We start from the raw sequence: 54,994 nt of genomic DNA, 5'->3' as shown, positions 1-54,994 counted from the left end.
ACCGCAAGCCCGGCTCGCGATACGTGACGACGCGCGATCGCCCCTCAAGGTGAGCCGGGATGGGCGACACATACGACAAAACCGAATTTCGGTAAAGCGGAATATTTTTGCGACAGCCGATTGACAACCTTACGGTGTTTTGCCCGTCGGGCAATTTCAGACCCCGGATGGCGCTCGCGCATCCGGGCGACGACGTCGCGTCGGACGCGGGGCAGGTCCGCTCGTCGCCGCTCCCGCGATCCCTCAGGCCGCGGCGCGCGATGCGCCCATCAGCGTCCGGATCAGCTCGTTGGCGGCTTCGTCGAGCTCGAACCGCACCAGCGTGCCACGATCGTTCTTGCGGACCACGACCCCTTTCAGCCGCGCGGGAAGGCCATCGATGGCGACGACGACGTTCTGGTGGAGATCGATGCCGGCGACGTCTTCGACCAGGATGGCGCCGTTCTCGGAGAGATCGCGGACGTGGACCCGATGCACGTGGCCGCCCGCCTCGACGGTGCCGCTGCGATCCACTGGCGCACGGGCGGCAATTCTCCGGTTGACCTCTGACGTCGAGGTCCGGACCACCCGCACCAGCGTCTCCCTGAGGTCGCCCATCTTGCCGGCGATTTCGAGCGATCCTTGCGAGATTTCCGAGGCCCTGCGTCCCGTTTCCGCCGCCTCGCTGGACACGCCGACGATCTGTGACGCAACTTCGCGCGCTGCTTCGGAGGATTCGGCGACGGTGCGCGATATCTCCGCGGTCATCTGGCTCTGCTTGTCCATGGACACCGAGATCTCGGCGGACACCGCATCGACGCCGCGAATGACCTCGCCGATGGCCGCGATGGAGTCGGCGGAATCGCGCGTCACGTTCTGGATCTCGGTGATCTGCTGCGCGATCTCGCTGGTCGCCTTCGTGGTCTGCTCTGCGAGCGACTTCACCTCCGAGGCGACGACGGCAAAGCCTCGGCCGGCCTCTCCCGCCCGCGCCGCCTCGATCGTGGCGTTGAGGGCGAGCAGATTGGTCTGCTCCGCGATTTCGCTGATCAGGCTGGTGACCGATCCGACCCGGTTGGCGGCATCCGACAGCGCTCCGACCAGCGTCTGGGCCTTCGCCGAGCTCTCGACCGCGTCGGTCGTCAGCTTGCGGGACGAGCTGATCTGCTTGGCGATCTCGGCGATCGAGCCGTTCAACTGCGATGCGGCCTGGCTCAATGTCTGCGCGTTGGCGAGCGACTGCTCGGCCGCCGCGGCGACGTTGCTGCTGTTGGACCCGACCGTGCCGGCGCTCTCGTTCATGAGCGCGGCGCTTTCCGCCATCTTCTCCATCTGCCCCGAGACGGCATCGACCGCAGCCAGCGTCTCACGCTCGACCGTATTGGCCATTTCGTTGAGGGCGCTGAACTTCTCCTGGTCGGCGAGCCGTGCCCGGTCGATCCGTTCCACGAGCTCGAATCCGAGCTTGGCCTGCATCGCCTGGATGTTGCGCAGCGCGGCGCCGAGCTCGTCGTCACGCAATATCTCGATCCGGTTGTTGAACTTGCCCTGCGCGATACCGTCCATGGTCGCATTGAGCTGCTTCAGCGGCGCGGTGATCGCCCGTATCGCGCGCAGGCCGCACCAGGCGCAGGCGATCAGCGCCAGCACGACGAGGCCAAGCGCGACCCCCAGCATCAGGCGATAGCCGCGCTCGGCGGCATCATACTCGGACTTCGCCACGTCGATCTGGATCGCGACGAGCTTGTCCAGCTCCGCCTTGGCGCGCGCGAACAGCTCGCTGGTCTTTCCGGCCTGAAGGGTCGCGAGTTCGTCGAATTTCGCGGCCGCGAGCAACGGCAGACCCGCGTCGATGCCGACGTCGCGATAGTCCTTGCGTCTCTCGGTGAATGCCTGCGCGGCAATCTTCTCCTCGGGAGTAAGGTAGGTTGCGATATACTCGGCCCATACCTTGTTGATCGCCTCGGAATTCTTGCGGACCCTGCCTTCGACCTCAGCCACCGGCTTGCCCGCGCGGCCGTCGACCGCGGCCTGGTAGAGCATGATGGAGGCTTCCTTCATGCGGTCGTTGATCTCAAACAGCTGGGCGAGCGGGACGGCACGATCCTCGTAGATGGTCGTCAGCCGCTTGTTGCTGTCATAGGCGGTCATCAGGCCGACCAGACCCATGACGAGGAGGAAGACCGATTGCAGGGCAACGAGGCTCGCAAGGCGTGCTTTCAACGTGCCGCTGAAGACCTTCAGGACGTCGAACGCCGAGCGGCGCCGGACAGTCCCGCTTTGAAGACGATAGCCCTGCGCCTTGCCCGCCCGATACAACGCATAGATGCGCTCGGCATCGCGGCGCTGCTCGACGGGAAGCTTGGCGCGGATCGACATGTAACCGTTGATCTTGCCGCCCTCCCAGATCGGCGTTGCGCTCGCCGCGACCCAGTAATAGTCGCCGTTCTTGCGGCGGTTCTTCACCGCGCCCGCCCAGGGCTTTCCTTCCTTGATGGTGTTCCAGAGGTCCTCGAAGGCCTCAGGCGGCATGTCGGGATGGCGCACGATGTTGTGCGGCTGCATCTTCAGCTCTTCCTCCGTGAAGCCGGAGGCGGCTACGAATTGATCATTGAAATAGGTCAGTCGTCCCTTGACGTCGGTCCTGGACACGATGAACACGTCATCGCCGATCTCGTATTCCTTGTCGGTGACCGGAAGGTTCTTGCGCATATGAACGTCCATGAAAACAGCAATGTGCCTGCAATTGCACGTTGCGCCGGACTATCCAGTGTGCCTGCTTAACCCGCCTTGAACATTGGAACCCGGGCGAGTACGGTCAGTCCAATTGATCCAGATCAATGCGTTGCCGAAAACCGTGCGCGGACGCAGCGAATCTCCGCACTTTTCCGGATCGGGCGAGAATGAGCCTGGACCGTCACGCGCGAGCTTGATCGCGCCGAGACAAGCGGGGACTGACATGCGCACGACATCCGTCGGGGTCATCAGGATCGCCACCAGCGGCCCCGGCGACGTCTCCGGCCTGATGGCCATGATCGTTTCAGGCGCGATCGACCCGGCATCGATATTGGCGATTCTCGGCAAGACCGAGGGCAATGGCGGCGTCAACGATTTTACCCGGGAGTACGCCGTTGCCGCGCTGTGCACGGCGCTGGCGCCGCAACTTGGACTGTCGCCGGAGCAGGTCGAGCAGCGCATCGCCTTCGTGATGTCGGGCGGCACCGAAGGCGTGCTCAGCCCGCATCTCACGGTGTTCACGCGGCGCGAGGCTGCGCGCCCGGCAGGCATGACCGGCAAGCGCCTGAGCATCGGCATGGCGCACACGCGGGATTTCCTGCCCGAAGAGCTCGGCCGCTCCGCGCAGATCGTGGAAACGGCGCAAGCCGTCAAAGCTGCCATGGCGGATGCCGGCATCACCGATGCCGCCGACGTCCATTTCGTGCAGATCAAGTGCCCGCTGCTCACCAGCGAGCGTGTCGAGGCGGCGGGCGCGCGCGGCAACAAGACGGTGACGACGAACGCCTACAGCTCGATGGCCTATTCGCGCGGCGCCTCCGCGCTCGGGGTTGCGGTCGCGCTCGGCGAGATCGGCCCCGACATCGGCGACGCGGACGTGCTGCAGCGCTACGATCTGTTCTCGAAGGTGGCCTCGACCTCGTCCGGGATCGAGCTGATGCACAATGTCGTCATCGTGCTCGGCAATTCGGCATCGTCCGCGAGCGAATTCGAGATCGGACATGCGGTGATGGACGACGCCATCGATGCCGCGGCGGTGATGTCCGCATTGAAGAGTGTCGGGCTTGGCGCCACGCCGCAGCCGGGCCGCGCGCTCGTCAACATCTTCGCCAAGGCGGAGGCCTCGCCCGATGGCGATGTGCGCGGCTTCCGTCACACCATGCTGGAAGACACCGACATCAGCTCGACGCGCCACGCCCGCGCCGCGGTCGGCGGCCTGATCGCAGGCCTTGCCGGCACCGGCGCGGTCTACGTGTCCGGCGGCGCCGAACATCAGGGCCCGGCCGGGGGCGGACCGGTTGCGGTGATTGCGCGACTGCCGGATTGACGAGGCCGGCATCCCGGATCGTGCGACCTCTCCGCCCGACGCAACCCTGCCCTTCGCGCCGGCTCAGTTGATTCACGCGGTCCCTTGCGAAAAAGGTGGCGCCTCTCTCAAGGGGATTTTGACTTCATGACTTTGCCGATGAGCTGGAACGAATGGGCGCAGCACGATGGCGTGGGCCTGGCGGCGCGCGTCCGCAAGGGCGAGCTGACGGCAAAGGAACTGGCGCGCCAGGCCAGTGCGGCCGTCGCCAAGGTCAATCCGGCGCTGTCGGGCGTGGTCGAGCTGTTCGAGGACGTGATCGCCGATCCGGCCAAGGACGGCGCCAATCTCGCAGGCCCCTTCGCCGGCCTGCCGTTCCTGATGAAGGACCTCGGGCCGACCATGAAAGGCCGGCTCCAGGAGATGGGCTCGCTCTTGATGCGCGGCAACCGCGCCGCCGCCGATACCTTCCTCACCGGCAAATTCCGCCAGGCCGGCCTCAACCTGATCGGGCGCACCACGACCCCCGAATTCGGCGTGTGCTCCTCGGCCGACAATCCCGCCGTCTATGTCACCCGCAATCCCTGGAATACCGACTACACCACCTGCGGCTCGTCGGCGGGCAGCGCCGCGATGGTGGCGGCCGGCGTGGTGCCGATCGCGCATGCGACCGACGGCGGCGGCTCGATCCGCATTCCCGCAGGGGTCAACGGCAATATCGGCTTGAAAGTGTCGCGCGGCGTGTTCTCGCTGGCGCCGCACATGTCCGACCTCACCGGCCTCGTCTCGATCCAGGGCTGCCAGTCGCGTTCGGTGCGCGACACCGCCGCCTTCGTCGATCATGCAAGGGGACCGGCGCCCGGCGAGTTCATGCCGTTCTGGACCACGGCGCAGCCCTATTCGGAGATGATCAAGCGCGATCCGACCAAGCTCCGCATCGCGCTGTCGCACAGCTGGGGCGATTACACGGCGACGCCGGAGATCGCGGCCGAGCTGGAGAAGACCGGCCGCTTCCTCGAAGGCCTCGGCCATCACGTCGACTATGCCCTGCCCGAGCTCGACTTCCGCGCCGCCTTCGCGGCGCAGACGATGTGCTACATCTCGAACTTCGCCGTGGTGATCTCCAACATGCTCGCCGCGCGCGGGCTGGAGAAGCCGCCGGAAGATCTGATCGAGCCGATGAACATCAGGATCTGGGAAGCCGGCCGCCACACGACTTTCGCCGAACGCGCGAAGATGCAAGGCGTGTTCAACACGACATCGCGCGGTTTCGGCGCGTTCTTCGAGCAGTGGGACGTGATCCTGACGCCGATCACCGCACTGCCGACGCCCAAGGTCGGGACCAGGGAATACCTCACCATCTCCGACAATCCCGACGTGCTCGACTGGTTCGGCAATCTCTGGCGCTTCTTCGCCTTCACGCCGCTGGCCAATCTCTGCGGCATGCCCGCGATCTCGATGCCGATGGCAGCCCAGGATCACGGCCTGCCGCTCGGCATCCAGGCGATTGCGAAGCAGGCCAATGACGGCCTGCTGCTGCAACTCGCCGCCCAGATCGAGCGCGCACTCGACGGCAAATGGAACGGCGGCAAGACGCCGAAGGTCCACGTGGCCAAGGCGTAGGCGCGGCGCGCGCTGCCCTAGCCCTTCTCCTTCCCGGCGTTGCGCGCAAGGGCCTTGTCCACGCGCCAGCGCGACACGCCCTGTTCGGCGAGCAAACGCGCCGCGGGGCTTCGCGTCTCCGGAAACAAGGCGACGAGCGTATTGGCGCCGGTTACGGCCGGATGGCCGGTCTCCTGGGCATGCAGCGCGGCACGGCGCTCCACGCGCTGGAATGCCGCGGTCGGCGCCGCGGTGCCGGTTTCGATGACGGTGTGCGCGAGCTCCCTGTCGAGATAATCGACCAGGCTCTGTCCGAGCACGCCGAGATCCGCGTTGCAGGCCTGCATGATGGCGGCAGCATCACTGTCTTCAAGCAACGCCAGCAGGAGATGCTCCAGCGTCGCAAACTGATGGCGGCGCCGGTCGGCAAGGGTGAGCGCCAGGCGTCGCGTGGCAGCATAGGCCGGCGCGAACGGGCGTGACGACACGTCCAGCAGCGAATCGATCTTCTCCAGCCGCTTGACCGGATCGAGCATCGCCAATAGCTCGTATTTGTCCCTGACCGGCAGCTTCATCCGCGTCGCCATCGTATCGGCAATGCGCCCGAGGTCGCGGGTCTGGTCGAGGAACGACCAGACATCCGGCATGAGCAGGCCATGGGCTGCCGCATAATCCTCGAAGCGCTGGATGCTTCGGCGGATCAGGTCAGGCGCGTCCACAGGCGGGCTTTCAACCAATTCGGTGGCTTCGGACCGATAGCCGCTGTTCAACGACGCGAAGCTGCGAAGTGCGACGCGGCGGATCCCGCGCGTCAACACCCTGATCGAGCCGTCGGAGAGCCGTTCGAGCTCGACCAATTGAGCCAATAAGCCGACCTCGTAGACATCGGCAAATCCCGGCTCATCGACGGCCGCGTCGCGCTGGATCGCACAGACCATCTCACGCGCGCCTTCGAACGCATGGTCGAGGGCGAGCACCGTGTTCTCCCGCCCGACGAACAGCGGAAAGGTCGCGTTCGGAAACGGCACGAAATCGCGCAGCGGGACCGCCGGGTAGACGGCCGTTGAGGTCTTGAGCCTCGCGACCGGCGCAGCCGTGTCGCGGCGCTCGCTTTGAAGCATCGCCGACAACGTGTTCCAGTCGGCGATCCCCAGCATCCTCGACACCAGCTCCAGGCTTTCGCTGTGGCTGATGGTGACGTCCTTGGTGATCAGAGATTGGCGCAGGGTCTGCGCCATAGCCTTGGCATCGCGAAAATCGCGCATCGGTTCGTCCTCTGCATGAGCGATCCAGGTGTGTCAGGCGGTTGCGTTGCTGACCCGGTCGCTCGGGCAAAGGGGGCCGATCAAGGGCTCGATACGTTCACCATTCCACGGAGGGGGCAACCGGCAGGTCGTATCAACCTGCGCAAAAATTGGCGCAAAGACCGTAGGCTGTCAATTGCGATCTCAATTCTTCACCGCCGGAATCTCCTCCGTCGGCTGCTGCTGCCCCTGCCGAAACATCGCCAGCGCCTTGTCGAGCGCCTCGCGCAAGGCCAGCGCCGCGGCCACGCTGCACCGCAGATGCGCGGTCTGGACCACGTCGACCCTGACGGCGGCGCCGACCGGCATCAGGAGGTTCGCGGCGAGCTCGATCTGGATCGCGCCGTTGTGATGGCCGAAGCAGGATGCGCCGTCGAAATAGATGATCGGTGCCCGCTCCGAGCTGGAGCTCGAAATGGTCACGGGCCCCTGGGGGGTGCCAGGTGTTTCGGGGTCGGCCATGGGCACTCCTTGGGACTAGTCGACGGACGAAGCGCCCACCATCGTTGCTTCGGCGGGCCGTGTCGAGGCCAAACCAGTCCCTCGCAAGGCCCGTTCGGGGTTTTGCGCGGCGCCCGCCGCTGGTCTAGAACATCGTCATGTCCAGCTCACCCACAACGCTTCCGTTCGAGGAACTCGCCGAGGCCATCAAGGGCCGCCGTTCCGATTACGGCCATATCAGCGGGCTCCAGCTCGACCGCTTCGCCCCCGCCGAGGCCTGGTCCAGCCTGCCCTACCGTCCCGTCTTCGTCGGCGACACCGAGACCGGCGTCCTGCACGGCGGCGTCGTCACCGCGATGCTGGACGAGAGCTGCGGCATGGCCGTGCAACTTGCGCTCGACGGCACGAGCGCGATCGCAACCCTGGATCTGCGCATCGACTACCAGAAGCCGGCGACGCCCGGCCTCGACATCAAGGCGCATTCGGTCTGCTACCGCACCACGCGCTCGATCGCCTTCGTGCGCTCCACCGCCTATCAGGAATCCGAGGACGATCCGGTCGCGACCGCGACCGCCTGCTTCATGATCGGTGCCAACCGCACCAACATGCTCGCCGACCGCAGGATGGAGTCGCGCAGCATCCCGACGCTGGAGGCACCCGACGATCCCGACGGCCCGTTCGCCACCAGCCCGTTCGCGCGCGCCCTCGGCATTCGCGTCAACAACGACGGCACACTGACGATGCCGTTCTCGCCGAAGATCATCGGCAACCCGATCCTGCCGGCGATCCATGGCGGCATGACCGGCGCTTTCCTCGAGACCACGGCGATTTTCGGCGTGCGGCGCGAACTCGGCATTGCCGCGCTGCCAAAGCCGATCGGACTCACTGTCAACTATCTACGCTCCGGCCGCGCGCTGGACACCATCGCCAACGTGTCGATCGTGAAGCAGGGCCGCCGCATCGTCGCCTTCGAGGCGCGCGCCTGGCAGGATGATGCCGACAAGCCGATCGCCACCGCCTTCGGCCATTTCATGCTGCGCCCGACGCCGGGAAGCGACGAGGAATAGGCGTATTTGACTTGACGGCCAGCGCGCGGGACACAACGATAACGCGTTTTCCGCGAGAGGTATTGGGTTGCGGCATCCGATCGACATCGTCGCCATGTTCGCCGCGCTCTGGCTGCTGGCATCGATGGTGCTCGACGCGGTGACGCCGAAGGAGCTGACGGCGGTGATGATCGCCATCGCGATCGGGCCGGCCATCGTCATCACCGCGATCTTCTATTATCTGCGCTGCCCGCGCACGGATTTCGCGGTGATGTTCGCCGCCCTCTGGCTGATCTCGGACATCGCCATCGCCTTCATCTCGCCGAAAGAGCTGCCGCATTTCCTGATCGCGCTCGGCTTCGTCCCGGCCCTGCTGATCGGCATCGTGCTGCACTGGCAACGCTTCCAGAGCCGCCACGAACGGCTGCCCGCGCCGTCGGTGAAGCGGGGCTAGCGCGGCAGCAAATTCGTCTTCGCCAGGTCGATGACCTCGTCGCCGCGACCGCTCATCACGGCGCGCAGCACCCAGAGGCTGAAACCCTTGACCTGCTCCGTCGTGATGGTCGGCGGCATCGACAGCTCCTGTTTGGCCGTGACGACGTCGAGCAAGGCCGGCCCATCGTGCGCCAGCATCTCCTTCATCGCGCCCGGAAGCTCGCCGGGGTCCTCGACGCGCTTCGCGAAGATTCCCATCGCGCGGGCCATCGCCGCGAAATCCGGGTTTTCCAGGTCGACATTGGTGTCGACGAAACCGGCCGCCTTCATCTCCAGCGCGACGAAGCCGAGCACGCCGTTGTTGAAGACGACCACCTTCACCGGCAGCTTCATCTGCGTCAGCGTGATGAGGTCGCCCATCAGCATGGTGAAGCCGCCGTCGCCCGACAGCGAGATCACCTGCCGGCCGGGTTGGGCGGCCTGCGCGCCGATCGCCTGCGGCATCGCATTGGCCATCGAGCCGTGCACGAACGAGCCGATCAGACGGCGGCGCCCGTTCATGTCGAGATAGCGCGCGGCCCACACCGTCGGCGTGCCGACATCGGCGGTGAAGACGGCATCCTCGGACGCATGGTCGCTGATGACCTTTGCGAGGTATTGCGGATGGATCGGCCTGGCTCCCGGCGTGCCCCTGGCGAGCGAGTCGAGGCCCTCGCGCGCCTTCTTGTAATGCGCGATGGCGTCGTCGAGATGCTTGCGCTGGGTCTTGCTCTTGAGCAGCGGCAGCAGCGCCTCGATCGTCAGCTTGACGTCGCCGACGAGACCGAGATCGATCTTGCAGCGGCGACCGAGATTTTCCGGACGGATGTCGATCTGCGCGATCTGGCAGTCGGTCGGAAAGAACTGCTTGTAGGGGAAATCGGTACCGAGCATTACCAGCGCATCGCAGGCATGCATGGCGGCGTAACCCGAGGAGAAGCCGATGAAGCCGGTCATGCCGACGTCGTAGGGATTATCGTATTCGACATGCTCCTTGCCGCCGAGCGCATGCACGATCGGGCTTTTCAGCGCTTCGGCTAGCTGCATCAAGGGCGCATGTGCGCCGGCACAGCCGCGGCCACAGAACAGGGTGATGCGCTCGGCACCGTTGAGGAGATCCGCGAGCGCCTTCAACTCATCGGCCTGCGGCACCACCTTCGGCGCCGCCAGCGCAAGGCCGCGTGCCGTCGACAGCGCGCGCTTGGGCGGTGAGCGGAACGCGACATCGCCGGGCATGGCGATCACGGCAACACCGCGCAGGCCGACGGCCGCGCGAATGGCATTCTCGATCACATAAGGCAGCTGACTCGGATCCGACACCATCTCGCAATAATGGCTGCATTCGCGGAACAGGTTCTGCGGATGGGTTTCCTGGAAGTAGCCGCCGCCGATCTCGGCTGACGGAATCTGCGCCGCGATCGCCAGCACCGGAACGCGGCTGCGATGCGCGTCGAACAGGCCGTTGATCAGATGCAGATTGCCCGGGCCGCAGGAGCCGGCGCAGACCGCGAGGCTCCCCGTCATCTCGGCTTCGCCGGCGGCCGCGAAGGCCGCGACCTCCTCGTGGCGGACATGGACCCATTCGATGGTGCCGCGGCGGCGCAGCGCCTCGGTGAGCGCGTTCAGGCTGTCGCCGACGATGCCGTAGATGCGTTTGACGCCGGCCTGTTCGAGCGTTGCCACGAACAGATCGGCCACGTTGTTGATCGCCATGTCGGTCTCCTGATCTCGCTGGTCACACAAGATAGGATAACGCGCGACCGTGACGGCATCACGGCTTGTTTATTGCCTGATCAGTCTTTCGCAATCGCCCGATCATAGGCCGCGATCGTCGCTTTCGCGCGCGCCGCGACATCGGCCGCCGTCATGCCGGGCTTGTAGAGGCTGGAACCGAGTCCGAACGCGGTCACGCCGCCCGTGATGTACTCCGCAAAATTCTGATCCGAGACGCCGCCGACGGCGGCGATCATCACGCCAGGTGGGAGCACCGCGCGAATCGCGGAGATGCCGGATGCGCCGAGCACGCTCGCCGGAAAGAATTTCAGGCCCGATGCGCCCGAGCGCGCGGCAAGCAGCGCCTCGGTCGGCGAGAACACGCCCGGCAACGTCACCATGGCGTACTGATGCGCGCGCGCGAGCACTTGCGTATCCACGTTGGGCGAGACCATCAGCCTGCCGCCGACATCGTTGAGGCGATCGACGTCCGCGGTGGCCAGCACCGTGCCGGCGCCGATCAGCACGCCGGATGGCGCGAGTTTCGCCGCGGTGGCGATGGAGCGGAACGGGTCGGGCGAGTTCAGCGGAATCTCGATCGCGGTCATGCCGGCCTCGATCAGCACGCTGACGATGGCCTCGGCCTCCTCCGGCTTGACGCCGCGCAGGATCGCGACCAGCGGACGCTGCATCTGCGGAAAGGGAACGCTCATCTCGGAAGTCCTTCTATTTCGCCCAGATCGCGGCAGCCGCCATCGACAGGCCGCGACGAACGGCCTCGTCGGCATCGATCGGGGTCACGGCGACCGACAGCACGTCAAAGGCATGCTGGTACAACATCGCGAGCCGTCCGGACGCAATCAGCGTGACGCCCGCTTTCGGTAACGTCCCGGACAGTCCTGCGGCGAGTTCGACGCCGATCAAGGTGCCCGACAGCCTTTCGCGCGCAGCGGACGGCGTGCCGCCGAACAGGAGCTGTCGCGACCGCGCGCCAAACAGGAGATTGGCGGCGAAAGCAGGTGCCTCGTATGCGGCGGTGACGGCAGCCTTGAAGCTCGCGACGTCATCGGCGTCATCGGCGCCGGCGACCGCGAGCGACAAGATCGTCTCGCGCGAGACCACGCTGAAGAGCTCACCGGTCATGAAGGTGGAAAAATGTTCGACCCCCCCGCCCTTCACTCGCACCCATTTCGAATGCGTTCCGGGCATGCACACCAGCGTCTCGCCTGCGGCATCCAGGCCAAGCGCGCCGAGCAATTGCGTCTCCTCGCCGCGCATCACGTCCGGCGCCCTGGCGTCGCGCTGCGCGATACCCGGCAGGATGCGGATGTCGCGTGCTTGGCCCGGCACCCGCACGGCCTGCCTCAGGATGGCGGAGAGCGGCGCCGGCGTGTCGACATAGCCTGCCTCGACCCAGCCGGTCTTGGCGCCGGCCATGCCGCAGATGAGCACGGGTAGCCGGGCCGGCGCTTCGACCGCGGCCAGATGCGATTGCAGGACGCCGGCAAAGCCGGCCTTGGCGGCGGCCAGCAGGCCCTCGTCGCTGCGGCGCTCCGCCAGCACCTCTCCGGCGCGGTCGACCAGCCAGAGGCGAAAACTGCTTGTGCCCCAATCCACCGCGACATAAGCGGCCTCACGCGTATCCATCGATGTTCCCGAACCTCGCCTGCGATGGCGCGCTCATTAGCACACCGCTCGGCGACAGGACCACCCTTTGGGACGGACGCCGGCTCCGCGATCAGGCGTCGTGATCGCGGATCAAGAGGGTGGCCCCGGTGTCCCGGTTGTCCGAGCTCGGAAAATCCGCCATCGTCGCCGCCATGTTGTCGATCAGGGCGATCACCCGTCGCCGGCTTTCGGCATAGTTGATGTTGTCCTGGGGGCCGCTCAACGGCGCAGTCAGGTTGAGACAGCCGATGCTCCACAGATAGCCCTGGGCCGGATGAATGAGCACGCCCTCACGGACACCGGTATCGGCAACGCGCAAGCACGGCCGCGCGGTGGCGCCGGGTACGCTCGATTTGGTGTAATTGTGCGTACGATACTTCTGGCTGGCGCCGGCATGCGTAAACAGCCGATAGGCACCCGCCTTGAGGCGCTGATGCTCGTTCTGGCCGACCTTGGTGTTGTCGCCGGGTCCCTGACGTTCGCAGACCATGCCGGAAATTTCCGGAATCTTCTTGCCGTCGATATAGGCCTGATAGATCCCGACGGTCCTCGCATAACCCATGCCCTTCCTCTGCTCGGTCCTGATCCGGTCGATGCAGAGCACGTAGCCCTTGGTATCGGTCGGATCCGCAAAGGTGACGGGCGGCAAAGCTTCCTGACGCGCCGGCGGCTCAGTCAGGTCCTTGGGAAAACTGACGAGGACGCTGAAGAAGCCGTCGGGCGTCTTGATCTTCTGCGCTTCGGCGCCGGCATCGCGGAAATAGGCGACCTCGGCGTCGGCGTCGTCGCTCAATAGTCCGGTAACCTGGAATTTGTCCGGATCGCTGTCATTGACGACGTTTTGCGGATTGGACCTGGCGACCTCGGGATCGAGCATGCCGCCGCCGCGCAGCTTCTTCAGCAAGAAGCAGGCGTCCCCGATCCACTCGGCAGACCGGTTGAGGTGGTCACCGAACGTGAACAGGTTCCAGGGGTTCGCATTGGTCTCGCGCAGACTGCCGGCGTTGTAACAGGCCGCCACCAGGATCGGGTCGAAGCCGGTGCTGTGGCGCTTGTTGTTGAGCTTGATCTCACCGGTGCCGATGTCGATGTTGGTGGCGCCATCGTACAATTTGAGATCGTCGGGAATCGGATTTGGCTTGATGGCAAATGCCGGAGCAACGGTCTTCTTGTTGTAGCTGAGCTGAAGGATATCGATCACTTCCTCGGCCGTCGTCGCCAGCGTCTGCATCGGCCCGGCACTGTAGGTCGTGTGCGCCGCCTCCCAGCGGAAGGTCGGCGCGCCCGTGAACTTGGTCTTCCGGTCCGCACCGCTTTCGGTCGCGATCGTCATCACGATCAGCTCCGGCGGAATGCCGTGCTTCATCGAAGCATCGAAGATCTGTTGCTCGTAGATGTCGAGAATGGCGGCGCAGGTCTTCGGCTCGCCACCGGACCTGCGCGGGTTGTCCGGATCGTCCTCGAGATAGACGCCGTCGCTGTCGAACTTCCAGTTCTGGCCGCCCTTGAAATTGTGAAACCCGGACGAGCCCAGTTGCGGAGTCTTGCTCCAGTCGAGCCGCCCCACGACCGGCCCGTCGAACTGGAGGAATTCGGCCTGGAGCCATCCGACGCGGGTCTCGGCGTCGAACTTGGTCGAGACCAGCCACCAGAGCACATTGCTCATGTGGAGGCTGGTGATGGCGTCGAACACCGCGCCATTCTGCAGGATACCCGTCGAGACACCGTTCGGATCCGGAGTCTTCCGCAACGCGAGATTGTCGGTCTTCACCATGCCGGTTGTCATGTCACGTCGCCCATGCCTGATCGATGTAACTGCCGATACCGTGTCGTTGCCCTGCTGCCAGGACCGTCACTTCGCCGTGCCTTGCAGGATTGCATCCTTGGCGGCGGTGAAGGCTGCCAGGCTCTGGTCGAACTTCCGGCTGGCCTCGGTGACGCCGGTCCGCAGCGCAACCAGCTGATCGCGCGTCTGCATGAGATCCGCCGCTGAGGAATCCGGCTTCACGGTCGCCGACAATTCCTTGGCGCGATCCGCCTTGGCGATCAGATCGGTCTGGGCCGCCTTGAGACTGTCGAAGCTCTGCTGGGCGTCCACCAGGGTCCCGGCCAATTTGGCCTGCACATCAGGGCTCGCGGCCCTCAAGGCGGCGGCGAGCGGCGCCATCGGATCAGAACCGAGCGCGGTCATCTTCTTCCCGACATCCGTCGCGACGCCCGCAATCTCCCGCCCGACCCCGAGGACGGCATCGGGCGTCGCAGGGCCGGCAGCTCCGCCCTGAAGCCCGGCCAAAGCGGATTTCAGAGCCTCGGACGACGAGTTGCTGCCGAAGTAGAAACCGACCACGGTCACCAGCACCGTCGCCGAGATGGTCAGGATCTGCTTGGCCATGTCGAGCATGCCCTGATCCTGCTTCAGATAGACCTTCACGATCACGTCGGTGGGCGTACCCGACTTCACGGGAACGCTGGTCTCGCCGATGATGTAGTCCCTGTCCGGATAATTCTTGCGGTAAGCGTCGACGTCGCCCCTCGCCATCTGCACCGTACTGATGGCCCGGCCGGTCGGATCGAACAATCCGCCGAGCACCCAGGAGGCAACCGACACGAACACGATCGCCAGCCCGAGCGCCAGCAACGCCCTGATCGACCCCGGCGGCAAGCCGAGTGCCGCTGAAGGCTCGACAATGCCGACGGCGCGCGACAGAACGATCAGCGCGACCAGCCCGATCGCCAGGATGGCGGTGCCGGCCAGCGCCGCCGAGCCCAGCGAGCTCGTCGGCGTACTCCAATTGACGAGCACGAAGCAGACCAGAGCGAGGCCAACGAGGCCCGCGCCGAACCAGCCGGCCGCATTCGGGCTGATGGCGCTGAACTGACTGTCCCTCGGACGGCTGACGACCTTCTCGTCATCCTGGGGCGCAGTTGCCGAATTCTCTGCATCGCTCACGGTGCTTCTCCCCAACTGGTTGTAAGCCGCGTTCCGAGGCTCGCGTTCAGGACGTGCGCCTGCGCGCTACTTCTTCTTCAGCGAATCGCGCTTGGCCTTGGCCGCATCAGCGGCCTTCTTCTTTTCGTCAATGATCGACTTGAAATTATCAATCTGGGGCTGGAGGAGGGCCGCTTGTTCCGGATGATCCCGCAAATTCTTCCTGACGTCTTCGCGAGCTTTTTCCGCCTCGACGACCTCACTCAGCTTCGCCTTCCATTCCCGATCGGCTTCGGCGAGAGCCCTGTCATTCTCAGTGAGAGCACGGGGAGACTTCTTGCCATCGTCCGGTGTCGTTCTGCCACCGCTCCGTCTTCCAACGCCGCCGAATGACGACGGCGGCGGGCCGAGGTCGGCGATCTGGGCGTCGGTGACACCGGGATTGACGATGCATCGGCTACGGAACGTTTCGTCCGTCGTGATCTTGCCGCAGGAATAGGTCATCAGTTGGAACAGCCGCGCGAGGTAGCGACGGTTCGGCGTCGGCTCGAGCCCCTTGGCCAGCAGCGCCTCGATCTGGGCCTTCCAGGCCGAGATGTCATCTCGTCCGGTCGCATAGATCGCCGCGAGTTCCGCGACGTCCTGCGCACTCACCATGCTGCCGGGCTCGTTCGGCGAGTTGATCCAGACCTGGACTTCGAGCTCGAGGGAATCGCGGTACAGCGCCGCCGAGACGGTGCCATAGCGCACCGCGTCGGCACCGAGTTGGATCAGGGCGTGGAGGATATCGACGGCCCCGGCCGTACCCGCGATGCCGCCGGTGATATTGCTAATGAGCTTCTGGGCATCCTCGATCGGCAACGCGGCAACGGCTGCGGTGTAGAGCGCGTTGACATAGTCGACCATGATGCTGTCGAAGTAGAAACATGGCTCGCCCGGGTTGTCATAAGCGCATTTCACGAGCTGCTGCGCATAAACGCCCGCACTTCCAATCTGGTATGCGAGTTGATTTCGCTCGGGCGCGCCCTTGGGGCTGATCATCGCGATGCGCGCGATCGCCGCGTGCAACGCGTAGGCGCGCAGCGCGCGCGTCTTCTTGGAATCCGCCTTCCACCAATATTTATCGGCCAGATAATCGACGTAACCGCCGCGATTATCCAACTCCTGACGAACAATGCCGCAACCGCCCACCCACAATGCGAGGGTGAGAACTAAAAATCTATACATAAGGCCGCCCCCCAAGGCAGCGTCAATCAGGACGATAGAAGATCAGACACTTGCTACTTTGGCAAGACGCGCCCTGTGCGCGTACCGTCGCAGCACGCAACCAAGAACGCCGGTGTTGCTCTAAAGGCGCATTTCCTGCGCGATTGCGTGAATAGCAACCGCCATGACACGCCCGACGCAACCATTGCGCGAACGCACAAGCACCGGTGCGCGCGGCAAGGTCCGTGTGTCACCGACGAGACTGCGTCTTGCGACAGTGAGACAGCGTCTCGATCCAGGTTCCGCGATTTCAGCGCATTCGCACGCTTTGCACGCCTCAAACCCCGAAGATTGGCCCGGCAGACGCTGGCACACCGCTTGCTGAAGGCGTGTTGTTAAAGTTCCGGAGCGCGCAAAAAGACGCGTCAACATCAGATGAGGAACCCCATGGAGATCGGCTATTTCACGATGCCTTCGCATCCGCCGGAGTGCGGCCTGAAGGAAGGACACGACTGGGACCTGCAAGTGATGCGCTGGCTCGACGAGCTCGGCTATCAGGAGGCCTGGGTCGGCGAGCACCACACCGCACCCTGGGAACCCAATCCCACGCCGGACCTTCTGATCGCACAGGCGCTGATGCAGACGAAGACGCTCCGCATCGGCCCGGGCGGCTTCCTTTTGCCCTATCACCATCCGGCCGAGCTCGCCAACCGCGTCGCCATGCTCGACCATCTCTCCGGGGGCAGGCTCAATTTCGGCGTCGCGGCGAGCGGCCTGCCGAGCGACTGGGCGATGTTCAACGTCGACGGCATGAGCGGCCAGAACCGCGATATGACCCGCGAAGCGCTGGAGATCATCCTGAAGATGTGGAGCGACCCCGCGCCCTGGACCTACAAGGGCAAGTTCTGGACGGTGACCAAGCCGGACACGATGTTCGACTTCCTCAAGCCGCACATCAAGCCGCTGCAGACGCCACATCCGCCGATCGGCGTCGCCGGTCTGTCGAAGAACTCGGACACGTTAAAGCTCGCGGGCGAGCGTGGCTTCATCCCGATGAGCCTCAACCTCAACCCGGCCTATGTCGGCAGCCATTGGGATTCGGTCGAGATCGGCGCCGCCAAGACCGGGCGCAAGCCGAACCGGGCCGATTGGCGTCTCGTGCGCGAGGTGTTCGTCGCCGACACCGATGAAGAGGCCTGGAAGCTCTCGACCGGCGACATGATGGGCCGGATGATGAGCGAATACTTCCTGCCGCTGCTCGGCCATTTCGGCTTCAAGGACTATCTCAAGCACGCACCCGACGTGCCCGACAGCGACGTCACGGTCGAATATTGCGCCAAGCGGAACTGGATCGTCGGCTCGCCGGCGACGGTCGCCGAGAAGATCGAGGCAATCTACGACGAGGTCGGCGGCTTCGGCGTGCTCTGCGTGTTCGGCTTCGACTACAAGCACAGGCCTGAAGCCTGGCACCACTCGCTCTCGCTGCTCAAGAACGAAGTGATGCCGCGCCTGAAGCATCTCGGCTCAGCGAAGAAGGCGGCTTGACGGAGGCGCGGGTGCGGCGCGATCGTGCCGCACCCGCATTGATTTCGGAGATTTTTGGCGTGAGCGTGGACGCGAAGGATTTCAAGCAGGCGATGCGCCAGTGCGCCGGCGCGGTCGCGCTGGTCACGGTGGGCGCCGAGCACGGCAAGCGCACGGGCCTGACGGTGACGTCGGCCTGCTCGCTGTCGGACAATCCGCCGTCCCTGATCGTGTGCGTCAATCGCAACGCCAGCGCGCATGCGCGCATCCGCGAGGAAGGCGCCTTCGCGATCAACTTTCTGCACGAGGACCACGCGCTGCTGGCGCTCACCTTCAGCGGCCAGAAGGGCGTCAACGGCGATGATCGCTTTGCTTTCGGGCAATGGACACGCGGCGCAACCGGCGCCCCGGTGCTGACGGATGCGGTGGCGGCATTCGATTGCGTGCTGGCGCAGGAGTTCGAGACCAGGACGCATTCGATCTTCGTCGGCGAGGTCCGCGGCGTCTCGCATTCGGATGGGGCCGCACCGCTGGTCTATCTGCGCAGCAGCTTCCACGTCCCTCACGAGATCCGCGGCACCGTGACGGTCGGCGACCTCGATTCGCGGCACCTGAGCTGGAGCGATTTTTCGTAAGGAGCGACATCGGCGGTGCGCTCCCTCGCCCCGCACGCGGGGAGAGGCGAAGCCCGGGGCTCGCTCCTCGTCGCTACTGCGCCGTCTCGATCTTCAACTGCTTGATCTTGCGATACAGCGTGGCGCGGCTCAGCTTCAGCGCGCGTGCTGCTTCCGTCACGCGGCCGCCGTGCTTGCGCAGGGCTTCGACGATCGTCGCGCGCTCGGCAGCTTCAAGATCCGGCTCCTCCCCTCGCCCGCCAAACGGCGGCAGATCGAGGTCGGCATCAGCAATGACACCATGCTCCGCCGTGCAGCCGGCGAGGCGCAGCACGTGGCGGAGCTGGCGCATGTTGCCGGGATAGGGATAGGCCGACAGCAACGTCCAGGCTTCGTCCGAGAGGCGACAGTTCGGCGCCTCCTCGCGCGCGATCTGGCGGATGATATCATCTCTGTCCGCGCGCTCGCGCAACGCCGGCAGCCGCACCTCCATGCCGCGGAGACGAAAATAGAGATCGGCTCGGAACGCGCCCTCTTCCGCCATGCGGCCGAGATCGCGATGGGTGGCGCTGATCAATCGAATATCCACCGGCACCGGCTTGAGCGCACCGAGCGGCCAGACCTCGCGGTTCTCCAGCACGCGCAACAGCCGCGTCTGCAGCGCGATCGGCATGTCGCCGATCTCGTCGAGAAACAGCGTGCCGCCGTCGGCCTGCACGATCAGGCCCTTGGAGCCATCGCGCCGTGCGCCGGTGAAAGCGCCGGCCTCGTAACCGAACAGCTCGGCGTCGATCAGGCTCTCCGGCATCGCCGCGCAATTCAGCGCGACGTAATGGTTGCGCGCGCGGTTGCTCGCCGCGTGAATGGCGCGCGCAAACACGTCCTTGCCGACGCCCGTCTCGCCGTGCAGCAGCACCGGCAGATTGTGATCGCCGATGCTTCTCAGCCGCTTCACGCTTTTGATCAGCCCGGGATCGCGTCCGGCCAGACGATGCAGGGAATCGAAGCGATCGGCGGGCGCATCGCGGCGCGGCGCCTGGGTCTTCGTGCGCAGCGGCGGCGCGACATGGCCCCGGCCGAGCGGACGACCGTCGGCGCGGCGCAGCTCGACGACCTCGTCGGCACTGCGGGCCGCGAGATGGTCGAGCTTGATGTAGCGCGACAGATCGATGCCGGAGGCGATCATGCCGTCGGTGAGGCCGAGCAGCGCACGCGCGGAGCGGCAGGCGCCGACGATGCGGCGATCGTCGTCATAGGCGAGCAGGCCGCTGCCGCCGTCGCCCGGCACGGTGGCGATCCAGGCATCGCGGAAATGGCCGCGGAAGATCGCGCCTTCCATCCGCCGCGTCGCCTCCATCGTCACCGCGAGCGCGAGCTGATGCGCGGCACGCTCCAGATCCTCGCGGCAGGAGGTGATGTTGACGGCTCCCGCAAGCCGCCCGGCCTGGTCGAACAGCGGTGCCACCGCGCAGGAGAACATGTGCCACTGAGCGCGAAAATGCTCGTCGCGATGCACCAGGATCGGCTTCTGCTCGGCCAGCGCGGTGCCGAGGCCGTTGGTGCCCTCAAAGGTCTCGGCGAAGTTGGAGCCGGTGTAGATCTTCCAGTCCAGGAACATCTTGGCGTCAGCTTCGCCCGGCAGGCGGCTGAACAGCATGGTCGCGTTCGTGTCAGCCAGATTGACGCAGTAGCCGGCGTCGCGCAGAACGCGGGCGAGATCGTCGAGCTCGGGCATCGCAAGCCGGATCGTCTCCTCCATCGGCTCGGCGACGTGCCGGATCTCGGCCTCGGTGAGCGTCTGCGGCGGACCCTGGCGGGCGGGGTCGAGCTTGTGGCTGATCAGGCAGCGCCGCCAGGAATTGGCGATCCGCGACGAGGCGTCGACGTCGGCCACATGATTGGCGACGGACAAGACACGGGCGACATGGTTCGAGGCCGAAAGGCTGGCCATCGCGGACGTCTCCACCCTGTATTATTGTGCAAAGTCTGGCACCACAGGCGGGGATGTCAATCGGGAACCGGGACGCAGCTATTGCTGCACTGCCCTCACCACGTGTCGATGCACGGCCGCTTCTTCACCGTCCGCGCCGGCGGCTTCGGCACCGAGCGCAGGCCCGCCATGATCCAGCGCCGCGTCTCGGCGGGGTCGATCACGTTGTCGATCTCGAACACGGACGCAATCGAGACCGCCTTGCCGTTGGCATAGAGCTCGGCGACCTTGTTGCGGTAATAGGTCTCGCGCTCTTCGGGATCGGCGATCGCCTCCATCTCCTTGCGGAAGCCGAGGCGGACATAGCCCTCGAGCCCCATGCCGCCGAACTCGCCGGTCGGCCAGGCCGCGGTGAAGAACGAGGCATGGAAGCCGCCGCCGATCATCGACTGGGCGCCGAGCCCATAGCCCTTGCGCAGCACGATGCCGAACAAGGGCACGGTGAGGCTCGCGCCGGTCACGAACATGCGCGAGACGTGGCGGACGATCGCGGTTTTCTCCGCTTCCGGACCGACCATGAAGCCCGGCGTGTCGCAGAGCGAGACGATGGGCAGGTCGAAGGCGTCGCAGAGCTGGAGGAAGCGCGCGGCCTTGTCGCCGGCATCCGCATCGATCGCGCCGCCGAGATGGCGTGGATTGTTGGCGATAAGGCCGAACGGCTTGCCCTCGATGCGGATCAGCGCGGTGATCATGCCGACGCCGTAGTCGCGGCGCAGCTCCAGCACGCTGTCCTTGTCGGCGACGAGATCGATCACGCTGCGGATGTCGTAGACGCGCAGGCGGTTCTCCGGAATGGCACGGCGGAGCAGGCGCTGGTCGGCGGCCTGCCACTCCGTCACCGCGCCCTGGAAATAGGACAGGTATTTTTGCGCGACGGATGTCGCCTCCTCCTCGTCCTCGACGAGGATGTCGATGACGCCGTTCGGCGACTGGAACGAGGCAGGGCCGACCTCGGCCGGATGATAGACGCCGAGCCCGCCACCTTCGATCATTGCCGGGCCGCCCATGCCGATCGAGGCATTCTTGGTGGCGATGATGACGTCGCAGCAGCCGAGCATCGCGGCATTGCCGGCAAAGCAATAGCCGGAGACGATTCCGATGACGGGAACGAGGCCGGAGAGCCGTGCGAACTGCACGAAGGACGGGCCGTCGAGGCCGGTCATGCCGAGCCGATCGGTGTCGCCGGGCCGACCGCCGCCGCCTTCGGCATAAAACACCAGCGGCACGCGCCAGTCTTCCGCCAAGGTCAGCATGCGATCGATCTTCTTGTGGTTCATGTGGCCCTGCGTGCCCGCGAGCACGGTGTAGTCATAGGCCACCACGATGCAGCGTCCGCCCTCGCCGCCGAACCTGTCGGCATTGACGGTGGCAACGCCCATCACGAGCCCGTCGGCCGGCGTGTTCTTGATGAGATCGTCGAGCTTGCGCCGGCGCCGCTGCGCGGCAATGGCAAGGCTGCCAAATTCCATGAACGAGCCGTCATCGACGAGCTGGGCGACGTTCTCGCGCGCGGTGCGCTGGTTGGTGTTGCGGCGGCGCTCGACCGAGGCCGGCCGGTTCGCATCGAGCGTGTTGGCCTGGCGCGCGATCAGCTCGGCGAGATCCGGGCGGATGTGATCGAGATCGACATCGGTCTCCGCCGCCGACGCGTCGGCCGCAACATCGAGCGGCTCGAGATACATGATCGGCTCGCCATGCATCAGCGTGACGCCGTCGCCGGCGACGAGCTTCATCACACAGCCGCCCTGCTCGGCCATAACGAGATGCTCCATCTTCATGGACTCGATCACGGCCAGTTGCTGGCCGGGGCGCACGATCTCGCCCTCCTTCACCTGAATGGTGACGATGGTGCCCTGCAAGGGAGCGGCGACCATCACAGCGCCTTCCGGTACGATCTGCGTAACGTGGGCCTCAGTGCCGTGGCCACCGCTTCGCTCGGCCGCCGCAAAGTAGAGCGGCCTGGCCGCGCCATCGGCCGCCTCGACCAGCTTGCCGATGTTGCGGTCGATGAAATCGGTCGCGATGCGGTTGGTCCTGAAATCGGGATGCGCCAGCACCGCCTGGAGGAAGGCGATGTTGGTGACGACGCCGTCGATCCGGAACTCGCGCAGCGCGCGCGAGGCTTTCGCGACCACGTCATGCCAGGCCTCGCCCGGCGTATGCACGATGACCTTGGCGAGCAGCGAGTCGAAGGCGGCGCTGGTCTTGTAGCCGGCATAGCCAAAGCTGTCGACGCGCACGCCGGGGCCCGACGGCGGCTCGAACAATGCGAGCACGCCGCCGGTCGGATGCGTCGCGCCCGTCTCGTCCAGCGTTTCCATGTTGACGCGGAGCTGCATGGCATAGCCGCGCGGCTTCGGGATCGCAGCTTGCGCGAAGCCGAGCGAAGCCAGCGAAGCACCGGCAGCGACCGCGAGCTGGGCGCGGACGAGGTCGAGACCGAGCACCTCTTCCGTCACGGTGTGTTCGACCTGGAGCCGGGGATTGGCCTCGATGAAAGCGAAAGTCTCATCGGCGGCGCCGTCGACCAGGAACTCGAAGGTGCCGAGATTGTCGTAAGCCGCCGCCGCCGCAAGCTGCTTTGCCGCCTCGATGATGCGGCCGCGCAAGCCGTCGCTGAGCGACGGGCTCGGCGCCACCTCGACCAGCTTCTGGTGCCGGCGCTGGATGGTGCATTCGCGCTCCCAGAGATGCGAGATCGCGCCATGGCGGTCGCCGATGATCTGCACCTCGATATGGCGCGCCTGCCGGATCAGCCGCTCGGCATAGACGCCGTCGAAACCGAACGCCGCCTTGGCCTCGGACTGGCAGCGCGCAAAGGCCTCCGCGAGATCGGCAGCGCTCTCCACCACGCGCATGCCGCGGCCGCCGCCGCCGGCCATGGCCTTGATCACGATCGCCGCATTGCTGCCGAGCGAGGTGAAGAACGCCGTGATCTCCTCGAGGCTCGACGGCCCGCTGGTGCCGGCGATGATCGGCACGCCGCAGCGCTTGGCCAATTGCCGTGCCGCGACCTTGTCGCCGAACAGTTCGAGCGCGCTCGCCTTGGGTCCGACGAAAATGATGCCTGCGTCAGCACAGGCTTTTGCAAACGCCGCGTTCTCGCTCAGAAAACCATAGCCGGGGTGCACGGCGTCGCAGGAGGCAGCCTTGGCCGCCTTCACCACCGCTTCGATATCGAGATAGGCCCGCGCGCCGCGACCGGGAATTTCGACGGCCTCATCGGCGACACGCACATGCAGCGAGAGCGAATCGTCCGCGGGATGGATCGCAACCGTCGCGATGCCGGAATCGGCCGCCGCCCGCGCGATACGAATGGCGATCTCGCCGCGATTGGCGATCAGGAGCTTCTTGAACGACATCGTCTCTCTCACTCAGAGGGCAGCAGGAAGATCGGGATTGAGGTCCTGCTTCTTCACCTTGCCCGTTGCCGTCAACGGCAGGGCCTCGATGATACGCACTTCCGGGACCTTGTAGACGGCCATGCGCTCGGCGCACCAGGCGCGCAGATCCTGCGCGGAAATGGTGCCGACCGCCTCCGGCTTGAGCTGGATATAGGCCACGGGCACCTGCCCCTTGTCGGGATCGTCGCGCCCGACCACGCCCGAACCCAGCACCTTCGGGTGCTGGCCGAGCAGCGCTTCGATCTCGGGCGGAAACACGCTCATGCCCTTGACCTTCAGCATCTCCTTGCGGCGGCCGAGGAAGTGCAGAAAGCCGTCCTTGTCGATGGTGCCGATATCGCCGGTGCGCAGCCAGCCGTCGATCAGCGATTCCGCGGTCGCCTCCGGCTTGTTCCAGTAGCTCTTGAGCAGCGACGACGTGCGCACGCGGATCTCGCCTTCGGCGCCGAGCGGCAGCAGCGCGCCGGTTTCGAAATCGGTAATTTTGAACTCGGCGCCGGGAACCGGCAGGCCGACGAAGATCGGCTGGTTATTGAGATCGAAATCGTCGTCCTGGAAGCCCGCGGTGAAGGTGTTGGAGGTGTGGGTTTCCGTCATGCCCCAGGCCGCCTCCATCAGGATCGTACCGGTGAGATCCTTCCAGCGCTTGCGATAGTCGGCATTCAGCTTCTTGACGAAGGAGACGACACGCACCTGTTTCAGCGACGACAGGTCGAACTCGCGCCAGCGCGGATGGTCCATCAGCTCGACCGCGCCGTCGACCGGCATCGCCGTGATCGTGACCTTGTACTTGTCGATCGCGGCCATCGCGCCGACGGCGTCCCAGCGCGCCAGCAGGACCAGCGTCCCGCCGGAGTACAGCGGGAAGATCAGGCCGAAGTTTTCACCCGCAATCCAGAATTCCGGAAAGAACGACAGGAACACGCTGCTCTCGTCCGACAGCACCGAGATGCCGTAATTGGCGGCGGCCGTATAGACCATGTCGCGATGCGTGTGGACGCAGCCCTTGGGCATGCCGGTGGTGCCGCCGGTGTAATTGAGCGCGGCGACATCATCGAGGCCGGGCGGGGGCAGCGGCATGGGTGCGGGCAGCGCGGCGAGCGCCGGCAACAAATCAGTCGCGCCTGCGACCGCGATGCGCGGCGTGCGGATCGAGTCCGGCGCGGGGAACGTCGGGGTTGCGGGCACGACATCGGCAAAGCTGGTGACGATGATCTCGCGCAGCTTCACCTCGCCCCTCACCTGCTCGACGACGGGGATCAACTGGTCCAGCGCCACGATCACTTCGGCCTGGGTGTCGTTGAGCTCGTAGGACAGCTCGAACGCGCGCGACAGCGGGCTGACCGGGACATGCACCGCGCCGAGCTTCAAGATTCCGAAGAACACGATGTGGAATTGCGGGCAGTTCGGCAGGAACACGGCGACGCGATCACCCTTGCGCACGCCCTTGGCCTGCAACAGTGCCGCGAAGCGGTCGCTCTGCCGGTCCAGCTCCGCATAGGTGGTGACGTGCCCGTAGAAGATCACCGCAGGACGTTCGGGGCTGCGCTTCGCCCAGGCGCGCAGATATTCCGTCAGGGGAACTTCACCGTGCAGATAATTCGGCGAACGCGGCAGGCCCTTCGGCCAGGCCTTGTCCCACAGGCCGCGCAAGGTGGCGAGGTAATCCTTCTCGGTGAGGCCTGCGCTCATGGCGTCGTTCCCGTGCTGCTTTTCTTGTCGCGGCGGCACGCGCGTGCCATCACTCGATGTCGTTACACGTCGAGCACGGCAGAGTTGATGTCAAGGAAAACAGTTTTCCGCAGCATGGCCGATGCCGCGGCGCGGAAAAAACCAGACGTCACGCCGTGACGAGACGAATGATCCGCCGCACAGCCGCCGGGATCGGCGCGATGACAGGGACAGCGAACATCGGCTGAAGCTCGCGCGCGGCCTCGCCGAGTGGCCCGCCGCCGATGATGATCGCTTCCGCCCCGTCCTGCGTGATGCAGGCCTCGACCGCGCCGGCAAGGGCCGCGCGCAGCCGCGCCGGATCGCGCATCAGCTCATGCGGATCGCCGCCGGCGAAGCGCGTGCCGGTGTAGCGCGAACGCAATCCCAGCGCCTCCGGCAGGGCGTCGATCTTCGCTTTCAGCAGCGGTGTCGTGGTCGCGACGCCGAAGCGACGGCCATTCTCGGCCGCCTCCAGCATCGAGGACTCGCCGATGCCGACCGCAGGCAGCTTCAGCTCCGCCTTGATCCCGGCAAGGCCGGGATCGCCGAAAGCCGACACGATGATGCCGTCGCAGGAATTCCGATGCGCCCGTGCGATCTCCTCGACCTCTGGCGCAGCCGCATCCAGCGTCTCCGCCGACACGATCATCATCGGCGCGCGCGTTGCCGTGGCGCCGTCGATGTCGAAACCGTCGACGACCGCAGACTTCGCGATCGACACCATCATCGCGGTCGTCGCCCCGTTGCTGTTCGGATTGATCAGGAGAATGCGGCGGCCGGCCATGCTATCCGCCTGCCCGCGCCCGCGCGCCGATCTCCTGGAAGATCGCGGTGAGCTCATCGACCTCGTCCTCGCCCTCGCTCGGCCTGATCCGCTGCTCCATCTCCTCGATGTGATGGCGCATGGCATGGATCGCGCCGGTCTTGTCGCGGGCGAGGATCAATGCGCCGATGTCGGGGTGTGCATCCGGCGAGCAATCCGGCTCGCCCGGCTGCTCGAAGGTCGCAATCGCCAGCGAGGTCCGCAGCATCAGCTCGCGCGACATGTCGAGCAGCACCTTGTTGCCGGCGAGCTTGGCGACCAGGATGTGGAATTCGGCCGTCAGCGACAGCGAGGCCCAGCGATCGTTGCGATCGTGCTTGGCTTCAAGCTCCATATGCGCCTTCAGCGCGGCCTTGCCTGTCTTGTCCAGCCGATCGATCGCAGCCGCGACGGTGGCGGTCTCGATGATGCGGCGCGCGGCAAAGACATCCTGCGCCTCTTCCCAGCTCGGCCTGTAAACGAAGGCGCCGCGATTGGGGATCTGCATCACGACCTTGCGCGAGGCGAGATGGGCGAGCGCCTGGCGGATGTGAATCCGCGTGGTGCCGAACGCAGCCGCGAGCTTGTCCTCGCCGAGTTTGGCGCCAGGCTTGAGCCGCTTCTGGCTGATCGCAGTCAAAATGCCCTGCACCACCGGATCGTCGTCGATGCTGCGCAGATCGACGGCTTCCGGCTCCGGGCGTTTCGGCTCAGGACGCTTCGTCTTGCGCTTGAGAGGGCGGCTTCGCTTCATGTCTCGCTTTTACAGGATTCTGGAACGTTGCCGGAGCCCGTTTTTTGCACAAATTGGCGATCACACTGTTTACAATATAATCAATAAATTGGCGCCAATTTTTGGCGCCTAAAAATTAACACAGCATCTCCAACATCTTAGCGAAGAGCCCGCTCTGGCACGGCGATTGCTAACCCTCCTCGCGCTGAGACAACGCGAAGGATGGAGCTGACGTTGAGTGACGTGCGCGGACATTCGCTGGATCTGAGGGGCATCGGCCATGCCTTCGGCGCGACCGTTGCGCTGGACGAGATCAATCTCGCTGTCGCAGCCGGCGAGCTGATCGCGCTGCTGGGTCCGTCCGGCTGCGGCAAGACCACGATGCTCCAGATCATCGCGGGCTTCCTGCGCCCGTCGAAAGGCGAGGTTCGTTTCGACGGCGCGCGGGTCGAGCACATCCCGGCCAATCGCCGCCGCATCGGAATGGTGTTCCAGAACTATGCGCTGTTTCCGCATCTCACCGTGTTCGAGAACGTCGCCTACGGATTGCGGGCGCGCAAGACGGCGAAGGACGTGGTCGCGGCCAAGGTCGAGCAGATGCTCGGGCTCGCGCAGATGGCCGCGTACGCGCGCAGGCTTCCGGGGGAGCTGTCCGGCGGCCAGCAGCAGCGCGTGGCGCTGGCGCGTGCGCTTGCGATCGACCCGGGCCTCGTGCTGCTCGACGAGCCGTTCTCGGCGCTCGACAAGAATCTGCGTCTCGACATGCAGATCGAGATCAAGAGCCTTTTGAAGACCTTTGGCGTCACCTCCATCATCGTCACGCACGACCAGGAGGAGGCGCTGTCGATGGCCGACCGCATCGTCGTGCTCAACAAGGGCCGCATCGAGCAGATCGACAGCCCGGATGCGCTCTACGACCGCCCGGCGAGCCTGTTCATCTCGAGCTTCATCGGCCACACCAACCTGCTGCGCGGTACCGTGACCGAGACGGATCGCGTGCAGCTCGATGCAGGCCCCGAGATCGATCTCGGCCGCTCCGTGCAGCGGCGCCGCGGCACACCGGTGACGATCTCGGTTCGCCCGGAGAATATCGCATTCGGCGGCGGCGAGCAGCCGGGCGCCATTCCCGTCACGATCCGCGCCACCGTGCCGCTCGGCGCGGTCAGCGTCACCGAAGGCATCACCGCGAGCGGCGAGGCCGTGAAGATCAGCCAGGCTCGCGCCGCCGGCATCGCAAGGGCACAAGCCGGAGAAGCGGCCTGGCTCTCAATCTGCGACACCTCGCGCGTCAGCGTGTTCAGCACGCCGGTCGACGGCGTTCCAGACCATCAGCAAAGGAGTGTTTGACATGAGCCTAAACAGGAGATCGCTGCTCACCTCAGGTTCGGCCGCACTGGCGGCGGCAAGCCTGGGATGGCCGACATCATCGCGCGCCGCCTCCTCGATCGTGGCGACGACCTATCCCGGCAGCTTTGACGAGGCCTTTCGCTCGGTGGTCGGGCCGGCCTTCAAGAAGACCAGCGACGGCGGCGTCACCTTCACGCCGCTGCTCGGCGTCGACCAGATCGGCAAGATCCAGGCCTCGCGCAACGCGCCACCCTTCGACGTGGTGCTGTTCGACGAGGGGCCGCTGATCCCGGCGATCGCGAGCGGCGTGCTGGAAAAATTCCCGGTCGAGCAGTCGAAGTCATATGCCGACATTCCAGGCGCATTCCGTCATCCCGACGGTTACGCGCCTGTCATCACCTGTCAGTTGATCGGCATCGCCTACAATCCGAAGAAGATCACAACGCCGCCGACCTCGTGGGAGGATCTGTGGAAGCCGGAATACAAGGGGCGCGTCGGCATCACAGGGCTCGGCTCGAGCCTCGGCACCGCCTTCATGGTCGAGATCGCAAAGCTGAACGGCGGCTCCGAGACCAATATCGAGCCGGCCTTCGACGCCATCAAGAAGCTGCTGCCGAATGTCGGCGCGATTGCGGCTTCGCCGGGCGCACTGGCCGCACTGTTCCAGCAGGGTGAGATCGATATCGCCTTCAATTTCTGGAACAACGTGGCGCTGCTCGCCGCCAAGGGCGTCGACATCGCTTTCGCCAAGCCGAAGTCCGGCGCCGTGGTGATCCGCACCAGCGCGCAGATCGTGAAGAACAACCAGGATCCGAAGGCCGTGCTCGACTATCTCGACACCGTGATGTCGGTCGACACGCAGAAAGGGCTCGAGGCTTCGCCCTGGGTGATGATGCCGACCAACGGCAAGGTGGCTCTGACCGGCGCGAACCTCACCGTCGCCAAAAGCGTCGACGATCTCGTCGCCAACAATGTCCTGCTCGACTGGACCAAGTTCCAGGCAATGCGCGGCGAATGGATCACCCGCTTCAGCAAGGAAGTAAAGATCTAAGATGACACCGGCCAGCACGACCGCATCCAGACAGCTGCTGCCAGTGGTCCCGCTGGCAGCGCTGTTCTTCGCAGCCTTCGTGCTGCCGCTGGCCGCGCTCGTGCTGGTCAGCCTGTTCCGCGACCCGCAATTCTCCGGCCTCTCGCCGGTGCAATATCTGCGCTTCCTGTCCGACCCGTTCAGCCTCAAGGTCCTGACGGACACGCTGTGGCTCGGCGCGGAAGTCGCGCTGGCGACGCTGATCCTCGCCTACCCGCTCGCGCTGGTCTATGTCGCGAGCGGACAGTTCCTGCGCACCCTGATCACCTTCCTGATCATGTTGCCGCTCCTGACCAGCACTGTGGTGCGGACCTTTGCCTGGATCGTCATCCTCGGCCGCGACGGCATCATCAATTCGGCGATGCTGTCGCTCGGCTTCTGGCAGGCACCGGCGAGGCTGCTCTACAGCTGGGAGGGCATGGTGCTGGCGCTGACGCAGATCCAGCTTCCGCTGATGGCGCTGCCGGTCATCAACAGCCTGTTGCGGCTCGACGGCAATCTGACACGAGCGGCGGAGGGTCTCGGTGCAAGCCGCGCGCGCATCTTTCTCACCGTCATCCTGCCGCTGACGCTGCCGGGTGCCATCGCCGGCTGGCTGCTCGTCTTCGCCGCGGCTGCGACCGCCTTCATCACGCAGACGCTGGTCGGCGGCGGACGCATCATCCTGATGCCGTCCTATATCTACCAGCAGGCGGTCGGCGTGCAGGACTGGCCGTTCGCAGCGGCGCTGTCGCTGATCTTCACGCTGGCCGTGACCGGAATCGTGTTTGCCATCGGCGCGCTGTCGCGCCGCTTCGTGCGAGGCGTGGATGCAGCGTAGCCTCATTGACCGCCTCTATTCCGGCGTTGTCGGCACGATCACCGGCTTCGGCATGCTGTTGCTGCTCGCGCCGACGCTGGTCGTTGTCGTCATCTCCTTCACCGGCGGCATCACGCTGAAGTTTCCGCCGCCGAGCTGGTCGCTGCGCTGGTATGTCGAGCTGCTGCAATCGCAGGAGATCATCGAGCCCGCGCTGACCAGCCTGAAGGTCGCTACCGCGGCAACCATCCTGTCCGCGGTGCTCGGCGGCGCGGCTGCGCTCGGGCTGGCGCGCAGCAAGCTCAAGCTCGCACGCGTGCTGGATGCCCTGTTCATGTCGCCGATGGTGCTGCCCGCGATGGCGTTCGGCCTGTCGCTGCTGCTGGTCTTCAACCTGCTCGGCATCCGCCTGTCGGCCGCGACCCTGGTGCTCGGCCATACCATCATCTGCGTGCCCTTCGTGATCCGGATGGTCGGCGCCTCGGTGCAGCAGCTCAATCCGGTACTGGTCACCTGCTCGCTCAGCCTGGGCGCCAGCCACTGGTACACATTTCGCCGGATCACGTTGCCGCTGATCCGCCGCGGCATCGTCGCGAGCTGCTTTGTCGCGTTTCTGACCTCATTCGACAACGTGCCGGTGTCGCTGTTCCTGGCCGATGCCCGAACCGAGGTGCTGCCAATAAAACTCTGGGCGATCCTCGAAGGCAGCCTCGACGTGCGCGTCGCTGCCGTCTCCGGCGTGATCGTGCTGCTGACGCTGGCCGGCCTCGTCTGCGCCGAAATTTTTGGCGGCGTCAGTCGCCAGATCGGGAGCCGCTGACCATGCCGATCGAACGCGATCTTCGTGGATATGGAAGGGCACGCCCGGATATCGTCTGGCCCAACGGCGCCCGCGTCGCGGTGTCGCTGGTGGTGAACTTTGAGGAGGGCGCCGAGCTTGCCGTCGAGCAGGGCGATGCGGAGACGGAACGCTATGGCGAGGTCGCCTCGACGTCGACGCCGGGCGTCCGCGATCTCGTGCAGGAGCAGGTGTTCGACTACGGCCTGCGCGCCGGCCTGTGGCGCTTCCTCGACGCCTTCGCTGAATCCAATGTCCCCTCGACCTTCATGATGTGCGGCCGCGCCGTCGAGCGCGTGCCGGACCTTGCCCGTGCCGCGATCGAGGCCGGACATGAGCCGGCCGTGCACGGCTGGCGCTGGCTGCCGCATGCGCTTTACGGCGATGCCGAGACCGAACGCCGCGACATCGAGAAGACCCGCGATGTCATCGCACGTGCGACCGGCGTCACGCCTGTCGGCTTCATGACGCGCGGCAGCCAGAGCGCCTGGACCCGCGACCTCCTGACCGAGCTCGGATTCGCCTACGACAGCAACGCGCTCGACGACGATCTGCCGTATTGGAGCCGGTCACCGCGAGGGCCGATGCTGGTCCTGCCCTATGGCTTCGACACCAACGACATGAAGTTCTTTCATCCGAACGGCTTTGTGCAGCCCGAGGATTTTTCGAACTATGTCGGCGCGGCACTTGCTACGCTGGTCGAGGAGGCCGAACGCGGCCGCTCCTCGATGCTGTCAATCGGCTTTCACCTGCGCATTTGCGGCCGGCCGGCGCGCTTCCGCGCCGTGAAGGCCATTCTCGCCGAACTGGCGCGGCTGGAAGGCCGCGTCTGGGTCGCAACGCGCGCCGACATCGCGGCGCATTTTCGCGCAGCTGCCGGTATTTCCTTGCGCTAGGCCGCGCGCACGCCGGCAACGAAGGTGCTGACCTCGTCCTGGAGCGATTGCAGCTTCTGGGTCAGGCGGCCGCTCGATTGCAGCACCAGGCCGGCGGCATGGCCGGTCTCGGCGGTCGCCTCGGTGACCCCTGAGATGTTTTGCGAGACCTGGTCGGTGCCGGACGCCGCCTCCTGCACGCTGTGGGCGATGGCCGCGGTCGCCGCGCCCTGCTCCTCGACCGCAGCTGCGATCGACGAGGAGATCTCGTTGACCTCCATGATGGTGGCACGGATGCTCTCGATGTTGCCGACGACCTGGTTGGTCTCGGCCTGGATCGCGCTGATCTGCGCACCGATCTCGTCGGTCGCCTTCGCGGTCTGGCTCGCCAGCGATTTGACTTCGCTGGCGACCACCGCAAAGCCCTTGCCGGCTTCGCCCGCACGCGCCGCCTCGATGGTGGCGTTGAGCGCGAGCAGATTGGTCTGCGAGGCGATCTGGTTGATGAGGTCGATGACCTCGCCGATCTTGTGCGCGGCGGCGGCGAGCCCCTGCACGGTATCGTTGGTACGCTGGCCGTCGGCCGCGGCCTTGTCGGCCACCGTGGCGGCCTGCGCGACGCGCTGGCTGATCTCGGTGATCGAGGACGACAGCTGGCCCGCGGCGGAGGCCACCGTCTGCACGTTGGTCGAGGCCTGCTGGCACGCGGTCGCGACGAAGCTGGCGCGGTCGGTCGCCTTGTTCGCGGTCTCCGACATGCCCTGCGCGGCCTGCTGCATCTCGCGCGCCTCGTTGAAGACGTCGCGGACCACGGCTTGCACGCTCGCCTCGAATTTGCCGGCGAGATCGGCCATCGTCCTGCGCTTCTCGTCGTCGGCCAGCTGTTTCGCCTCCTGCTGCTCGGCATGCATCCGGCCCACCGCCGACGCGTTGTCCTTGAACACGGCCAGCGCCTTGGCGAGCGCGCCGACCTCGTTGTTGCGATCGGTGTAGGGCACCTCGAAGGCACTGTCGCCTGCGGCGAGCCGCTCGGTCAGCGCGGTGATCTTCGCAAGCGGCCTTGTGACACTGCGGCCGATCACGAAGGAGGCGCCGAGCACGAGCACGAGCACGGCAAGACCGACCAATGCGAACGTCATCGCATCCTGGCGGAACACGGCGTCGACGTCGTCGAGATAGATGCCGGTGCCGATGATCCAGCCCCAGGGCGCAAAGCCCTTCACATAGGAGATTTTCCCGACCGGCTGGTCGAAGCCGGGCTTCGGCCAGAGGTAGCTGTAGAAACCCGCGCCCTGCTTGTTGACGACGTCAACGAACCCCGAGAACAGCCGGTTGCCGGTCGGGTCCTTCATGTCGGAGAGATCCTTGCCGTCAAGCTCGGGCTTGATCGGATGCATGATCATCTTCGCGGCCATGTCGTTGAGCCAGAAATACTCGACCTTGTCGTAGCGGAGGCTCTTGATCTGCGCCATCGCGGCGGCCTGGGCTTGCTCGCGCGGCAGCTTTCCCTCGCTCTCGAGCTTCTGGTAGTGCGCCAAAATGCCATAGCCGACGTCGACCATGTGCTGCGTCTTGGCCTGGCGATCGGAAATCATCTGCGCGCGCAGGGTCGAGAGCGCGATCGGCGCCAACGTGATCATGCCGAGGAGGCTGATGCCGACAATCAGGACCAGCTTGAAACTGATGCGGGAGAAAACCATCGGTGCTCACATGAATTATAGTGCGGATATGCCAGTTTATCCCGAACGCCTTAGCAAAGCTTTAAGCATTCGGGTTCCCCAAAGCCCGACGGAATTGCGTAGTGACGCACCGCCGCCAGGCCGCGGCGGCCTCGCCGGTTTGCGATGCCGGCGGCACCGGAATCCCAAGCTCTTTAGATCTAGAAGACCTCGATATCGGCCTTCGCGGCGTTGACTTGAACGGGCCTCTGGCGGAACGATCGGCCGAGATATTTTGCGCCGGATGCGGCGTGTGCGCAGCCAAAGGCCAGAGGCTCAATGCATCAATCGACATACGCAAAGCCCCTCGACCTACCAGCGCTGAGCGCGGCGGAGCGGCTCTTCATCTGGGGTTTTCGCGCCAAGGCAAGAAGCGGAAGTGCCGTTCCGACCGCGGCGGACATCCAGCAGGTATACGATCATTTTCGCGTCGGCGATGCCGTGCCCTCGCTGGAATCCATCATCGAGATCTTTGCCTGCACGGCGCATACGGCGATCGAGGTGCACTGCCCCACATGTCCGCGCATGTCGGAGAGCGAGCACGGCATCTTGCGGGCAATCGCCGCCGCGCAGCAGGAGCGCGACGACGTCGCGCGCGAGCAGTTCGAGTGCTGGCTGCCGCCGGTCGGCGCCGATTGGGCGCTGGCGCCGGTTCGGGGGCTTGCGACGATCTTCCGCATGGCCGGTCTCATTCTGCCTGACAGGCAGATTCGATCGTTCGACCTCGAGCGGACCATGGCGATGAAGAGCTGGTTCGTCGGCAGCCCCACATTGCACTGACGAGAGCGTTCATGATGCAGGATATTTGCGGTTCCGCGCCGGTCTCCGAGGCCGGCGAAGCCAGACTGTGCCCGCTCAAGGCTGCGCTGTCGCCGTCTCGAAGCATCGAGGGCTACGATGATTTTAGCCGCGTCGCGCTGTCGCTGGTCCGCTTCATCGGAGCCGCCTATGCAACCGGCGCGTCGGATTGCTGGGAGGCCGCCTATCGGTTCGCCGATGAAGCGCCGGGCGTTGCCGACAGCCCGCTGCTGGTTGCGCGCGCTGCTGCGCTGGTCAGGATCCTGCGCGGCGGCCGGCCATGCGAGCTGTGCCTGATGCCGCCGTCGTGCCGGCGGCTCTCGAAGGACGAGACCGAGTTGATGCGGCTGCTTGCGGTCGCGCGCGGCGAGCAGCCTGGCGAGCTCGAGTCCATCGTGTCCCAGTTGGTCGGCAGCGGGAACGAGATTGCGACGACGCGTGCGGTCAACGCGCTGGCCGTCTGCTGATGCTTTGACGGGTTCTACTCGCATATCAAGTCGTATTGCGGTATCGACATCGTCATGGCGGCGCAGTGCTCGATGCCCTCCATGAAACCTCCAGACGGCCCCGGCGATCACCACCGCCGGGGTCGTCGTTTTTATCCCGCCCTAACCAGCCTTCTTGTCGAGCACGAGATCGATGGTGTGCGCGGCGATCTTGCGCAGTTGGGCTTCATCGCCGAAGGCCCGTTCGAGCACGGCGAGGCCGCGCGTCACCGTGATGATATGCAGCGCCGCGGCGGCGGGATTGCCGTTGAACTCGCCGCGTTTCGCGCCGGCCGACAGATTGTCCTGGACCAGGGCCGTGATGCGCGAAACAAGATTCGCAAAGGCCGTGCGCGCCTCGTCATCGAGCCCCTCGCCTTCGGCCGCGCCGAGCTCCATCAGGCCGCGCGTGGTCGGACATCCGCGCGGCGGCGAGCCCGAGCGGAAGTTCGTGATGGTCAGGTCGAAGAACGCGGTGAGGCGCTTGCGCAACGAGCCCGCGCTGAGCGCCTTCTGCAGGGCGAGAAGATAGTCGCCCGCATAGCGCTCATAGGCCTGGAGGAACAGCGCTTCCTTGCTGCCGAAGGCATTGTAGAGACTGCCGCGCTGGACACCGGCGTCGCGCGCGATGTCCGACAGCGAGGTGCCGCGCACGCCCTTGCGCCAGAACTGGTCGAACGCGATGCGGAGGACGTCGTCGTGATCGAACTCGCGCGGTCTCACATGTCGATCCTCGGCTCGAAGATATTTGACACGATGTCAAGAATGTGTTTTCTAAACATCGTGTCAAAAACTAATTGGGATTGATAGCCCGTTTCGTCAATGGGCCGAACGACCGGCGCATGAACGCGCCTCGGCCGCTCGCGCCCGCATGCAAAGGGACCAGCTCATGCCGCTCCTCCACATCTCCATGCGCGCCGGCAAGCCGGACGCCTACCGGCGGGCGATCCTCGACGGTCTCTATCGCGCCATGCGCGAGGCGCTGAACGTTCCCGAGGGCGACGAGTTCATGACCATCAGCGAGCATGAACCTGCGAACTTCCGCTGCGGCAACGCCTATGGCGTCAACCGAAGCGAGGACGCCGTGCTGATCCAGATCACCGTGTTCGCCTCGCGCACGCCGGAGCAGAAGAAGGCGCTGTACTGCCGGATCGCCGAGCTGCTCGGCGAAAACCCCGGTATTCGCCCCGAGGACGTGTTCGTCAACGTGCTCGATGCCCCTGCGGCAAACTGGTCCGTCGGACACGGCATCGCGCAGTTCGCCTGAGGTTGCCAGACCCGCCGATCTAGCTTGCAACGCACGTCTCCATGATCCCGTCGAGCTCGGCCTTCGAGAGCATCCCGAGTTCGGCAATGAAGACGATTCGCGCGCGCGGAACATTTTCCGCCGGTGCATCGCCCGGCGCCAGCGTGGCGCGGCCGGCGGCGAACTGAAACACCATCTGGCGTCCCGGCTGCTCGACGGTCTCGAACAGGCCTTTTGCACGCGCAAGCCTTGGCGCCAGCCGGCCGATCGCCTGCTGCAGGCGCGGCAGCGAGATGGGGTGGTCCGAGGTCCAGCTCAGCGTCTCGAAGCGCTCTTCTGCAGGCCGCCGCGGCCTCACCTCGCGCGGCGCAGGCGCGCGATCGATGGTCGCGGGGAACAACAGCGCGGCGGGAATCTCGCCGTGCTGCGCATCGACCACCACGGCAGGAACGCGCAGCGCGCGGATGGCCTCGCGGATCCGGGAGCCTGCGCCCTCGTCCGCCAGGTCCAGCTTGCTGATCGCCACGATATCGGCAACGCGCAGCTGCGCGCGCACCAGCGCATCATCGAAGGCGGACGGCGGCGCTCCCGCGTCCATCACGCAGAGCACGGTTTCAAGCGGCGCCTCGCGCAGGATCACCGGGTCCATCAGATTGCGCACGATGTCGGCGGGGTCGGCGACGCCGCTGGTCTCGATCACGATGTAGTCCGGCCTCGGATCTCGCCGCAGCAACGTCGAGAGCGTGCGGAGCAGGTCGCCCTCGAGCGAGCAGCAGATGCAACCGTTGGCAAGGCTGACCACGCCGTCGCTGGCGCCCGCGATCAGCTCCGCATCGATGTTGATCGCGCCGAAGTCGTTGACCACGGCGGCGATGCGCCGCCCCTCCGCGTGCGCCAGCAGATGGTTGACGACCGTGGTCTTGCCGGCCCCCAGAAAGCCCGTGACCAGGAGAATGGGGACCGGCATGGGTCAGCTCTCGACGACGGGACGGCGCACGGGTTTTCCGGGCCGCGCCGCGACATCGAGAATGCCGTCGGAGATCAGCGGCTGGCCGCTGACGACGAGATGCCGCACGCCCTCCGACGGACGGTTCATCGCCGTGAAGGTGGCGCGATCACTCAGCTTCTCGTAGTCGAACACGACGATGTCGGCGTCGGCGTCCTTTGTGAGCCTGCCCTTGGCGCGCATCGCCGGCGTGCTCTGCGACAGGATCTCCGCGGGGATGAGCGCGCATTTGCGCACGCCTTCGAGCAGCGACACGGTCTTGCGCTCGCGCACCCATTCGCGGATGAATTTTGTGAAACAGCCGGCCGAGCGCGGATGCGAGGTGGCGTCATCCGGCAGCGGCCAGGCGTCGCCGGTGTAGGTCTTGCCGTCCGACGTCGTCCACGGCATCGCGTCGGACGCGATCGCGCCGCCCGGATAGAGCACCGACATGTCGAGCAGGTCGCGATGATGCGCATTGTTCTCGGTGTCGAGGATGTGCCAGAGCACCAGCGAGGACGGCTCCTCGGCCTGCGCCTTCAAGAGCTCCTCGCGGTCGTGGAAGCGATAGCCGTCGGTCACGCGCTGCACCGAATCGTAGCCGGTGCCGTTGCGCTCGACGAACTCCGGATCGCTGAAGAACGCGGCGGCCAGCACGGTGGAGCCGGTGCCGTAAGGGTAAGCCTCGACCGTGATCGGCAGGCCCTGCGCCTGCGCCTTCTCGATCAACACGCGGCAGCGCTCGATGTCGGTCTTGCTCGACGAGTTGAAATGGCAGATGTGCATGTGCGCGCCGGTGGCGCCGGCATAGCCGATCAGGCGGATATAGGCTTCGGCCGCGCTTTCGGGGTCGATGCGCGACATGTAGGCGACGTGGGTGAAGGTCGGCACGTCCTGCTTCGCCGCGAGCTGGCAGACCGCCGTCAATTCCTGCACGCCGGCGCCCGGCGCGTACGCGTTCAAAATGCCGATGCCGATGCCGCCTTCATTGAGACCGCGCGACAGGCGATCGAGAATGCCGGCAACCTCGGCATCGCTCGCCACGTTGTCGATCCAGCGACGGTCGCGCATCGCATTGCCGAACGCCTCCAGCGAACTCTCCGCATTGGAGCCCGTCATCGCGCCGATGCGCGCAAACGCCCAGTTGGTGGCGGCGCCGTAATTCAGCACGCGGCCCTCCCTGGCCTGGCGCTCATACCAGGATCCAACCGGCAGCACGCCTGCTTCGAGATCGAGCGTCGTCGTGATGCCGTCGAACGCCTGCATGCGGTCAGCCGGGATCGACTGGCCATGCGCGTGCAGATCGATGAAGCCGGGGGCGACCACGAGGCCGGTGGCGTCGATCACCCGCTCGGCGCCGCCGAGGCCCGTGCCGACCGCAGCAATCCTGCCGTCCACCACTGCCACATCGCCGACGGCATCCATGCCGCTCGCGGGATCCACCACCCGGCCGCCAGAGATCACCAAACCGCTCATATCGTCACTCCGAAAAGCTATTGCCAAAATCTCCAAAGGCCCGGCAGCAGCTTCGGAGGATGAGACCGGCGGCATCGCGCCCCGTCCCGGCGCGCATGATGCAGATTTTTGGGGGTACGACTACCGCCGCTGATGCCGATGCAGCATGCTTGTCCGGGAGGGCAGTTCAGATTGTCGCAGACACGCGCCCACGTCCTCGCGGCATGATTTGCCCGAGCTATGCTTTTCGCTTCACCCTCTCCGAAGAAAGGGCGCAGGGAAGACCGGGCGCCGGCCGGCACCCACAAAACCCCCATGCTGAATAGGCTGCACACGCAATGCACAGGGGAGACACAGGGCAGCCGAGACCAGGCCTTCCCTGCGCGATGGTTTGACGGCCTATGCCGCGCTCTCCCGGGAGCCGAGTTCGTTCTGGCCTCCCTCACCTCTGCGAAAGTCACGGCAGCGCGCCGGTTGACGCGCTGACGCCTTCGCCAAGGCTTGACCGTAGCAACGACGGCCAGGACCACACGGTTTTGCCGTACGCAGCTCATCCGGCTTCGCCAAGAGGCTCTGCCGGACAAGGGCGCCGTCCGTCTTCGCAGTCCGTATCGCGCTCACGAGGTTCATCTCGCCCTGCACGCGACAGATCCGCCTTTGACGCCGCCCGCGTCCACCGCAATCCCTGCCCGCGTTCGAAACGACGTACGACCGCCCCTAAGGTGGGCTGGGATGGCCAACACATACGACGAATCCGAATTTCGGTAAAGTGGAATATTTTTGGGCAAAGAGATTGACAGACGATCAGGGTGTTTTGCCCGACGGGCGGTATTGCCCTCAGGCCCTGCTCCCCTTTCCATATGGTCGCTTCGCTGTATTCTTGGGCCATGATGGAGGCCAACCATGCCAGCCCGTTTCGGAGACATTCTCCAGGCTTTTGAGTTCGCCGACGTCAGCGGTGGCATGGAGGGATGCCGCGCCTTCGTCTGCAGGCAGACAGGAAAGATCTACTACCAGTTCGAGGATGACGACCTGCAGGAGCTCAAAGACGACGAACTGCCGGACGATATCGAAAATGAGACCAAGTACTTGCCGGTCCCGAACTCACACGGTCTCGACCTGGGCAAGCCGCTTGTGCTGGCTTTCGTCCGCGAGCACCTGCCGAGCGATCTGGACCAGGTTCGCTTCATCTTCAGCAAACGCGGCGCCTACGAGAATTTCAAGACCCTGCTGTCGCGACGAAGAGCGATCGACGACTGGCATGACTACCGCAACCAGGCGACCGAGCGGGCATTGCGCGATTGGTGCAAGCTCCATTCGATCGAAATCACCGACTGATCTGGCGCCCGTTCGGACGCCATGACCACCAACCGCGAAGCGGCTCCGCCGTCTTCTCGCCCCCATTGTCATTCAGGGAGCTAGCGGGGCGGCGTTACGGTGGGCGAAGTTCCCAAAGGTTCCGTGTGATCATTCAACGTCTCCTGCAACGCGACTCCAGCCATTCTGTTTCGCGCCGCGCGCTCCTCGGCGGATTTGTGTCGGCAGGGAGTGCCCTCGCGCTCGGCGGATGCGCCGGCCTGGGTGCGACCGGCGCGCGCTACGATGCCTCCTCCCTCTCCGTTGACTCCACATTGCTTGTCGCCACCACGCGCAAGCCCGAGAACGGCGCTCGCGCCAAACCCTGGTTCGGTCCGGAGCGCGCGACGAGCATGACGGTCGCGCGGGCCAAGCTGGTGGCGCCCGACGAGAGCCGCCTGTCCCTCACCTCGGTTGGACTTGGCGGTTGGCGTCTTGACCGGATCGAACCCGCGCCAGCCGACGCTGGCGATCTCGCCGCGCAGGCCGGCGGAGGCGATGTGCTGATCTACGTGCACGGCTTCAAGCAAACCTTCGAGACGGCGGTGCTGGATGGCGCCTATCTCTCCGATGCGATCAAGTTCCGCGGCCGGACCATGGTGTTCGCCTGGCCTTCCAAGGCCGGACTGTTCGACTACGCCTATGACCGCGACAGCGCGATGTGGTCGCGCGACGATTTCGAACGCGTGCTCTCCGCGCTGGTATCGGCGCCGGGCACGGGCCGCGTGTACATCGTTGCGCACAGCATGGGGACCATGCTGACGCTCGAAAGCCTGCGCCAGCTCTATGCGCGATACGGCGACACGGTGACGGGCAAGATCGGCGCGGTGGTTTTTGCCGCGCCCGATATCGACATGGACGTGTTCTCGTCGGCGATCCGCCGGATCGGTCCGCTTGCCGGCAAGATCACCGTGATCGCCGCGACGAACGATCGCGCCTTGGCGCTGTCGGGACAAATCGCAGGCGGAATGACCAGGGTCGGCGCCGCCGAGAAGGCCGTCATCGCGCAGCTAGGCGTGCGCGTGGTCGATGCTTCCCAGGAGGGCTGGGGCCTCATCAACCACGATCTGTTCCTGTCGAATGCGGAAGTGCAACGGGTGATCCGCCGCTCGATCGACGGCACCACCGCGTGAGCGAGTGGCGGAACGGCATGAGTTTGATGCATTGCAAGCAACGACGCCGAAGCGACGACCGGCTACGATGGTAATTTTCGCTCGGCGATGATCCGCACCGGCGGAAAGACGACGCAGTCCGCCACGTCGAACAGCACTTCAATCCTGCGATCAAACGCCTTTGCAAAAGCAATCGCATCATCGCGCCGTTCATCGGCAATGGCGGTGCCGAGCGTGCAATGGGGCGTCCAAGCGCCGGGCCGGTAATGAGGACGACAATGCGTTGGATCGATTACCGCGCTGATGGCACCGTGGATGCGAGCCAGGGCTTCGTGTCCCTCCGGCTCCGCCCAGAGGACAAGCGGAGAACCTTCGAACCAGCGAATTCGCTTGAACTCGATCCGCAGTTGCGTCTCGCCGGCAATGGCTGCCAGCATCGCATCCCACGCAGCCTTCTCGTCAGCCGCGGGCGAGTCGTAGATGGCAAATGTAAAGTGAGGCCGGTAGCCGAGGGCGCGCATCGAGGGCCCGATCTCGAACACGGCAACCTGATCCCAGAGCCGCTCGATCTCGCCTGCTGAATCGTCGTCGGCCCGGATGTTGATCGCCAGTGCCACAGGCTCACCCAAGGAGTGGAACAATCAAATCGAGATCGAGGGAAAGGCTGGCTGCGAGAAATGGCGCTCCCCAGGAGCCTCTGGCTAGAATTCCAGTGATCAGGAATCTAGCGATTTTCTTGCGTAACTTCAACAATTTGTTGTCGATCAAGATTTTTCGCTCTCTCAAGAGATTTTAGAATCGTGTGACGGAATGTTAGACGTTGTTGTTGGACGAAATCGGCGCACTTTCGTCCAACAAATCTTTCTGACGGGAGGAGGAGCGGTCAGCACGCTATGCTTCTGCGGCCATTTATGCGGGCGGCCTCAGCGTAAGCGCTCAAGGTCTCATCCAGAACCACCGGAATTCGCAAGGATATAGCGCGGGCGATCGACAATAGCCTGAGCCAGCACAACCATCTGCTGCTGACCGCCGGAAAGCGATCCGGCCCGCGCGTCAAGCTTTTGGCGAAGCTCGGGATCCAGAGCCGCCTCGATCCCATCCTACGTTTGCGGCCCGGCAAATGATGGCCGGCAACCTGAAGATTGTCGACCACAGATAATTCGCTGAGCACATGGTGACCTTCGGGAACGGCTGCGACTCCGAGGCGGCGAACTTGCTCGGGCCTGAGGCCCGAAATTGACTTGCCATCGATGAGCACATTGTAGCGGGACTCATAAGATCGTCAAAAGACGCAAAAGAGTGTCGCGTTTTTGGTGTCGGAACGGCCGCCTGCGGAGGGCGAAACTTGAAGGCGCTGGTAACGCTGACGGTTATTGCGATTCTCGATCTGCTTCTGCCACGCAGCGGAGGCTGAAGCGGCCTGCCACTCAAATCATCTGTGGCGCTGAGTCCACACGCGCCCCCGACAAACACCGATGCGCACGCGACACCCAAAAATGCACAGAGATCGCGGGCCGATGCCCGACCCATTCACTGCTCGAAGGTCAAGGGGTTGTTGATCTCGGCATCGGTGAACGAAGCCGCCATCGGACGACGCACGCCCGGCAGCACCGCGACATCGTAAAGTTCCGTCACCGCACCTTCGATGCGGATCCATTGCACGATGTCGCCGGAGGCGAGATTCACGACCTGGAGGCCGCACCAGCCGTCGGCGTCACGCCGCTTCATCTCGTCGTCGAGCGCCAGCCCCGAGAACGACCCGTCACGGGACAGCGACAGGCCGACCACGGCGTGGCCGTTGTGGAACGCCAGCCCGCGCAGGAAGCCCGGACAGAACGCGCGCGGCGCAAAGCTGCCGTTCGCGAGATCGACCGTGCCGAGCTGTCCGGTGCCGGAGTTCAACACCCAGAGCTGGTCACCGTACCAGCGCGGCGAATGAGGCATCGAAAGCTTTTCAGTGACGGCTGCGCCGCTCGCCACGTCGATCACGATGCCGCCTTCGGCCCGCCGCGCCCGCCAGCCATTGACCACGTCGCTGCGGCTGGTCGCGGTCACGAAGGCCGCCTCGCCGTCCCTGACCGCAAGGCCGTTGAGATGGCAGCGATCCTCGGCCGCCAGTTTCGAGATGAAAGGCGGCTTCCAGAACACGCGAAAAGCGTGCACCGGCGACAACAGCGACAGGCACGAATAGAGCGTGTTCACGAATACGATACGGCCATCGCCGAGCACGCTGACATCGTGAATGTCGAGCTCGCCCGTGGTGTGCGCGACGCGCGGCACATAATAGCGGTCGGCGCCGCCGGCAGTCTGGTCGGAGCTGAGGATGTTCTCGAAACGCCAGACCTGGAATGTGGTCGCCAGCACCAGGCGCTGGGGATCGGCCCACACCCCCATCGCGCGGCCGGTGCCGACCTCGTGGATGGCAAGCCCTCCACCATCGTCGACGCCCACGAGATAGAGCCGACCGGTCTGATAGGAGGTGAAGACGAGGCTGACCTGATTGGCTTGCAGCCAGCCCGCCATGCCCCGCGAACAGGTGATGTGCGCCGCCGTCAGTTGCGGCAGCGTGGCGGCTGATGATGTGGGGCTGGGCGCAGGGTCGCTCAATGATTCAGCTCCTTGATTCTCGGGAACGCGCCGTTCGTTGCAGCAACATCGGGCGGCGTCTCGCTCAGGCAAGTCTTGTTTCGGCAAGTCTCGCTATGCGGCATCTCTTGCTGCGGAGCAAGTCTCGCGACCGGTCTCGTCCTGCTGTGTGGCAGGTCCGGAAGCGCGATTCATCTGACCATTTCTGGGTGTCGGACGATCGCGTCGGTGATCGGCATCGACGCGCGGTGCCGTTCACTCCCCGCTTGGCATCAACGCGCGCGGCTCCCTTCAATACCGATACCTCCAGGCGAATCTTGGGGCTGGGGGTTCGATGACGAATGTGGCGAGTTGCCCGCGCGGCATTGCGGTCGCAGGTCGGCGGGCTGGCATCGGCTCGACGACGCCGTGGCCGGGGGGCGTGATGACACGAACTTCCCGGGGTTGATTGGCCACGCAGGAGACCGGCCGCCGGCACGTCGAGCTGGATCTCGCGTGACAATTAGGCACACTCCGGCGAAATCCCTGAGCAGTTGTTGCTATCAAGTAGCCGTTGAGCCTTCAAAATAAAAGCCATTTCAGGGAGGGGGTTTTGATTGAGTCGCTCTCCCGCTACCAAAATTCACCTAAGTATCCGGTCTTAATCGTGAAAAATTAGGACGGCGTCGCTGTTGATAGCGAGCACCATCCTTCGGTCTGCGCAATTGTGATAATCGGGGCGCGTTTGGAAAACCGTGGTGGTCGTCGCCTGCTCATGGCAGTGCTTCTTTGTGCTTGCGACAGAGCCATTGACGAGAATACTAACCTTCGGCCAACATCTGGTTGATTGATTTTTTGGGGCCGGGAAGTGGAGAAGGCACAGGATCTTCGTTTCGGGGACATGATCCTTGACGAAACATGCCTTTTCGCGCACCGCAACGGGCGGAAGATTCAATTCACCAGAAACGAGCGCGCGCTGCTGCTGGCTCTGACGCGCAACCCTCGTCGCCTGATGCCCCGCGACCGTCTGCTCGACGAGATCGCGTCGGAATCCAACGTATCCGACCGCAACATCGATTTTCTGGTCAACAGGTTGCGGGCCAAGCTCGGCGACAGCGCCAAATCGCCGAATTTTATCGCCACACAATATGGCGAGGGTTACGTCTGGATCGCCGCTCCATCTTCGGCAGCGCCGATAGACGCTCTCCTGGTCATCGCACCGGCTTTCGGGCTGCCCGGATCTCCCTTCAGCCGGCAGGCGTCTTCGCTCATCGATCAGCTACGCGAGATGATCGCTGAGGGTGTTGGCGATGGCCACGACGTCATCGTTGCCGAGGACTGGACCCCCACCGACAGGCCGCGTTATTTCCTGCAAGTGAGCTTTTTTGCCCGCAACGGGCACCTCGATTGCGCGGCCACCTTGAGGGAAATGCCGTCGAGGCGGATCGCAAAAGCATTGCGGCTCCAACTCGACATGGCCGACGCCGCATCGATCACGAATGAGGCCAGCCGGGTTTCGAATGGCGTCATCGAGGTGCTGCGCAAGGCGCTCGGCCACGCCTCGACAGGGCTCGGTATCCGCGCCGGGGAACCAGCCGAAACGCGCCGTCAAAAGGCTTCGAGCGTGTTGCTGTCGACCAATCCGAGGTGGGTGGAAGATGGCGAGCAACTGGGGAGGGACCGCAAGCAGGATCCTGACAATGCGGATATCGCCCTGCAATGGTGCCTGCATCTGTTCACGCGCCTCACAACGACCAATCCGTTCGGCGAGATGAGCCTTGACGAACGCTACCGCATGGAAAGCGAGATCGACGCCACGGTGCTGGACTGCCTGCCAGCCATCGAGGCGAACCCGCTGCTGATGCTGGCAGCCGCCAAGCTGCTGTACTTCATCAATCGAGGTCATCTCGAACTGGCGGAGGATATCCTCGAACGCGCCTTCGCCCAAACAACGGACTTTGCCGGGGCCTTGCCGGTCATGGGACAATTGCGCTATGCGCGCGGCCAATTCGACGAAGCTGTCCAATATTTCGACCGCGGCATCGCGATGGTCGAACTGAACCCTCTGTACCACATACATATCCGGGTCCTGAAATGCCTTGCCCTCCTTGCTGCCGGCAACCATGCGGCGCTTGAAGGCGCCGTCCCCACGATCGATCCGGACATCCCCTGCCCTCCTGAAATCGCATGGATGATTGCCTGGACGTTCGCGCCGGCCGATCAGGAATTGCCGCAGGCGTCGGCGGATGCGCTTGCCGCGATCGGCCCGGAGGGCGCGATCGGCGCGGTCGAATATCTCTATTTCACGTCGGCGCGTCATCTCGTTTCGGAGCAGGCGCGCGCCAACCTCATGCATAACCTGATCGCGCATGTGACGAGATTCCATGGCGAGCGGGTGGTCCCGGCCTTCATTCTCCGGAGCATCGGCAAGGTCGCTCCGGCTGAACACACTCGCGGACAAACGGCGCTCGAAGCGGGCATTGGCGCACGCCTCAAATATTGAGCAAACAATTGGTTGCTACAGCGTGTCTGGAGGCGGCTCGATGTTTCTTCGGTCGCAATGCAGATATCGCAGTGGGCTGAAGCATGAAGCGTCGGGGCAGACTTAATCCCAGTCGAGGTTGGGATCGCTTCATGAGCCCAGTTGAATTGGTCGGACACCTCGAAAAGCGATCTGAGAATCCCGCGCCAGCGAGATTCGATCGCGGTGTCGACACGCCGACGCTGCGGCTCGTGCGCTGGCCCGGCGCGAGCTGGCGCGCGGCGCTGCTCGGCAGCGCTGCCGCCGGCGCGCTCAGCTTCGCGGTCGGCGACCCGGCTGCGGCGGCGCCGACCCTCTGCGTGATCAATGGCGCGGTCGCGACCTGCAGCGGCGATCAATCCGCCGGCATCGCCGCCGGGACCGATTTTCCGGTCCCGGCGGTCACCACGCTGAACGTCAACAATCTCACCACGGCCATTGCGCCCGCCAGTGGAACTCGCGGCATCAGCTTCCGCTCCACCACCGGCGACGTCACCATCGGCAGCGACACCGGTGCCTTCGGCATCACCACGACGGGCGACGATGCGCACGGCATTGATGCTTACAGCGTCGTAGGCCACACAGGCACGGTAACGGTGACCTCGACCGGCAGCATCACCACGACGGGCGCCCGCGCAAGGGGCATTTTAGCTATCGGCTACCACAGCGCGGTGGTGACCTCAACCGGCAGCATCACCACCGGGGGCGCCTACGCGAGCGGGATTGAGGTCTACAGCAGCTTTGGGATAACGCTGACCTCGACCGGCAGCATCACCACCCGGGGCGACAACGCGTCTGGGATTCAGGCCGGTGGCGACGTTGTAACGCTGACCTCGACCGGCGACGTCGGCACCGCGGGCAAAGGCGCGCAAGGGATTTTTGCTCGCTCCACGCAAGATGTCACGGTAGCCTCGACCGGCAACATCACCACCAGGGGCGACGATGCGGTGGGGATTCTTGCCCTGGCCAGCAGCGTCGGCTCCGGCGTGGCGACGGTGACCTCGATCGGCAACATCACCACCACGGGCGCCGGGATTTTTGCCCGGGGCGGCCCCACGGCGGTGGTGACCTCGACCGGCGACATCATCACCACGGGCGACAGCGCGCAGGGGATTTATGCGCACGGCAACGGCACGGCGACGGTGACCTCGACCGGCAACATCACCACGACGGGCGTCAACGCGGGCGGGATTGAGGCCAGCTCCCCCAACGATGTGTATGTGACCTCGACCGGCAGCATCGTCACCACGGGCGCCGGGATTTTTGCCCAGAGCCACGGCGGCAGGGTGCTGGTGACCTCGACCGGCAACATCACCACGACGGACTGGTTCTCGAACGGGATTTATGCCGGCGGCGGCAGCTTTGTCATGCTGACCTCGACCGGCAACATCACCACGAAGGGCGCCGGCTCGAACGGCATTTTTGCCCAGAGCAACGGCGCGGTGACGGTGACCTCGACCGGCGACGTCACCGCTACGGGCTCCAACGCGAGCGGGATGTCCGCCCAAAGCGTGGGCGGGCCGATCGCGGTCACCATCAATTCAGGCACGGTGTCCGGCGGCACCGGTTCCGGAACGGGTGTCTCCCTCATCGGCGGCACCGACAACACGCTGGTCAACCGCGGCACCGTGACGGCCTTGTCGGGGCTGGCGATCGCGGCCAGCACGGGCAATGACGCCGTCAGCAATTTCGGCACCGTGACTGGCAATGTCGATCTTGGCACCGGCACCAACGTCTTCAACAACACGGCGGGCGGCCTGTTCAATTCCGGCGCCACCGTCAGTCTCGGCGCCGGCAACGCGCTGACCAATGCCGGCACCCTGTCGCCCGGCGGCGCCGGGACGGTCCTGACCACGGCCTTGACCGGCAACCTGGTGCAGACCGCGACCGGGCGCCTGACGATCGATTTGAACATGGCCGGCGGCAGCGCCGACCGGGTCAACGTGTCGGGAACCGCCAACCTGGCGGGCACCGTGCAGCTGCGCCTGTTGAACGCGCAGGCTGGCGTGTACCAGCAGACCATCGTGTCGGCCGCGGGCGGCGTCACAAACAGCGGCTTGTCGCTGCAGGCGCTGCAGGCGAGCCCGGTCCTGCACGTCGAACTGGTCTATCCCAACGCCAACGACGTCGCGATCAGGAGCTCCATCAACTTCGTGACCTCCGGCCTCACCGGCAACCAGACATCGCTCGCCAACGCGCTCAACGGGGCGGGGCAAGGCTCGGGCCTCGGCGGGCCAATCTTCAACCTGCTGCTCAACGGCCCGACATCGCTCGACGGCTACCGCGGCATGCTCAACCAGCTCTCCGGCGAAAGCGCCACCGGCACTCAGCATGTCACCTTCGATGCAATGGGCCAGTTCGTCGGCGTGATGCTCGATCCCTTCAATCGCGGCACCGTCACGCCGGCTGGCGTCAGCGGCTACGCCTCCGAAGGCGAGGCCGGCGCCCCTGCCTCGGCCGGACGGCGACACACCGCGGCCGAGCGCGAGGCCTATGCAATGGTCACCAAGGCGCCTATGCAACAGGACTTCGCGGCACGCTGGAACGTCTGGGCCGCGGGCTTCGGCGGCTCGCAGACCACCGACGGCAACGCCGCAGTCGGCAGCAATTCGACCACCAGTCGCATCGCGGCCGGCACGGTCGGCGCTGACTATCTGATCGCACCCGACACGATCGTCGGCTTCGCGCTCGCCGGCGGCGGCACCAGTTTCACTGTTGCTGGCGGTCTCGGCAGCGGCCACTCCGACTTGTTCCAGGCCGGCGCCTATGCGAGGCATACGACGGGGGCGGCCTATGTCGCGGCCGCGCTCGCCTATGGCTGGCAGGATATCACCACCAACCGCACCGTGGCCGGCCTCGACCAGTTGCAGGCCCGGTTCAAGGCCAACGCCTGGTCGGGCCGGCTCGAAGGCGGCTATCGCGTCGTCAGTCCCTGGATGGGCGTCGCCATCACGCCCTATGCGGCCGGTCAGTTCACCACCTTCAACCTGCCGGCCTACACTGAGGCGGCCGTCATCGGCAGCGACGCCTTTGCGCTGCGCTATGGTGCCAAAGACGTCACGGCATCGCGCTCGGAGCTCGGCTTCCGCACCGACAAATCCTGGGCCCTCATGGGTACGCTGCCGGGGACGACGCTGACCCTGCGCAGCCGTTTCGCCTGGGCGCACGATTATTCCACCGACCGCTCCGTCGGCGCCACCTTCCAGTCGCTGCCGGGCGCCTCCTTCGTGGTGAGCGGCGCGGCCCAATTGCCGGACAAGGCGCTGACGACCCTGGCCGCCGAACTTGTCTGGCGCAACGGTTTCTCGCTCGCCGGCACCTTCGACGGCGAGTTCTCCGGCAATTCCAGCAGCTACGCCGGCAAGGCCGTCGCAAGATATCAGTGGTGACGGCGGCCGACGGCTGTGATGCAGCGCGTCGGCGCGGTCGATCCCGTCAGCTTTCGACGACCCGCACGGGATCGCGGCCGTGATGCTGACCGTGATTGCGATCGTCGATCAATTCCCGCGGCGCAGGCAGCGGCGCAGTCCGCGAAGCTGGGCGCGTTCGCGAGCCTGGCGACGGAGTCGTTTCATCTTTACCATGCGGCCGAGATACGATCGTTACCCTGATCGAGCAGAGAATAAAATTCCATACTTCAATATGAAGCATAGGTGCTCCTGCGGCATGGGTACGTCGTTGCCCCCAAGGAGATTCCCTTGACGGAGGACGAACAACTGATCTGTATCAATTGCGGCTGTGAACTAAGAGGTCGGTGGAGTTCACGAAACTTCGACTATGAACCGATCTACTTTACGCCGGAGGACATCCCTAAGCATTAGGCTCCCGCACGAGCATGATGTCACGCTCTCATCTCGTCGTTTTGATAATGCTGAACTGGAGTTCGTTACCTCATGGATGTCTCAGCATCACCTACTACGGAAACGCGGCGCAGGCTTCCAAAGCATCTCAAGGCCTTGGAAGCCGAGTCCATTGAGATAATGCGCGAGGTCGTGGCTGAATTCAAAAAGCCCGTCATGCTCTATTCGATTGGAAAAGACTCCAGCGTCATGCTGCATTTGGCGATCAAGGCCTTCCACCCCGCCGAGCTACCATTTCCCCTTCTACACGTAGACACAACCTGGAAGTTTCGCGAGATGATTGCGTTTCGGGACGAAACCGCACGCCGTCTCGGGATTGAGATGCTGGTCCATGTCAATCACGACGGCCTCTCCCGTGGCATTGGCCCAATTGCGTCGGGCTCTTCCGTCCACACACAGATCATGAAGACGGAAGCACTCAAGCAGGCGCTCGACCTTCACGGCTTCGATGCAGCGCTTGGTGGTGCGCGAAGAGATGAAGAAAAGAGCCGAGCAAAGGAACGTATTTTCTCTTTTCGCTCTCAGGGCCACGTCTGGGACCCGCGAAACCAACGTCCCGAATTGTGGAATCTTTTCAACGGCCGCATTCGACCTGGCGAGACGGTTCGCGTATTCCCTCTATCAAACTGGACCGAATTAGATATCTGGCATTATGTGATGCTGGAAAATATTGCCGTGGTGCCGCTCTACTTCGCCAAACATCGCCCCGTCGTGCGTCGCGATGGGACCTGGATCATGGTAGATGACAATCGCCTGCCCTTCCGTCCCAACGAAGAGCCGGAAGTGCGACTTGTTCGATTTCGTACACTAGGCTGCTATCCTTTAACGGGAGCGATCGAGTCCCATGCCGTTTCCCTCGAGGATATCGTATCGGAAATGCAATCGACACGCGTTTCGGAGCGCCAGGGGCGCCTCATTGATAGCGACGAGTCGGCGTCGATGGAGAAAAAGAAGCGGGAAGGCTATTTTTGATGGAGTGCGCCCGCCTTCCTGCCGAAGAGACGAACAAGGATCTACTTCGATTTCTCACATGTGGATCGGTAGATGACGGAAAATCCACGCTGATCGGCCGTCTCCTGCACGATTCAAAGCTGATTTTCGAGGATCAGCTGTCGACGCTTGCCAAAGACTCGATACGTTACGGCACCACCGGCGATGACATCGACTTTGCCCTTCTGGTGGACGGCCTTGAGGCCGAGCGTGAGCAGGGCATCACAATCGATGTCGCCTATCGTTTTTTTACCACGCCGAGGCGCTCTTTCATCGTAACCGATACGCCGGGTCACGAGCAGTACACGAGGAATATGGCGACGGCGGCATCGAAGGCCGACCTGGCCATTATCCTGATCGATGCGCGTAAGGGCGTTTTGTTGCAGACCAGGCGGCATTCGCTAATTTGTTCACTTCTTGGGTTGCGCCATGTGGTCGTAGCCGTGAACAAGATCGATCTAGTCGCATATCAAGCAGATATTTTCGACCGTATCGTTACCGACTATTGCGCCTTCGCATCGCAGTTCGGGTTCTCGTCGATTGTGTCATTTCCGATTTCGGCCAGAAACGGCGACAACGTCGTAAAGCTATCGGACAAGACACCTTGGTATAGCGGACCAGCCTTGCTGGACTATCTCGAGACGATCAATGTCGAGAATGAAACAGCGGAAGCTTCATTCCGCTTTCCTGTGCAATGGGTCAATCGTCCGAATGCTGATTTCCGGGGTTATGCCGGAACAGTGGTTTCCGGGACGGTCAATTCCGGCGATCCCATCTTCGTCGCCGGTTCGAGCCGGACCTCAAGCGTGAAGGAACTTATAACCTCTGCCGGCCCACAGCAGTTCGCACAGGCAGGAGACGCAATCACGATCACACTCGCGGACGAGTTGGATATTGCACGCGGCGATCTCCTGGCCAGTCCCATGTCTCGCCCCGAGGTGTCCGATCAATTTGCCGCACACATCATCTGGATGAGCGACCAAGCGCTGATGCCCGGGCGTTCCTACTTGGCACGCATTGGAACCAGAGTAACGCCGATCACGGTGACCGGAATCAGGCACAAAGTCGATGTCAATACGAGCGCGCATCTGGCGGCTCAGACTCTCGATCTCAACGATATCGCCTTCTGTAACTTTGCCACCGACACGCCAGTTGCATTCGACCCGTACGTGCATAACCACAAAACGGGGGCATTCATCGTCATCGACCGGTTTACCAATCATACTCTTGGTGCGGGGATGATTGCCTTCGGCCTGCGGCGGGGCACAACTATCCATCGGCAAACGACCCTGCTCGGAAAATCCGAGCGGGCCGCACAAAAGCGCCAAAGACCCGCAATTGTTTGGCTTACCGGCTTGTCAGGCGCAGGCAAGTCGACGATTGCCAACATTGTCGAGCGGCAGCTGCACGCTGCCGGTCATCACACAATGCTACTCGATGGCGACACTATGCGCCACGGACTTAATCGAGACCTCGGTTTCACGGAGGCCGATCGGGTCGAGAACATTCGCCGCGCCAGCGAGGTCGCTAAGCTCTTGTTGGACGCGGGGCTCATCGTGCTGTGCTCGTTCATCTCTCCGTATCGCGCTGAACGCGAAATGGCTCGACGCTTGTTTTCGGATGAGGAGTTTATTGAAGTATTCGTGGATACTCCTATCGACGAATGCGTACGGCGCGATCCGAAGGGTCTCTACGCGAAAGCGAAGGCCGGCACGATCAAGAACTTCACGGGCATCGATGCGCCCTACGAAGCTCCCCACAATCCCGAGATACACCTGCACACAATCGGCCAGCAGCCCGAACAACTATCCGAAAAAATCATCAGGAAATTGGCAGAATTGGGCAGAATTGGATAGATACGTTGGCTTCCGCGATACGAGCAAGACTGGCTACATTGCCGTCTTGAAACGCTCCGCACCGAACACGGTCATCGCACAGTCGCCGGGCTCTCGCGCGAGCGCATCATCACTGGCATTCTTCAGCCCTATGCTGATCACCCCGGTGCGGCACTCGATACTCTGAAGAAGCTGCGGATCCTGATCCGTCACGCGACGGCAAGTCCTTCACGGTCGATGGTTTTAGTGGATGGATGCGGGACGCTATCTCGGAGGCCGGACCGCCTCTCGATTGCAAGCCGCATGGCCTTCCGAAAGCCGCCGGACGTTTGCTCGCCGAAGCCGGCGCAACGGCGGAGATGATCATGTCTGTCCTCGGACACACGACACTTGCTGAAGCTGGGCGCTATACGGAAGAGGCTGATCAGGCGGGCCTCGCCCAAGACGCAGTCATCAAGCTTGAAGGACACAGGGCGACAGGATTGCCCAAATCACTTCCGTGGATTTGGGCAAAACGCCAAAAACGAGAGGAAAATCAGATCGATAGGAGTGAGGCTGGCGCTCCCTAGGGGAATCGAACCCCTGTTTCAGCCTTGAGAGGGCCGCGTCCTAACCGCTAGACGAAGGGAGCGTGAGGGCTAGCCAATAACCTCGAAATTTGTCCGCCGCAAGCACCCGAATGGGCCTTTTACGGCTCATTGGCAAATTTCAGCTTTCCGGCCGGCTTCAGGGTGTGGGCATCGAAGGTGCGGATCTCGATGACCCCGCCGACGTCGAGCGTGACCACGAGGCGGTCGCCGGCGACCCCGGTCGAGACGATTTTGGCGCCTTTCGGCAGGGTGGCAATGACGTCGCCGACCGGCTCGGGCGCCCTTCCCTCCGACTTGAAAAGGCGGTAGCCCACCGCGATCAGAACGGCGCAGATTGCCAGCGCCGTGGTCAACCCCGCGATCAGCATCATCCGTCGCACCCGCGCGAACAGCGCGGCCTGCTCGGGGCTCGGTTCGGGAACAGCGGTATCAGACGTCGTCATGGAAACTATTGGCTCTGCGCAAAGGTTGGAGGTTGTCGTTGCCGGCGACGAGGGCTCGGCCCGGCTCGACCGCGTGCTGGCGGCGCGTTTGCCGGACCTGTCGCGATCGAGGCTGAAAGCCCTGATCCTGGCGGGCGCGGTGAGCCTGAGGGCCTCCGCGGTCCGCGACCCCGCTTATCACGTCATATCCGGCGATACGATCATAATCGACGTGCCGGAGGCCGCGCCCGCCGAGCCCAAGGGCGAGGATATCGCCCTCGATATCGTGTTCGAGGACGACGACATCATCGTCATCAACAAGCCCAAGGGGCTGGTCGTGCACCCCGCGGCCGGGCACGAGACCGGGACGCTGGTGAACGCACTGATCGCCCATTGCGGCGCGACGCTGTCGGGGATCGGCGGGGTGCGCCGGCCCGGCATCGTGCATCGGCTGGACAAGGACACCACAGGGCTGATGGTGGTCGCCAAGAACGACCTTGCCCATGCCTCGCTGTCGGCCCAATTCGCGGACCATGGGCGCACCGGGGCGATGCGGCGCGGCTACATGGCCTTCGCCTGGGGCGTGCCGAACCGGCATCGCGGCACCGTCGATGCGCCGATCGACCGTCACCCCCATGCGCGCGAGAAGATGGCGGTGCGCCAGGGCGGCCGCGAGGCGGTGACGCATTGGGAGATCCTGGAGAGTTTTTCGGGGCGCGACGGCAAGCCGATCGCCGCCCTGCTCGGCTGCGAACTGGAGACCGGGCGCACCCACCAGATCCGCGTCCACCTCGCCCATATCGGCCACCCCCTGATGGGCGATGCCGTCTATGGCCCGCATTTCAAGACCAAGGCCAACCAGCTCGGCCCCGACTCGCAAGCAGCTTTGACCGCCCTTGGACGGCAGGCGCTGCACGCTTATT

The 54,994-nt window shown here is 64.5% G+C and carries 44 protein-coding genes and 1 tRNA gene (1 of these 45 cut by a window edge); 21 read left to right on the top strand and 24 right to left on the bottom strand.

What is annotated here, in order from left to right; genetic code table 11:
* Positions 1–243: 243 nt before the first annotated feature.
* Complete coding sequence (locus PMI42_RS16460; protein ID WP_008136001.1) at positions 244–2,691, bottom strand: methyl-accepting chemotaxis protein; 2,448 nt, start codon at positions 2,689–2,691, stop codon at positions 244–246.
* A 247-nt stretch (positions 2,692–2,938) separates the two neighbouring features.
* On the opposite strand from PMI42_RS16460, the gene atzD reads away from it, so the two are divergent.
* Both atzD and PMI42_RS16450 read left to right on the top strand, forming a co-directional pair.
* On the top strand, positions 2,939–4,042 hold the full coding sequence (gene atzD, locus PMI42_RS16455; protein WP_008135999.1) for a cyanuric acid amidohydrolase: 1,104 nt from the start codon (positions 2,939–2,941) through the stop codon (positions 4,040–4,042).
* A gap of 126 nt (positions 4,043–4,168) precedes the next feature.
* Entirely contained in the window at positions 4,169–5,644 is a 1,476-nt protein-coding gene (locus PMI42_RS16450) for an amidase (protein ID WP_008135997.1), read from the top strand.
* 17 nt (positions 5,645–5,661) lie between these two features.
* On the opposite strand, the gene PMI42_RS16445 is transcribed toward PMI42_RS16450, so the two are convergent.
* On the bottom strand, positions 5,662–6,888 hold the full coding sequence (locus PMI42_RS16445) for an LON peptidase substrate-binding domain-containing protein (RefSeq protein ID WP_008135996.1): 1,227 nt from the start codon (positions 6,886–6,888) through the stop codon (positions 5,662–5,664).
* A gap of 183 nt (positions 6,889–7,071) precedes the next feature.
* Entirely contained in the window at positions 7,072–7,389 is a 318-nt protein-coding gene (locus tag PMI42_RS39700) for a hypothetical protein (RefSeq protein WP_008135995.1), read from the bottom strand.
* Between the two features lie 137 nt (positions 7,390–7,526).
* Here PMI42_RS39700 and PMI42_RS16435 point away from each other — a divergent pair, with 137 nt between their 5' ends.
* Both PMI42_RS16435 and PMI42_RS16430 read left to right on the top strand, forming a co-directional pair.
* A complete protein-coding gene (locus PMI42_RS16435) occupies positions 7,527–8,435 on the top strand; it encodes a PaaI family thioesterase (RefSeq protein ID WP_008135994.1) in 909 nt (302 codons plus the stop codon).
* Between the two features lie 67 nt (positions 8,436–8,502).
* The gene (locus tag PMI42_RS16430) at positions 8,503–8,868 is read left to right on the top strand and encodes a hypothetical protein (protein WP_008135993.1); all 366 of its coding nucleotides are present in this window, start codon (positions 8,503–8,505) and stop codon (positions 8,866–8,868) included.
* Here the strand turns inward: PMI42_RS16430 and poxB are convergent.
* The 6 genes from poxB to PMI42_RS16400 form a co-directional block, all read right to left on the bottom strand.
* On the bottom strand, positions 8,865–10,601 hold the full coding sequence (gene poxB / locus PMI42_RS16425) for a ubiquinone-dependent pyruvate dehydrogenase (RefSeq protein ID WP_008135992.1): 1,737 nt from the start codon (positions 10,599–10,601) through the stop codon (positions 8,865–8,867). The two genes, PMI42_RS16430 and poxB, sit on opposite strands and share 4 nt — an antisense overlap.
* A gap of 80 nt (positions 10,602–10,681) precedes the next feature.
* On the bottom strand, positions 10,682–11,314 hold the full coding sequence (locus PMI42_RS16420) for a 2-dehydro-3-deoxy-6-phosphogalactonate aldolase (protein WP_008135991.1): 633 nt from the start codon (positions 11,312–11,314) through the stop codon (positions 10,682–10,684).
* A gap of 13 nt (positions 11,315–11,327) precedes the next feature.
* The gene (locus PMI42_RS16415; protein ID WP_008135990.1) at positions 11,328–12,248 is read right to left on the bottom strand and encodes a 2-dehydro-3-deoxygalactonokinase; all 921 of its coding nucleotides are present in this window, start codon (positions 12,246–12,248) and stop codon (positions 11,328–11,330) included.
* Positions 12,249–12,339: 91 nt separating this feature from the next.
* Positions 12,340–14,055, bottom strand: a complete 1,716-nt coding sequence (locus PMI42_RS38000) for a lysozyme family protein (RefSeq protein WP_008135989.1) — start codon at positions 14,053–14,055, stop codon at positions 12,340–12,342.
* A gap of 66 nt (positions 14,056–14,121) precedes the next feature.
* Positions 14,122–15,219 (bottom strand): hypothetical protein, encoded by a 1,098-nt coding sequence (locus PMI42_RS16405; protein ID WP_008135988.1) that lies wholly within the window; start codon positions 15,217–15,219, stop codon positions 14,122–14,124.
* Positions 15,220–15,285: 66 nt separating this feature from the next.
* Positions 15,286–16,425 carry a hypothetical protein gene (locus PMI42_RS16400; protein ID WP_008135987.1) on the bottom strand — a complete coding sequence of 380 codons (1,140 nt, stop codon included), beginning with the start codon at positions 16,423–16,425 and terminating at the stop codon, positions 15,286–15,288.
* 426 nt (positions 16,426–16,851) lie between these two features.
* Between PMI42_RS16400 and PMI42_RS16395 the strand changes: the two genes are divergently transcribed.
* Together PMI42_RS16395 and PMI42_RS16390 are read left to right on the top strand one after the other, a co-directional pair.
* Positions 16,852–17,949: an LLM class flavin-dependent oxidoreductase gene (locus PMI42_RS16395; protein ID WP_008135986.1), complete on the top strand. Its 1,098-nt coding sequence runs from the start codon at positions 16,852–16,854 to the stop codon at positions 17,947–17,949.
* 59 nt (positions 17,950–18,008) lie between these two features.
* Positions 18,009–18,563 (top strand): flavin reductase family protein, encoded by a 555-nt coding sequence (locus tag PMI42_RS16390; RefSeq protein ID WP_035965855.1) that lies wholly within the window; start codon positions 18,009–18,011, stop codon positions 18,561–18,563.
* A 73-nt stretch (positions 18,564–18,636) separates the two neighbouring features.
* Here PMI42_RS16390 and PMI42_RS16385 read toward each other — a convergent pair whose 3' ends face one another.
* From PMI42_RS16385 to PMI42_RS16365, 5 genes are all read right to left on the bottom strand, one after another.
* Complete coding sequence (locus tag PMI42_RS16385; protein ID WP_008135984.1) at positions 18,637–20,493, bottom strand: sigma-54-dependent Fis family transcriptional regulator; 1,857 nt, start codon at positions 20,491–20,493, stop codon at positions 18,637–18,639.
* A gap of 95 nt (positions 20,494–20,588) precedes the next feature.
* On the bottom strand, positions 20,589–23,894 hold the full coding sequence (locus tag PMI42_RS16380; RefSeq protein WP_008135982.1) for an acetyl-CoA carboxylase family protein: 3,306 nt from the start codon (positions 23,892–23,894) through the stop codon (positions 20,589–20,591).
* A 12-nt stretch (positions 23,895–23,906) separates the two neighbouring features.
* Complete coding sequence (locus PMI42_RS16375; protein WP_008135980.1) at positions 23,907–25,628, bottom strand: AMP-binding protein; 1,722 nt, start codon at positions 25,626–25,628, stop codon at positions 23,907–23,909.
* A 148-nt stretch (positions 25,629–25,776) separates the two neighbouring features.
* Positions 25,777–26,433: an aspartate/glutamate racemase family protein gene (locus tag PMI42_RS16370; RefSeq protein WP_008135979.1), complete on the bottom strand. Its 657-nt coding sequence runs from the start codon at positions 26,431–26,433 to the stop codon at positions 25,777–25,779.
* Between the two features lies 1 nt (position 26,434).
* Complete coding sequence (locus PMI42_RS16365) at positions 26,435–27,205, bottom strand: GntR family transcriptional regulator (RefSeq protein WP_008135976.1); 771 nt, start codon at positions 27,203–27,205, stop codon at positions 26,435–26,437.
* Between the two features lie 201 nt (positions 27,206–27,406).
* On the opposite strand from PMI42_RS16365, the gene PMI42_RS16360 reads away from it, so the two are divergent.
* From PMI42_RS16360 to PMI42_RS16340, 5 genes are read left to right on the top strand one after another with little or no spacing between them, the layout of a single operon-like run.
* Positions 27,407–28,531: an ABC transporter ATP-binding protein gene (locus tag PMI42_RS16360; RefSeq protein WP_008135974.1), complete on the top strand. Its 1,125-nt coding sequence runs from the start codon at positions 27,407–27,409 to the stop codon at positions 28,529–28,531.
* Position 28,532: 1 nt separating this feature from the next.
* A complete protein-coding gene (locus tag PMI42_RS16355; RefSeq protein ID WP_008135971.1) occupies positions 28,533–29,582 on the top strand; it encodes an extracellular solute-binding protein in 1,050 nt (349 codons plus the stop codon).
* A gap of 1 nt (position 29,583) precedes the next feature.
* A complete protein-coding gene (locus PMI42_RS16350; protein ID WP_008135969.1) occupies positions 29,584–30,441 on the top strand; it encodes an ABC transporter permease in 858 nt (285 codons plus the stop codon).
* Positions 30,431–31,240: an ABC transporter permease gene (locus tag PMI42_RS16345; protein ID WP_008135966.1), complete on the top strand. Its 810-nt coding sequence runs from the start codon at positions 30,431–30,433 to the stop codon at positions 31,238–31,240. The genes PMI42_RS16350 and PMI42_RS16345 overlap by 11 nt, the downstream gene beginning before the upstream one ends.
* Positions 31,241–31,242: 2 nt before the next feature.
* A complete protein-coding gene (locus PMI42_RS16340) occupies positions 31,243–32,154 on the top strand; it encodes a polysaccharide deacetylase family protein (RefSeq protein ID WP_008135964.1) in 912 nt (303 codons plus the stop codon).
* Here the strand turns inward: PMI42_RS16340 and PMI42_RS16335 are convergent.
* The gene (locus tag PMI42_RS16335; RefSeq protein WP_008135963.1) at positions 32,151–33,833 is read right to left on the bottom strand and encodes a methyl-accepting chemotaxis protein; all 1,683 of its coding nucleotides are present in this window, start codon (positions 33,831–33,833) and stop codon (positions 32,151–32,153) included. The genes PMI42_RS16340 and PMI42_RS16335 overlap by 4 nt on opposite strands.
* Before the next feature lie 297 nt (positions 33,834–34,130).
* Here PMI42_RS16335 and PMI42_RS16330 point away from each other — a divergent pair, with 297 nt between their 5' ends.
* Both PMI42_RS16330 and PMI42_RS16325 read left to right on the top strand, forming a co-directional pair.
* Complete coding sequence (locus PMI42_RS16330; RefSeq protein WP_008135960.1) at positions 34,131–34,631, top strand: hypothetical protein; 501 nt, start codon at positions 34,131–34,133, stop codon at positions 34,629–34,631.
* An 11-nt stretch (positions 34,632–34,642) separates the two neighbouring features.
* A complete protein-coding gene (locus PMI42_RS16325) occupies positions 34,643–35,116 on the top strand; it encodes a hypothetical protein (protein ID WP_008135959.1) in 474 nt (157 codons plus the stop codon).
* Between the two features lie 141 nt (positions 35,117–35,257).
* Here the strand turns inward: PMI42_RS16325 and PMI42_RS16320 are convergent, their stop codons facing one another.
* Positions 35,258–35,857 (bottom strand): TetR/AcrR family transcriptional regulator, encoded by a 600-nt coding sequence (locus tag PMI42_RS16320; RefSeq protein WP_008135956.1) that lies wholly within the window; start codon positions 35,855–35,857, stop codon positions 35,258–35,260.
* 166 nt (positions 35,858–36,023) lie between these two features.
* Here PMI42_RS16320 and PMI42_RS16315 point away from each other — a divergent pair, with 166 nt between their 5' ends.
* Positions 36,024–36,401, top strand: coding sequence for a tautomerase family protein (locus PMI42_RS16315; RefSeq protein WP_008135954.1), 378 nt, complete (start codon positions 36,024–36,026; stop codon positions 36,399–36,401).
* 19 nt (positions 36,402–36,420) lie between these two features.
* On the opposite strand, the gene PMI42_RS16310 is transcribed toward PMI42_RS16315, so the two are convergent.
* Complete coding sequence (locus PMI42_RS16310; RefSeq protein WP_008135953.1) at positions 36,421–37,347, bottom strand: CobW family GTP-binding protein; 927 nt, start codon at positions 37,345–37,347, stop codon at positions 36,421–36,423.
* 3 nt (positions 37,348–37,350) lie between these two features.
* Positions 37,351–38,841, bottom strand: a complete 1,491-nt coding sequence (locus PMI42_RS16305) for an amidohydrolase family protein (protein WP_008135951.1) — start codon at positions 38,839–38,841, stop codon at positions 37,351–37,353.
* 882 nt (positions 38,842–39,723) lie between these two features.
* On the opposite strand from PMI42_RS16305, the gene PMI42_RS16300 reads away from it, so the two are divergent.
* Together PMI42_RS16300 and PMI42_RS16295 are read left to right on the top strand one after the other, a co-directional pair.
* Positions 39,724–40,158 (top strand): UPF0158 family protein, encoded by a 435-nt coding sequence (locus tag PMI42_RS16300; protein ID WP_008135949.1) that lies wholly within the window; start codon positions 39,724–39,726, stop codon positions 40,156–40,158.
* A gap of 125 nt (positions 40,159–40,283) precedes the next feature.
* A complete protein-coding gene (locus PMI42_RS16295) occupies positions 40,284–41,309 on the top strand; it encodes an alpha/beta hydrolase (protein WP_008135946.1) in 1,026 nt (341 codons plus the stop codon).
* 62 nt (positions 41,310–41,371) lie between these two features.
* Here PMI42_RS16295 and PMI42_RS16290 read toward each other — a convergent pair whose 3' ends face one another.
* The 3 genes from PMI42_RS16290 to PMI42_RS16285 all read right to left on the bottom strand — a co-directional run bounded on the left by PMI42_RS16290 (position 41,372) and on the right by PMI42_RS16285 (position 43,895).
* Positions 41,372–41,905 carry a 2'-5' RNA ligase family protein gene (locus PMI42_RS16290; RefSeq protein WP_008135944.1) on the bottom strand — a complete coding sequence of 178 codons (534 nt, stop codon included), beginning with the start codon at positions 41,903–41,905 and terminating at the stop codon, positions 41,372–41,374.
* Between the two features lie 327 nt (positions 41,906–42,232).
* Positions 42,233–42,370, bottom strand: coding sequence for an ATP-binding cassette domain-containing protein (locus PMI42_RS40765; protein WP_502692654.1), 138 nt, complete (start codon positions 42,368–42,370; stop codon positions 42,233–42,235).
* 448 nt (positions 42,371–42,818) lie between these two features.
* Positions 42,819–43,895 carry a TIGR03032 family protein gene (locus PMI42_RS16285; protein ID WP_008135942.1) on the bottom strand — a complete coding sequence of 359 codons (1,077 nt, stop codon included), beginning with the start codon at positions 43,893–43,895 and terminating at the stop codon, positions 42,819–42,821.
* Between the two features lie 826 nt (positions 43,896–44,721).
* On the opposite strand from PMI42_RS16285, the gene PMI42_RS37485 reads away from it, so the two are divergent.
* From PMI42_RS37485 to cysN, 4 genes are all read left to right on the top strand, one after another.
* On the top strand, positions 44,722–46,356 hold the full coding sequence (locus tag PMI42_RS37485; protein WP_050994379.1) for a winged helix-turn-helix domain-containing protein: 1,635 nt from the start codon (positions 44,722–44,724) through the stop codon (positions 46,354–46,356).
* 131 nt (positions 46,357–46,487) lie between these two features.
* Positions 46,488–49,763, top strand: a complete 3,276-nt coding sequence (locus PMI42_RS37480) for an autotransporter outer membrane beta-barrel domain-containing protein (protein ID WP_008135939.1) — start codon at positions 46,488–46,490, stop codon at positions 49,761–49,763.
* Positions 49,764–50,267: 504 nt separating this feature from the next.
* Entirely contained in the window at positions 50,268–51,206 is a 939-nt protein-coding gene (cysD, locus tag PMI42_RS16270) for a sulfate adenylyltransferase subunit CysD (RefSeq protein ID WP_035965831.1), read from the top strand.
* Complete coding sequence (cysN, locus tag PMI42_RS16265) at positions 51,206–53,080, top strand: sulfate adenylyltransferase subunit CysN (RefSeq protein WP_008135935.1); 1,875 nt, start codon at positions 51,206–51,208, stop codon at positions 53,078–53,080. The genes cysD and cysN overlap by 1 nt, the downstream gene beginning before the upstream one ends.
* Before the next feature lie 33 nt (positions 53,081–53,113).
* Here the strand turns inward: cysN and PMI42_RS40500 are convergent, their stop codons facing one another.
* From PMI42_RS40500 to PMI42_RS16250, 3 genes are all read right to left on the bottom strand, one after another.
* A complete protein-coding gene (locus PMI42_RS40500) occupies positions 53,114–53,272 on the bottom strand; it encodes a hypothetical protein (protein WP_240535250.1) in 159 nt (52 codons plus the stop codon).
* Between the two features lie 343 nt (positions 53,273–53,615).
* Positions 53,616–53,690, bottom strand: a tRNA-Glu gene (locus PMI42_RS16255).
* Between the two features lie 57 nt (positions 53,691–53,747).
* Positions 53,748–54,092 (bottom strand): hypothetical protein, encoded by a 345-nt coding sequence (locus PMI42_RS16250; RefSeq protein WP_008135933.1) that lies wholly within the window; start codon positions 54,090–54,092, stop codon positions 53,748–53,750.
* Here PMI42_RS16250 and PMI42_RS16245 point away from each other — a divergent pair.
* On the top strand, positions 54,091–54,994 hold the 5' portion of the coding sequence (locus tag PMI42_RS16245) for an RluA family pseudouridine synthase (RefSeq protein ID WP_035965825.1). It continues 104 nt past the right edge of the window; the window shows 904 of its 1,008 coding nt (coding positions 1–904); its start codon is at positions 54,091–54,093; its stop codon lies beyond the right edge, outside the window. The two genes, PMI42_RS16250 and PMI42_RS16245, sit on opposite strands and share 2 nt — an antisense overlap.

The sequence above is a fragment of the Bradyrhizobium sp. YR681 genome, assembly GCF_000282615.1.
Taxonomy (GTDB): Bacteria; Pseudomonadota; Alphaproteobacteria; order Rhizobiales; family Xanthobacteraceae; genus Bradyrhizobium.
The sequence above is the reverse complement of the archived record's forward strand: the minus strand, read 5'-3'. Positions and strand labels throughout refer to the sequence as shown.

What these genes read in the sequence shown, in the direction of transcription:
- PMI42_RS16360 (WP_008135974.1), top strand. Translation starts at nt 27,407, where the DNA reads ATGGAGCTGACGTTGAGTGACGTGCGCGGACATTCGCTGGATCTGAGG.
- PMI42_RS16330 (WP_008135960.1), top strand. Translation starts at nt 34,131, where the DNA reads ATGCATCAATCGACATACGCAAAGCCCCTCGACCTACCAGCGCTGAGC.
- PMI42_RS38000 (WP_008135989.1), bottom strand. Translation starts at nt 14,055, where the DNA reads ATGACAACCGGCATGGTGAAGACCGACAATCTCGCGTTGCGGAAGACT.
- PMI42_RS16365 (WP_008135976.1), bottom strand. Translation starts at nt 27,205, where the DNA reads ATGAAGCGAAGCCGCCCTCTCAAGCGCAAGACGAAGCGTCCTGAGCCG.
- PMI42_RS39700 (WP_008135995.1), bottom strand. Translation starts at nt 7,389, where the DNA reads ATGGCCGACCCCGAAACACCTGGCACCCCCCAGGGGCCCGTGACCATT.
- PMI42_RS16340 (WP_008135964.1), top strand. Translation starts at nt 31,243, where the DNA reads ATGCCGATCGAACGCGATCTTCGTGGATATGGAAGGGCACGCCCGGAT.
- PMI42_RS16335 (WP_008135963.1), bottom strand. Translation starts at nt 33,833, where the DNA reads ATGGTTTTCTCCCGCATCAGTTTCAAGCTGGTCCTGATTGTCGGCATC.
- PMI42_RS16380 (WP_008135982.1), bottom strand. Translation starts at nt 23,894, where the DNA reads ATGTCGTTCAAGAAGCTCCTGATCGCCAATCGCGGCGAGATCGCCATT.
- PMI42_RS16385 (WP_008135984.1), bottom strand. Translation starts at nt 20,493, where the DNA reads ATGGCCAGCCTTTCGGCCTCGAACCATGTCGCCCGTGTCTTGTCCGTC.
- PMI42_RS16345 (WP_008135966.1), top strand. Translation starts at nt 30,431, where the DNA reads ATGCAGCGTAGCCTCATTGACCGCCTCTATTCCGGCGTTGTCGGCACG.
- PMI42_RS16250 (WP_008135933.1), bottom strand. Translation starts at nt 54,092, where the DNA reads ATGACGACGTCTGATACCGCTGTTCCCGAACCGAGCCCCGAGCAGGCC.
- poxB (WP_008135992.1), bottom strand. Translation starts at nt 10,601, where the DNA reads ATGGCGATCAACAACGTGGCCGATCTGTTCGTGGCAACGCTCGAACAG.
- PMI42_RS16315 (WP_008135954.1), top strand. Translation starts at nt 36,024, where the DNA reads ATGCCGCTCCTCCACATCTCCATGCGCGCCGGCAAGCCGGACGCCTAC.
- PMI42_RS16300 (WP_008135949.1), top strand. Translation starts at nt 39,724, where the DNA reads ATGCCAGCCCGTTTCGGAGACATTCTCCAGGCTTTTGAGTTCGCCGAC.
- PMI42_RS16460 (WP_008136001.1), bottom strand. Translation starts at nt 2,691, where the DNA reads ATGCGCAAGAACCTTCCGGTCACCGACAAGGAATACGAGATCGGCGAT.
- PMI42_RS16445 (WP_008135996.1), bottom strand. Translation starts at nt 6,888, where the DNA reads ATGCGCGATTTTCGCGATGCCAAGGCTATGGCGCAGACCCTGCGCCAA.
- atzD (WP_008135999.1), top strand. Translation starts at nt 2,939, where the DNA reads ATGCGCACGACATCCGTCGGGGTCATCAGGATCGCCACCAGCGGCCCC.
- PMI42_RS16355 (WP_008135971.1), top strand. Translation starts at nt 28,533, where the DNA reads ATGAGCCTAAACAGGAGATCGCTGCTCACCTCAGGTTCGGCCGCACTG.
- PMI42_RS16310 (WP_008135953.1), bottom strand. Translation starts at nt 37,347, where the DNA reads ATGCCGGTCCCCATTCTCCTGGTCACGGGCTTTCTGGGGGCCGGCAAG.
- PMI42_RS16370 (WP_008135979.1), bottom strand. Translation starts at nt 26,433, where the DNA reads ATGGCCGGCCGCCGCATTCTCCTGATCAATCCGAACAGCAACGGGGCG.
- PMI42_RS16325 (WP_008135959.1), top strand. Translation starts at nt 34,643, where the DNA reads ATGATGCAGGATATTTGCGGTTCCGCGCCGGTCTCCGAGGCCGGCGAA.
- cysD (WP_035965831.1), top strand. Translation starts at nt 50,268, where the DNA reads ATGGATGTCTCAGCATCACCTACTACGGAAACGCGGCGCAGGCTTCCA.
- PMI42_RS16420 (WP_008135991.1), bottom strand. Translation starts at nt 11,314, where the DNA reads ATGAGCGTTCCCTTTCCGCAGATGCAGCGTCCGCTGGTCGCGATCCTG.
- PMI42_RS37480 (WP_008135939.1), top strand. Translation starts at nt 46,488, where the DNA reads ATGAGCCCAGTTGAATTGGTCGGACACCTCGAAAAGCGATCTGAGAAT.
- PMI42_RS16415 (WP_008135990.1), bottom strand. Translation starts at nt 12,248, where the DNA reads ATGGATACGCGTGAGGCCGCTTATGTCGCGGTGGATTGGGGCACAAGC.
- PMI42_RS16395 (WP_008135986.1), top strand. Translation starts at nt 16,852, where the DNA reads ATGGAGATCGGCTATTTCACGATGCCTTCGCATCCGCCGGAGTGCGGC.
- PMI42_RS16305 (WP_008135951.1), bottom strand. Translation starts at nt 38,841, where the DNA reads ATGAGCGGTTTGGTGATCTCTGGCGGCCGGGTGGTGGATCCCGCGAGC.
- PMI42_RS16350 (WP_008135969.1), top strand. Translation starts at nt 29,584, where the DNA reads ATGACACCGGCCAGCACGACCGCATCCAGACAGCTGCTGCCAGTGGTC.
- PMI42_RS16435 (WP_008135994.1), top strand. Translation starts at nt 7,527, where the DNA reads ATGTCCAGCTCACCCACAACGCTTCCGTTCGAGGAACTCGCCGAGGCC.
- PMI42_RS16375 (WP_008135980.1), bottom strand. Translation starts at nt 25,628, where the DNA reads ATGAGCGCAGGCCTCACCGAGAAGGATTACCTCGCCACCTTGCGCGGC.
- PMI42_RS16400 (WP_008135987.1), bottom strand. Translation starts at nt 16,425, where the DNA reads ATGTATAGATTTTTAGTTCTCACCCTCGCATTGTGGGTGGGCGGTTGC.
- cysN (WP_008135935.1), top strand. Translation starts at nt 51,206, where the DNA reads ATGGAGTGCGCCCGCCTTCCTGCCGAAGAGACGAACAAGGATCTACTT.
- PMI42_RS16450 (WP_008135997.1), top strand. Translation starts at nt 4,169, where the DNA reads ATGACTTTGCCGATGAGCTGGAACGAATGGGCGCAGCACGATGGCGTG.